At 71.8% G+C, this 57,671-nt stretch carries 45 protein-coding genes and 5 pseudogenes; 29 read left to right on the top strand and 21 right to left on the bottom strand.

Translation table 11 applies throughout. From position 1 onward, the window contains the following. Positions 1 to 332: 332 nt before the first annotated feature. The 3 genes from ACFYWQ_RS00250 (at position 333) to ACFYWQ_RS00240 (ending at position 3,466) form a co-directional block, all read left to right on the top strand. The gene (locus tag ACFYWQ_RS00250; RefSeq protein WP_389511496.1) at positions 333 to 2,288 is read left to right on the top strand and encodes an FUSC family protein; all 1,956 of its coding nucleotides are present in this window, start codon (positions 333 to 335) and stop codon (positions 2,286 to 2,288) included. Between the two features lie 156 nt (positions 2,289 to 2,444). Further along, the gene (locus tag ACFYWQ_RS00245) at positions 2,445 to 3,134 is read left to right on the top strand and encodes a DUF899 domain-containing protein (protein ID WP_389511495.1); all 690 of its coding nucleotides are present in this window, start codon (positions 2,445 to 2,447) and stop codon (positions 3,132 to 3,134) included. Between the two features lie 158 nt (positions 3,135 to 3,292). Then, entirely contained in the window at positions 3,293 to 3,466 is a 174-nt protein-coding gene (locus ACFYWQ_RS00240) for a hypothetical protein (RefSeq protein ID WP_385102414.1), read from the top strand. Positions 3,467 to 3,475: 9 nt separating this feature from the next. Here ACFYWQ_RS00240 and ACFYWQ_RS00235 read toward each other — a convergent pair whose 3' ends face one another. The 3 genes and pseudogenes from ACFYWQ_RS00235 to ACFYWQ_RS00225 form a co-directional block, all read right to left on the bottom strand. After that, positions 3,476 to 5,473 carry an ABC transporter ATP-binding protein gene (locus tag ACFYWQ_RS00235; protein WP_389512832.1) on the bottom strand — a complete coding sequence of 666 codons (1,998 nt, stop codon included), beginning with the start codon at positions 5,471 to 5,473 and terminating at the stop codon, positions 3,476 to 3,478. 296 nt (positions 5,474 to 5,769) lie between these two features. Then, positions 5,770 to 6,213 (bottom strand): hypothetical protein, encoded by a 444-nt coding sequence (locus tag ACFYWQ_RS00230; RefSeq protein WP_389511494.1) that lies wholly within the window; start codon positions 6,211 to 6,213, stop codon positions 5,770 to 5,772. Positions 6,214 to 6,731: 518 nt separating this feature from the next. After that, positions 6,732 to 7,250: pseudogene (locus ACFYWQ_RS00225) on the bottom strand (ATP-binding protein); the annotation flags it as partial. 258 nt (positions 7,251 to 7,508) lie between these two features. On the opposite strand from ACFYWQ_RS00225, the gene ACFYWQ_RS00220 reads away from it, so the two are divergent. The 3 genes from ACFYWQ_RS00220 (at position 7,509) to ACFYWQ_RS00210 (ending at position 9,673) form a co-directional block, all read left to right on the top strand. Beyond that, entirely contained in the window at positions 7,509 to 8,369 is an 861-nt protein-coding gene (locus ACFYWQ_RS00220) for a helix-turn-helix transcriptional regulator (RefSeq protein WP_389511493.1), read from the top strand. Next, positions 8,370 to 8,624: a DUF397 domain-containing protein gene (locus ACFYWQ_RS00215; protein WP_057580268.1), complete on the top strand. Its 255-nt coding sequence runs from the start codon at positions 8,370 to 8,372 to the stop codon at positions 8,622 to 8,624. A 236-nt stretch (positions 8,625 to 8,860) separates the two neighbouring features. After that, on the top strand, positions 8,861 to 9,673 hold the full coding sequence (locus tag ACFYWQ_RS00210; RefSeq protein ID WP_389511492.1) for an SAM-dependent methyltransferase: 813 nt from the start codon (positions 8,861 to 8,863) through the stop codon (positions 9,671 to 9,673). A gap of 230 nt (positions 9,674 to 9,903) precedes the next feature. Here ACFYWQ_RS00210 and ACFYWQ_RS00205 read toward each other — a convergent pair. The 3 genes and pseudogenes from ACFYWQ_RS00205 to ACFYWQ_RS00195 all read right to left on the bottom strand — a co-directional run. Continuing rightward, positions 9,904 to 11,485, bottom strand: a pseudogene (locus ACFYWQ_RS00205) (PLP-dependent aminotransferase family protein); the annotation flags it as partial. 227 nt (positions 11,486 to 11,712) lie between these two features. Then, complete coding sequence (locus ACFYWQ_RS00200; RefSeq protein ID WP_389511491.1) at positions 11,713 to 13,200, bottom strand: glutamate synthase subunit beta; 1,488 nt, start codon at positions 13,198 to 13,200, stop codon at positions 11,713 to 11,715. Positions 13,201 to 13,568: 368 nt separating this feature from the next. Beyond that, positions 13,569 to 14,249: pseudogene (locus ACFYWQ_RS00195) on the bottom strand (DUF2293 domain-containing protein); the annotation flags it as partial. 101 nt (positions 14,250 to 14,350) lie between these two features. On the opposite strand from ACFYWQ_RS00195, the gene ACFYWQ_RS00190 reads away from it, so the two are divergent. Continuing rightward, a complete protein-coding gene (locus ACFYWQ_RS00190; protein WP_389511490.1) occupies positions 14,351 to 14,992 on the top strand; it encodes a uridine kinase in 642 nt (213 codons plus the stop codon). Positions 14,993 to 15,014: 22 nt separating this feature from the next. On the opposite strand, the gene ACFYWQ_RS00185 is transcribed toward ACFYWQ_RS00190, so the two are convergent. Further along, positions 15,015 to 16,142: a magnesium and cobalt transport protein CorA gene (locus ACFYWQ_RS00185; protein ID WP_389511489.1), complete on the bottom strand. Its 1,128-nt coding sequence runs from the start codon at positions 16,140 to 16,142 to the stop codon at positions 15,015 to 15,017. Between the two features lie 290 nt (positions 16,143 to 16,432). Here ACFYWQ_RS00185 and ACFYWQ_RS00180 point away from each other — a divergent pair, with 290 nt between their 5' ends. Further along, positions 16,433 to 17,227 carry a methyltransferase gene (locus ACFYWQ_RS00180; protein ID WP_389511488.1) on the top strand — a complete coding sequence of 265 codons (795 nt, stop codon included), beginning with the start codon at positions 16,433 to 16,435 and terminating at the stop codon, positions 17,225 to 17,227. Positions 17,228 to 17,456: 229 nt separating this feature from the next. Here the strand turns inward: ACFYWQ_RS00180 and ACFYWQ_RS00175 are convergent. Both ACFYWQ_RS00175 and ACFYWQ_RS00170 read right to left on the bottom strand, forming a co-directional pair. Continuing rightward, positions 17,457 to 18,371: pseudogene (locus ACFYWQ_RS00175) on the bottom strand (carbohydrate kinase family protein); the annotation flags it as partial. Positions 18,372 to 18,388: 17 nt separating this feature from the next. Further along, positions 18,389 to 19,297 (bottom strand): pseudouridine-5'-phosphate glycosidase, encoded by a 909-nt coding sequence (locus tag ACFYWQ_RS00170; RefSeq protein ID WP_389511487.1) that lies wholly within the window; start codon positions 19,295 to 19,297, stop codon positions 18,389 to 18,391. A 98-nt stretch (positions 19,298 to 19,395) separates the two neighbouring features. Here ACFYWQ_RS00170 and ACFYWQ_RS00165 point away from each other — a divergent pair, with 98 nt between their 5' ends. Beyond that, positions 19,396 to 19,824 (top strand): VOC family protein, encoded by a 429-nt coding sequence (locus ACFYWQ_RS00165; protein WP_389511486.1) that lies wholly within the window; start codon positions 19,396 to 19,398, stop codon positions 19,822 to 19,824. Positions 19,825 to 20,064: 240 nt separating this feature from the next. Here ACFYWQ_RS00165 and ACFYWQ_RS00160 read toward each other — a convergent pair whose 3' ends face one another. Both ACFYWQ_RS00160 and ACFYWQ_RS00155 read right to left on the bottom strand, forming a co-directional pair. Further along, a complete protein-coding gene (locus ACFYWQ_RS00160; RefSeq protein WP_389511485.1) occupies positions 20,065 to 20,619 on the bottom strand; it encodes a methylated-DNA--[protein]-cysteine S-methyltransferase in 555 nt (184 codons plus the stop codon). 71 nt (positions 20,620 to 20,690) lie between these two features. Then, positions 20,691 to 21,560 (bottom strand): glycerophosphodiester phosphodiesterase, encoded by an 870-nt coding sequence (locus tag ACFYWQ_RS00155; RefSeq protein ID WP_389511484.1) that lies wholly within the window; start codon positions 21,558 to 21,560, stop codon positions 20,691 to 20,693. A 277-nt stretch (positions 21,561 to 21,837) separates the two neighbouring features. On the opposite strand from ACFYWQ_RS00155, the gene ACFYWQ_RS00150 reads away from it, so the two are divergent. From ACFYWQ_RS00150 to ACFYWQ_RS00125, 6 genes are all read left to right on the top strand, one after another. Then, entirely contained in the window at positions 21,838 to 22,710 is an 873-nt protein-coding gene (locus ACFYWQ_RS00150) for an MHYT domain-containing protein (protein WP_389511483.1), read from the top strand. A 40-nt stretch (positions 22,711 to 22,750) separates the two neighbouring features. Then, positions 22,751 to 24,898, top strand: coding sequence for an excinuclease ABC subunit UvrB (uvrB, locus tag ACFYWQ_RS00145; protein WP_389511482.1), 2,148 nt, complete (start codon positions 22,751 to 22,753; stop codon positions 24,896 to 24,898). A 153-nt stretch (positions 24,899 to 25,051) separates the two neighbouring features. Then, a complete protein-coding gene (locus ACFYWQ_RS00140) occupies positions 25,052 to 25,630 on the top strand; it encodes a TerD family protein (RefSeq protein ID WP_389511481.1) in 579 nt (192 codons plus the stop codon). 73 nt (positions 25,631 to 25,703) lie between these two features. Then, positions 25,704 to 27,746, top strand: a complete 2,043-nt coding sequence (locus tag ACFYWQ_RS00135; RefSeq protein ID WP_389511480.1) for a TerD family protein — start codon at positions 25,704 to 25,706, stop codon at positions 27,744 to 27,746. Positions 27,747 to 28,035: 289 nt separating this feature from the next. Beyond that, positions 28,036 to 29,037 carry a TerC family protein gene (locus tag ACFYWQ_RS00130; RefSeq protein WP_389511479.1) on the top strand — a complete coding sequence of 334 codons (1,002 nt, stop codon included), beginning with the start codon at positions 28,036 to 28,038 and terminating at the stop codon, positions 29,035 to 29,037. 186 nt (positions 29,038 to 29,223) lie between these two features. Then, a complete protein-coding gene (locus ACFYWQ_RS00125) occupies positions 29,224 to 30,324 on the top strand; it encodes a calcium:proton antiporter (protein ID WP_389511478.1) in 1,101 nt (366 codons plus the stop codon). A gap of 55 nt (positions 30,325 to 30,379) precedes the next feature. Here ACFYWQ_RS00125 and ACFYWQ_RS00120 read toward each other — a convergent pair whose 3' ends face one another. Both ACFYWQ_RS00120 and ACFYWQ_RS00115 read right to left on the bottom strand, forming a co-directional pair. After that, positions 30,380 to 31,708 (bottom strand): MFS transporter, encoded by a 1,329-nt coding sequence (locus tag ACFYWQ_RS00120; protein ID WP_389511477.1) that lies wholly within the window; start codon positions 31,706 to 31,708, stop codon positions 30,380 to 30,382. A gap of 69 nt (positions 31,709 to 31,777) precedes the next feature. Further along, positions 31,778 to 32,824, bottom strand: a complete 1,047-nt coding sequence (locus ACFYWQ_RS00115) for a S66 peptidase family protein (protein WP_389511476.1) — start codon at positions 32,822 to 32,824, stop codon at positions 31,778 to 31,780. A gap of 104 nt (positions 32,825 to 32,928) precedes the next feature. Between ACFYWQ_RS00115 and aroQ the strand changes: the two genes are divergently transcribed. Further along, on the top strand, positions 32,929 to 33,402 hold the full coding sequence (gene aroQ / locus ACFYWQ_RS00110) for a type II 3-dehydroquinate dehydratase (RefSeq protein WP_389511475.1): 474 nt from the start codon (positions 32,929 to 32,931) through the stop codon (positions 33,400 to 33,402). A gap of 42 nt (positions 33,403 to 33,444) precedes the next feature. On the opposite strand, the gene ACFYWQ_RS00105 is transcribed toward aroQ, so the two are convergent. The 5 genes from ACFYWQ_RS00105 to ACFYWQ_RS00085 form a co-directional block, all read right to left on the bottom strand. Then, positions 33,445 to 34,173, bottom strand: coding sequence for an amino acid ABC transporter ATP-binding protein (locus tag ACFYWQ_RS00105; protein WP_389512829.1), 729 nt, complete (start codon positions 34,171 to 34,173; stop codon positions 33,445 to 33,447). A gap of 62 nt (positions 34,174 to 34,235) precedes the next feature. Beyond that, entirely contained in the window at positions 34,236 to 35,168 is a 933-nt protein-coding gene (locus ACFYWQ_RS00100) for an amino acid ABC transporter permease (protein WP_389511474.1), read from the bottom strand. Beyond that, positions 35,165 to 36,049, bottom strand: a complete 885-nt coding sequence (locus tag ACFYWQ_RS00095) for an ABC transporter substrate-binding protein (protein ID WP_389511473.1) — start codon at positions 36,047 to 36,049, stop codon at positions 35,165 to 35,167. Before ACFYWQ_RS00095 ends, ACFYWQ_RS00100 begins: the two co-directional genes overlap by 4 nt. Positions 36,050 to 36,468: 419 nt before the next feature. Beyond that, a complete protein-coding gene (locus ACFYWQ_RS00090) occupies positions 36,469 to 37,125 on the bottom strand; it encodes an MBL fold metallo-hydrolase (protein ID WP_389511472.1) in 657 nt (218 codons plus the stop codon). A 9-nt stretch (positions 37,126 to 37,134) separates the two neighbouring features. Next, a complete protein-coding gene (locus ACFYWQ_RS00085) occupies positions 37,135 to 37,821 on the bottom strand; it encodes a maleylpyruvate isomerase family mycothiol-dependent enzyme (protein ID WP_389511471.1) in 687 nt (228 codons plus the stop codon). A 223-nt stretch (positions 37,822 to 38,044) separates the two neighbouring features. Between ACFYWQ_RS00085 and uvrA the strand changes: the two genes are divergently transcribed. Continuing rightward, positions 38,045 to 41,077, top strand: coding sequence for an excinuclease ABC subunit UvrA (gene uvrA, locus ACFYWQ_RS00080; RefSeq protein ID WP_389511470.1), 3,033 nt, complete (start codon positions 38,045 to 38,047; stop codon positions 41,075 to 41,077). A 350-nt stretch (positions 41,078 to 41,427) separates the two neighbouring features. On the opposite strand, the gene ACFYWQ_RS00075 is transcribed toward uvrA, so the two are convergent. Next, entirely contained in the window at positions 41,428 to 42,339 is a 912-nt protein-coding gene (locus ACFYWQ_RS00075) for a carbohydrate kinase (protein WP_389511469.1), read from the bottom strand. Next, complete coding sequence (locus ACFYWQ_RS00070; RefSeq protein ID WP_389511468.1) at positions 42,336 to 43,391, bottom strand: LacI family DNA-binding transcriptional regulator; 1,056 nt, start codon at positions 43,389 to 43,391, stop codon at positions 42,336 to 42,338. The genes ACFYWQ_RS00075 and ACFYWQ_RS00070 overlap by 4 nt, the downstream gene beginning before the upstream one ends. Positions 43,392 to 43,674: 283 nt before the next feature. Here ACFYWQ_RS00070 and ACFYWQ_RS00065 point away from each other — a divergent pair, with 283 nt between their 5' ends. Further along, complete coding sequence (locus ACFYWQ_RS00065) at positions 43,675 to 44,136, top strand: Rieske (2Fe-2S) protein (protein WP_389511467.1); 462 nt, start codon at positions 43,675 to 43,677, stop codon at positions 44,134 to 44,136. A gap of 36 nt (positions 44,137 to 44,172) precedes the next feature. Here the strand turns inward: ACFYWQ_RS00065 and ACFYWQ_RS00060 are convergent, their stop codons facing one another. Next, complete coding sequence (locus ACFYWQ_RS00060; RefSeq protein WP_389511466.1) at positions 44,173 to 45,129, bottom strand: hypothetical protein; 957 nt, start codon at positions 45,127 to 45,129, stop codon at positions 44,173 to 44,175. Between the two features lie 617 nt (positions 45,130 to 45,746). Here ACFYWQ_RS00060 and uvrC point away from each other — a divergent pair. The 11 genes and pseudogenes from uvrC to ACFYWQ_RS00005 form a co-directional block, all read left to right on the top strand. Continuing rightward, on the top strand, positions 45,747 to 47,819 hold the full coding sequence (gene uvrC, locus ACFYWQ_RS00055; protein WP_389511465.1) for an excinuclease ABC subunit UvrC: 2,073 nt from the start codon (positions 45,747 to 45,749) through the stop codon (positions 47,817 to 47,819). Next, positions 47,816 to 48,934, top strand: a complete 1,119-nt coding sequence (gene rapZ / locus ACFYWQ_RS00050; RefSeq protein ID WP_389511464.1) for an RNase adapter RapZ — start codon at positions 47,816 to 47,818, stop codon at positions 48,932 to 48,934. Before uvrC ends, rapZ begins: the two co-directional genes overlap by 4 nt. Then, positions 48,931 to 49,998 carry a uridine diphosphate-N-acetylglucosamine-binding protein YvcK gene (gene yvcK, locus ACFYWQ_RS00045; RefSeq protein WP_389511463.1) on the top strand — a complete coding sequence of 356 codons (1,068 nt, stop codon included), beginning with the start codon at positions 48,931 to 48,933 and terminating at the stop codon, positions 49,996 to 49,998. The genes rapZ and yvcK overlap by 4 nt, the downstream gene beginning before the upstream one ends. Continuing rightward, positions 49,989 to 50,978, top strand: a complete 990-nt coding sequence (gene whiA / locus ACFYWQ_RS00040; protein WP_385064485.1) for a DNA-binding protein WhiA — start codon at positions 49,989 to 49,991, stop codon at positions 50,976 to 50,978. Before yvcK ends, whiA begins: the two co-directional genes overlap by 10 nt. A 648-nt stretch (positions 50,979 to 51,626) precedes the next feature. Then, positions 51,627 to 52,634: a type I glyceraldehyde-3-phosphate dehydrogenase gene (gene gap / locus ACFYWQ_RS00035; RefSeq protein ID WP_389511462.1), complete on the top strand. Its 1,008-nt coding sequence runs from the start codon at positions 51,627 to 51,629 to the stop codon at positions 52,632 to 52,634. Positions 52,635 to 52,769: 135 nt separating this feature from the next. After that, on the top strand, positions 52,770 to 53,981 hold the full coding sequence (locus tag ACFYWQ_RS00030; protein ID WP_389511461.1) for a phosphoglycerate kinase: 1,212 nt from the start codon (positions 52,770 to 52,772) through the stop codon (positions 53,979 to 53,981). A 5-nt stretch (positions 53,982 to 53,986) separates the two neighbouring features. Then, complete coding sequence (gene tpiA, locus ACFYWQ_RS00025) at positions 53,987 to 54,763, top strand: triose-phosphate isomerase (protein ID WP_389511460.1); 777 nt, start codon at positions 53,987 to 53,989, stop codon at positions 54,761 to 54,763. Positions 54,764 to 54,870: 107 nt separating this feature from the next. Beyond that, a complete protein-coding gene (secG, locus tag ACFYWQ_RS00020; RefSeq protein WP_389511459.1) occupies positions 54,871 to 55,107 on the top strand; it encodes a preprotein translocase subunit SecG in 237 nt (78 codons plus the stop codon). 210 nt (positions 55,108 to 55,317) lie between these two features. Then, the gene (locus ACFYWQ_RS00015) at positions 55,318 to 55,653 is read left to right on the top strand and encodes an RNA polymerase-binding protein RbpA (RefSeq protein ID WP_003957010.1); all 336 of its coding nucleotides are present in this window, start codon (positions 55,318 to 55,320) and stop codon (positions 55,651 to 55,653) included. A 254-nt stretch (positions 55,654 to 55,907) separates the two neighbouring features. Next, on the top strand, positions 55,908 to 57,164 hold the full coding sequence (locus ACFYWQ_RS00010) for an MFS transporter (protein ID WP_389511458.1): 1,257 nt from the start codon (positions 55,908 to 55,910) through the stop codon (positions 57,162 to 57,164). Between the two features lie 73 nt (positions 57,165 to 57,237). After that, a pseudogene (locus ACFYWQ_RS00005) lies at positions 57,238 to 57,671 on the top strand (glucose-6-phosphate isomerase); the annotation flags it as partial.

The following is a 57,671-nucleotide window of genomic DNA, read 5'->3' as shown; positions in this document are numbered from 1 at the left end:
CGCCGTACGCTGCCGGCTTCGCTGCCGGCCGGGGGATCGGAAGCGTGCCCGAAGCAGAGCTTCCGGCCTCCGGCCTCCGGCCTCCGGCCGTTCGCCGGACGGCTCTGCCGGGCGGGCGCATGCGCAGCGGCTCTCCGGGTACCCCGCGGACGTTGCGTTCACAAAGAGACCGTGATCACGGCGAAGTGTCACCTCCCCGAAACGCGACCGTTTCGCCTCCTCCAAGAGCCGGCCGTACCGTGGAGGCACACCCCGGCACCACAGCACGATCCGCACAGCCCCGGCCACCGTCGCCCGAAGGCACACCCCCGCCCTCGTCCGACAGGAGCTCCGTGTCCTCGCGTTCCGCCGTTGCCGTTCGCATACCCACCGCTCTGCCGCCCTGGCTCGCCCACACCCTGAGGGCACAGCGCGGGCCCGTTCCGTGGAGTGCGGTCGCGCGCGGGGCCCTGGCCGCCGGACCGCTGCTGCTCGTCTCCGTCCTCGTCGACCGTGCCTCCCTGGGCGTCGTCGCCGCGATCGCCGCCATGCTCGCCGGGATCAACGACCGGCCCGGCAGCCGGCGGGCCTCCGTCAGGCGGCTCGGCGCGCCCGCGCTCGCGGGAGCGGTCGGACTGCTGGCCGGCACCTGCGCCGGGGACCACCTGGACGCCGTGGCGCTGACGCTCGCGCTGACCGGGCTCGGGCTCCTCGCCGGCGGCCTGAGCGCCATCGGGCCCGTCGCCTCGGGCTCCGGCACCCAGCTGCTCGTCGCCGCGGCCATCGGCGCAGGCATGCCGCTCCCCGAGAGCGGCTGGGCACGCGCCCTCGCCTTCCTCGCCGGGGCCGGCTGGCTGCTCGCGCTACGGCTGGCCCTCCCCACGCCCGGCGCCCTCACCGGCGACTTCCGCTTCGACGGGGAACGGACCGCCGTCGCCGATGTCTACGAAGCCGTCGCCCGCCTCCTCGACGCCGTCGGCACCGAGCGGGCCACCGCCCGGCGGGCGGCCCTCACCGCCGCACTCGACCACGCCCAGGACGCCCTCGCCGGCCCCCGCCTGCGCCGGTACGCCGGCTCCGCGGCCGAACGCCGGCTGCACGCCCAGTACGCCGCCGCACTGCCCCTCGCCGAGGCCGCGACCGCCCTCGCCTGGGCCGGGAAGCCCCTCTCCGGGCGGGCCTCCGAGGGCCCCCGCCGCCTCGCCGCCGCCGTACGGGAGAGCGCGCCCACCGGGCCGCTGCCGGCGCCCTCGCGGTCGGCGCCCGCGCTGCGTGCCCTCGACGACGCCCTGTTGCACGCCGCCGACGCCTTCGACCACGGCCGCGGGGGTGATCTGCACACCCGGCGGCGGACCGCCGGCGACCTGGTGCGCACGGCCCTCGGGGCCGGCGGACGCGAGTACGGGATGCGGGTGGCCCTCTGCTTCGGGGCGAGCGCGGCCATCGCGCAGACCCTGTACCACTCCCACTGGTACGGGCAGCACACCCACTGGTACTGGCTGCCCGCCACCGCCGTCTTCCTGGTCAAGCCCGACCTCGGGCCGCTGGTGTCACGGGTGCTGTGCCGGGCCGCGGGGACCGTGCTCGGCGCGCTCGTCTTCGCCGGCCTCGCCGCCCTGCTGCCCCGGCCGGAGGGCCTGGTGGTCCTGGTCGCCGTGTGCGGGGCGCTCATCCCCGTCGCCACCCGGCACTTCGCCGCCCAGACCGCCGTCGTCACCGTCCTCGTGCTGGCCCTGGTGATGGTCGGCGGGGAGCCGCAGGCCTCCGTCAGCCGGATCGGGGAGACCCTGCTGGCCTGCGCGATCGTGCTGATCGTCGGGCACCTGCCGATGCCGGGGGAGCGCGGCGGGCGGGTGCGCGCCCGGCTCGCCGCCGCCGCGTCCGCCGCGCACGCCTACCTCGTCCACGTCCTCGACGGATCCCACGACCGCGCCGCCCGCTGGACGCTGCGCCGCGAGGCCTACCGGACCCTCGCCGAGGCCCGCGCCTCGATCACCCTCGCCGCCGCCGAACTGCCCTCCCTCGCCCGGCACACCGAGGGCACGGACGAGGTCGCCGCGCTCCTCGAACGCCTCGTCGACACCACCACCGCCGGTGCCGTCCACCTCGACGACACGGGCCGGCTCGGCCGCCGGCACAGCGAACGCCTCACCGAGCTCCTCGCGGAACTCGCCGCCCACCGGGACCTGGTGGACCTCCCGGCGCGGATCCCCGACCGGCCCGCCGCCGCAGGCGAGGACAGGGCCGTACGGCACACGTCCGGCGCGCACGCCCCGGCCCACGCCGCCGGCCACGGCTCCGTACGGTGAGGTGAGCGGGAGGCCCGGACACGGACACGGCCGGTGCATCCGGCGGGACGGCACCCGAGAAGTATGCGGAGAGAGCGGGAAAGGCCGCGTGACGGCGATGAGTTCCGTGCGCGGCGCCGGTCATCACCGCGAACGGACCGTCGTACTGGAGGGGCCATGTCGCTTCCGGAGATCGTCTCGCGCGCGCGGTGGCGTGCCGCGCGCGCGGAATTACTCGTCAAGGAGGAGGTGGTGACACGCGCGCGGGACGCGCTCAACGCCGAGCGGCGGGCCCTGCCCATGGTCGAGGTCGCCGAGGAGTACGTCTTCGAGGGCGGGGACGGCAAGGCGACCCTCCCGGACCTCTTCGACGGACGCCGTCAACTCGTCGTCCACCACTTCATGTTCGCCCCCGAGTGGGACACGGGCTGCCGCGGCTGCTCCGCGTTCCTCGACCAGGTCGGCCACCTCGCGCACCTCAAGGCGCGCGACACGTCCTTCGCCGTGGTCTCCAGGGCGCCGTTCACCGGCATCCTGCCGTTCAAGGCCCGCATGGGCTGGACGGTCCCCTGGTACTCGTCGTACGGCAACGGCTTCAACCGCGACTTCGAGGCGACCGTGGAGCGGGACGGCGAGCTCGTCGAGCGGCCCGGCGTCAGCTGCTTCCTGTGGGACGGCGACCGTGTCTTCCATACCTACTCGGCGTACGACCGCGGACTGGACGGCCTCGGCTCCACCACCAGCCTGCTGGACCTGACGGCCCTCGGACGGCAGGAGGCGTGGGAGGAACCGGAGGGGCGCGCGTCGACCTTCGGGGCGCCTGTGGGACAGGAGCCCGCCCGTTATCACGATGAGTACGACTTCTGATGCGAAGCGTCGCCGATACTTCCGTCAGGTGACCGGATCCTCACACTCCGCACTGAATCCGTGTCGGCTACGTCTCAGTACCGTCACCGGGCGAGGCGTTCCGGGGCCGGAGAGCGTTAACTCCCTACAGGTACGACGCTTTCTGGAGGTGCGAGATGGTGAGCGGGCGAACGGTGCTCGAACGCTTTCCCGCAGGCGGGCCGCGCGGGTCGTGGCCGGCGGAGGAGTTCGCGCACGCGCGACGCATGGAGGGGCTGGCCGCCGAGGTGGTCATGGACCTCGCGACGGACACCTTCCTGGTGATCGTCCGGGGCGGCGAGGCAGCCGACTGACGGTACGGTTCAGCTCGCCTTCGAGGAGGCGGGGACCTGCTGGGGCGCCTGGGGAGGCGTCTTCGGAGGTGTCTGCTGAGGCGCTTGCTGTGGTGTCTGTTGAGGCGCCTGCTGAGGGGCCTGCTGAGGGGCCTGCTGAGGTGTTTGTTGAGGTGCTTGTCGAGGAGGCTGCGGGGCGAACTGCTCCGCCTGGAGCGCGTACAGCTCCGCGTAGACGCCGCCCCCGGCCAGCAGCTCGTCCGGCGTGCCGGACTCCACCAGCCGCCCCTGGTCCAGCACGTGCACCAGGTCGGCGTGACGGACCGACGCCAGCCGGTGCGTGATCAGTACGACCGTCTGGCCGCCGTCGGCCAGCGCGCGGATCTTCTCGAAGACCTCCAGTTCGGCCCTGGCGTCCAGGGCCGCCGTCGGCTCGTCGACGATGAGGATGCGCCCGCGCCGGTACGCGGCCCGGGCGATGCCCAGCCGCTGCCACTGCCCGCCCGACAGCTCGTGTCCGCCGCTGAAGTGGCGGGCCAGCAGGGTGTCCAGGCCGCGCGGCAGGTCCGCGACCACCTCCCCGGCGCCCGCCTCGCCGATCGCGTCGGCCAGCCGCTCCTCGGTCAGCGGCACGGACGAGCGGCCGACGGCGACGTTGACCTTGGCCGTGAACGGCCACCGTTTGAAGTCCTGTGCCACCATCGCGATCCGCTCGGCCAACTGGCGCCGGTCGGCGTCCGCCGCGTCGACGTCGTCCCACAGGATCCGCCCCCGGTCCGGCCGGTAGAGCCCCGCCAGCAGCTTGACCAGGGTGGTCTTGCCGGAGCCGTTCTCGCCGACGAGCGCGATGATCCGCCCGAGGGGGAGGGTGAGCGAGACGTCGTCGAGGGCGGGCCGGGCGGACTCACCGGGGTAGCCGAAGGTGACGTTCTCGAAGCGGATCTGCCGGGGGTCCGCCGGCAGCGCGTCGCCGCCCTCCGGGATCGCCCGTTCGGCCGCCTCGACGTAGAGGCGTTGCAGGTCGCCCACGAACAGGGCCTCCTCGTGGAGCTGGTTGACCTCCAGGACGAGCGTGTTCAGGCTCGTCGAGCCGCTGCGGATCGCGATCACGGCCGTCCCCGCCACCGCCAGCGCCATCGTCCCGCTGATCAGCAGCCCGCCGAGCGTGGCGTACGTCGCCACCGTCGCCAGCCCCGTCCAGGCCGCCGCGAACAGGCCGGTGCGGGCGGCGAGCCGTGCCAGCCGTGCCTGCTCCGCCTCCGCGGTCTCCGACATCGAACGGAAGTGGCGCAGCAGGAACGGGCCGACACCGTGCACCCGGATCTCCGGTGCCGCCTCCGGTTCGGTCAGCAGGCTCGCGATGAGATGACCCGCGCGCGCGTGCTGCACCCAGGTGTGGAACGACTCGTACCGGCGCCGGGCGTTCGTCAGGGCGCTCCACGCGCTGGGCAGCGTCATCGTCACCAGCAGCGGCAGCAGGAGCGGGTGCAGCACCGTCAGCACGCCGGCCGCCGCGGCCAGCGAGATCACCGCGTTCACCACGCGCGTGCCGTACATGATCATCCGGCGGGCGGACTGGGCGCCGTACTGCGCGGTGTCCAGCAGCTTGTGGAAGGCGTGGTCCTCGATCGCGGCCAGTTCCACCGACGCGGCCCGCTCCAGGTACAGCTCGGTCGCCACCCGCTCCACCTTGGGCTCCAGACGCCCGGTGGCGTACGTGGACGCGGCCCGCAGCACGGCCCCCACGAAGAGGACCACGGCCATGGCGGTCAGCGCGGGCACGGCGCCGCGCAGCCGGTCCTCGATCGGGCCGCTCTGGATCAACCGGGCCAGCACGGTGTTCACGGCGAGCAGGCTCACCGCCTGCGCCGCGCCACGGCCCATCTCGGCGGCCAGCACGATCCGCGCCGCCCGCGGGTCGGCCTGGCGGGCCAGGCGCAGACTGACGGCGAGCAGGGACGGCAGCCGGGTCAGCATGGCGCGGAAGCTCAGTTCCAGGAAGGCGTCCCGGTGCTGGTTCCAGCCCATGTCGTAGCGGAGCGGGCCCCCGAAGAGCAGCCGCTCCGACTCCGACACCTCGCGCTCGTCAGGACGCTGCTGCTTCGGCACCTTCCGCACCGTGAGGACCTCCCCCGATCGCCGACAAGTGGCCACTATCGCGGCAGGCGCCGCGGGAGGGCAGAGCGCAGGACGCAGCAGGGACTACGCGCGGGCGTGCGCCGGGGTGGGGCGAGGGCCGGGAGCGCCGGGCGGATGCCTCGCGGGCGGGCGGAGTCCGTTCAAGCACCCGGCACACGTGTCACCAGCGTTCCGGGACAGCACACCTAGGCGCTGACCGGCCTCGACCACGTCGGCGCCGTGCCCGTGAGGCGGCACAGGGTCAGGTAGAGGGGGAGCGGCGGCGTGTACGGGAGGGTGCCGTCCGGCCGGTGGATGAGGTCGGGGGCGCGCGGGGAGTCCGGGACGAGCGCGCCCGTGGCGTAGTGCGCGGGGGCGGGCCACTCCAGGGCGTAGTCGGAGTCGGACGGAACGAGCCACCACCAGTGCGTCTCGTCGGCGTAGACGCAGCCCACGCGGGGCAGGCGCGGCTGGATCTGGGGGCCGAGGCCGGCCGGGACGGCGACGGCGTCGCAGCCCAGCGGGGCCGTCATGCCGTCGGGCACGGCGAGCCGGCGGGGTGCCGTGGCGGGGCCGGTGCCGGGGCCGCGCCGCAGGCGTACGAGGGTGTCGAGGCCGAGGACCGGAGGCCGGCCGGGTACGGCGCTCACGCGGGGTCCCGGTCCAGGTCCCGTCCTCCGGTTCCCGTTCCCGAGCGGGGGAGCGGGCTCGGGTGCGGGAGAAGGCTCGGGCGCCGCTGGGGGCCTACGCGCCGGAGGGGGCCATCCGCCACGGGGGAGTGGTGCGCGCGCCATGCGGGGGCGGGTGTCCGTTCCTCCGCGCCGGCGTCCCGGTGGTCCTGTCCGGTGCGTTGGGCGTGCTGGGCGTGCTCGGTGCGTTGGGCGTGCTGGGCGTGCTCGGTGTGGTCGGCGGTGTGTTCGGAGTGGTCGTCCTCGTCACCCGTACCGTCGGAGGGCACCGGTTTCGGCCGGGAGCCCCAGCCCAGGTCGTTCCGGGGGGCGGTGAGGCCGCCGCGGGGCGTGGCCCCGGCCGCGTGGCGTACGGATGCGGTCCCGTGCGGCGGGGGTACGAGTCCGGAGGGCTTGGATCCGGCGTCGTGCTGCGGGGGTATGAGCCCGGGAGACGTAGAGGACCCGGCGTTGTGCGGCAAGGGTGCGGCGATGTCGTCGTGGGGTTCGGCTGGCACGGGGGAGACCTCGGCGCCGCGGGCCAGGTCGGCCCAGACCAGCAGCCCGGGGCCGTGCTCCTGGGCGCCCCACGCCTGACACAGCGCGTCGACGAGGAACAGCCCCCGCCCGTGCTCCTCCTCGGGGCGCTGCGGCGAGGGATGCGGTTCGCCCGGTGCGCAGCCCTGGTCCCGCACGGCTATGCGGACGAGGTCACCGGTGTCGTGCAGCTCGCAGACCACGGTGCCGCTCGCGGTGTGCACGATGGCGTTCGTGACCAGCTCGGATATGACCAGATCAGCCGTGTCGCAGGTGTCCTCGCACACCGACCAGCCGGTCAGCCGGGTCCGCGTCAGACGTCTTGCCTGTGCGGGAGAGCCCGGGTGAGCGGCCAGTTCGAATCGGAACCGGCGCTCGGGAACGGCCTGTTCAGGGCCTGCTCCCGCGGCGGCACGGAGACCTGCCGGGCGGCCTGCGGCGGCGTCTGTTCCTAAGGGCGCGGACGGAATCACGCTTGCCACTATCGCCCCGCCGTGGACACTTGGCAAGTGTCACTCTGAAAAATGCAGAGTGCTGTGTGACGCAGTGGAACGCCATGGCACACTGCTCGCAACAGCATGTTGAGCGGCGCCAGTTGGGATCACCGGAGATCCGTACCTAACTCGTACAGATCTTCGATTCGGTCTTCGAATGGCGCCGCAGGGCTGTCAGGATTCTTTTCGTGACCGGCCGGCCGTCCCCGACGGACCGCCCGGCGGGGCTCATCGTGGAGGTGGGGCGTGAGCGAACCGCGGTCCGCGCCGACAGTGGGACAGGTCGTCCTCGGCCGGCGCCTGCTGGACCTGCGGGAACGCGCCGGGCTCAAGCGGGAGGAAGCCGCCCGCATCCTGCGCGTCGCGCCCGCCACGGTCCGCCGTATGGAGATGGCCGAGGTCTCGCTCAAGATCCCGTACCTCCAACTGCTGCTCAAGGCCTACGGGGTGGGCGACGAGGAGGCCGAGGGCTTCGTCCTGCTCGCCGAGGAAGCCAACAGGCCCGGCTGGTGGCAGCGCTTCCACGACGTCCTGCCCGGCTGGTTCTCGATGCACGTCAGCCTCGAGGGCGCGGCCGCCCTGATCCGCCAGTACGAGCCCCACTTCGTCCCCGGACTGCTGCAGACCGAGGACTACGCACGCGGCGTCCTGACGTCCGGCGCCATCGGCCAGACCCGGCCGGAGGACATCGACCGCCTCGTCGACCTGCGCATGCGACGTCAGGAACTGCTCACCCGTCAGGACGCGCCCCGCATCTGGGTCGTGATGGACGAAACGGTGCTGCGCCGCCCGGCCGGCGGCCCGGAGGTGATGCGCGCGCAGATCGACAAACTGCTCGAGGCCACGAAGATGCCCCACGTGACGCTGCAGATCGCCCCCTTCTCCGCGGGGCCGCATCCCGGCACGTACGGGCCCTTCGTGCTGTTCCGATTCGCCATGCCGGAACTCCCGGACATGGTCTACAGCGAGTACCTGACCGGCGCCGTCTACCTCGACGCGCGCACCGAGGTGGCGACCCACCTCGAGGTCATGGACCGCATGGCGGCGCAGGCCGCTACGGCACATCGCACGAAGGAGATCCTGCGGGATCTCCGCAAGGAGCTGTAAATGGACCGCATCAAGCCGCGCAAACGGGTCTACAACGGCATGCCCGCGCGGGACTTGGGCAGCGAGGGCTGGCACAAGCCGTGGAGCGGCGGCAACGGCGGGAACTGCCTGGAGGCGATGAAGCTCGCCGACGGCCGGATCGCCGTCCGCCAGTCCACCGACCCGGACGGCCCGGCGCTGATCTACACCACCGACGAGATGACGGCCTTCATCGAGGGCGCGAAGGCGGGGGAGGCGGACTTCCTGCTGTCCTGACGCGTTGCCGTTCCCTGAGTCGTCCCCTGAGCCGTTCCCTGAGTCATCCCCTCAGCCGTCCCCCGCTCATCCCCCTCAGTCATCCCGGTGCAATCCCCTGACTCGTCTCCGGTGCCGTCCCTGATGTCGATCCGGAACCCGTTCCCGGACGAGAAACACCCTGCACCTGAACTTCCTTGTAGTGGTACTGAATTGACTATCTTCTTGACTACCTCTTGCGCCTTACGGAGTGCCTCATGACCGGGCAGGAACCCGCCACCCCCGTCGAGATCGACACCAGCAAGCCCCATCCCGCCCGCATGTACGACTGGTACCTGGGCGGCAAGGACAACTACCCGGTGGACGAGGCGATGGGACGGCAGATGCTGGCCCTCGACCCCCGCGTCCCGGTCATGGCGAGGGTCAACCGCGCCTTCATGCACCGGGCCACCCGCTGGCTCACCAAGAACGGCATCCGGCAGTTCCTGGACGTCGGAACGGGCATCCCGACCGAGCCCAACCTCCACCAGGTCGCCCAGCAGGCGGCGCCCGACGCCCGCGTGGTCTACTGCGACAACGACCCGATCGTGCTGGCCCACGCGGCCGCCCTGCTGCGCAGCACGCCCGAGGGCGTCACGGAGTACCTGCAGGCGGACGTCCGCGACCCGGCCACCATCATCGAAGGAGCCAGGAAGATCCTGGACTTCGACCAGCCGGTCGCCCTGTCCATGGTCGCCCTCCTGCACTTCATCTCCGACGAGGACGGCGCGCACGAGCTGGTGAACCGGCTGCTCGCCGAACTCCCCTCCGGCAGCTACCTGATGATGACCCACGCCACCGCCGACTTCACCCCGGAGGAGTCGGCGGCGGCCACGGCGAAGCTGAAGGCGGCCGGAGTCACCCTCGCCCTGCGCTCACACGAGGAGTTCAGCCACTTCTTCGACGGCCTCGACCTGGTCGAACCCGGCGTCACGGTCGTCCCCGACTGGCACTCCGAACTGGGCGATCCGGTGCCGGGCCAGGAGGACGGGGTGATCCCGGGGTACGGGGCGGTCGGGCGGAAGGCCTGAGATCCTGCTGATTCTGCTGGTCCTGCTGGTCCTGCTGATCCGCCTGAGCTGGCTGAGCTGGCCGATCCGGCGGGGGCGGGCTGCCCGGCCGGGGCGGCTGATTGGGACGCTCGACGGCGGTCCGGGCGATCGGCAGTGATCCGGGTGATCGGCGGCGGCCCGCGCGCATGGGTGCGTCGGACCGCCGCCGCTGCCGTTGTCGTCGCCGACGAGGAGTGGGCGAAGAGGGTTCACTCGGTGGTTTTTCCGGTGGTGTGGCTGGTGGGGTTGGCGGGGTTGGTGGCGGAGCCGGCGGGATGGGTGGCGGAGCCGACGGGGTCGGCGGCGGTTCCGGTGCCAGGGCTCCGCGGTCCGCCCGGTGCCAGCACCGCGCACAAGGCGTCCAGCGCCGCTGCGTACGCGTGTTCCGACGGCGTCGCGTAGCCGACCACGAGTCCGTCACCGGCCTCCATGGCCGCCCGCGGGTGGCGGAAGGCGGCGAGACCGTCCAGGGCGACGCCCCGCCGGGCGGTCGCCTCGACCGTGGAGCGCTCGGTGCCCGGCGGCAGCCGCAGCACCGCGTGCAACCCGGCCGCCACGCCGGTCACCTCGACATGCGGCGCGTGCCCGGCGAGCGCCTCGACCAGCCGGTCGCGCCGTCGACGGTAGCGCTGCCGCATACGCCGCACATGGCGGTCGTACGCCCCCGAGACGATGAAGTCGGCCAGGCTCAGCTGGTCCAGGACGCTCGCCCAGGCCTCCCGCTCGCCCTTGGCCGCGAGGACGCCGTCGACGTACCGCTCCGGCAGCACCATCCAGCCCAGTCGCAGGGCGGGTGACAGACTCTTGCTGACCGAACCGACATGGATCACCCGCTCGGGGTCGAGGCCCTGGACGGCCGCCGACGGGCTTGCGGTCGTAACGGAACTCACCGTCGTAGTCGTCCTCCACCACGACCGCGCCACGCGCGCGTGCCCAGTCGATCACGGCCGCCCGGCGCGACGCGTGCAACGGACCACCGGTCGGGAACTGGTGCGCCGGAGTGAGCAGCGCGCCCCGCTCGCGCCCCAGCAGATCGACACGCGCCCCCGCCTCGTCCAAGGGGACCGGCACCGTCCGTACGCCCGCCGCCGCCAACAGCTCCCGGTGGAAGCCGAGCCCGTACGCCTCCACGGCGAGCGGACCCCGCAACACCCCGCCACCCCGCGCGCGCCCGCCGTCGTTCTCTCCACGCGCGCCTCCACGCGCGCCTCCACCCGAGCCCGCGCCCGTGCTCCCACCCTGTCCGAACAGCAGGCGCAGCGCGTGCGCGAAACCGGAACAGATCACGATGCGCTCGGGATCGGTGCGCACACCACGCGCGCGGGCGAGGTACTCGGTGAGGGCCTCCCGCAGTTCGCGGCGCCCGGCCGGGGCGCCGGGCCCGAACACCTCGCCGGGCTCCTGCTGGAGCGCCCGCCGGTAGGACGTCAGCCAGGCCGTGCGGGGGAACGACGATACGTCCGGAGTGCCCTGCCGCAGGTCGTGCAGCGGGTCAGGCCCGCCGGGACGCGTCCGGCCGGCCAAGCGCTCGGCCACACCCCCGGCCACGCGCGCGGACCGCCGCAGGGGCTCCGCCCGGTCGGCGACCCGCGTACCGGAACCCTGGCGGGCCGTCAGCCAGCCCTCGGCCACCAACTCCGCGTACGCGTCGGCCACCGGGTTGCGCGTGACCCCCAGGTCGGCGGCGAGCGAACGGTACGGCGGCAGCCGGGTGCCCGGAGCGAGCCGCCCGCCGCGCACGGCCTCCCGCAACGCCCGGATCAGCGCGGCCCGGCGCCCGCCGGATCCGGCCCTGGAACCGGGTGGCCCTGGCGACGGGCAAGGTGGCGGGTACGGACGAGCGCCGCTGAGAAGCGAGCCTCAGCCGTGAGCCGTGAGCCGTGAGCCGTGAGCCGTGAGCCGTGAGCCGTGAGCCGTGAGCCGTGAGCCGTGAGCCGTGAGCCGTGAGCCGTGAGCCCGCGCCCGACCCCCGGACGCAAGCCCTGGAAGCGGTCACCTTCCCCCTCCCGCTGGCGCTCCTACGCCGTCATGGGCCGGTCGTACGGCCCGATCGGCGCCGGCAACCGGGAACTTCCCGTCAGATGGCGGTCGACGGCCTCCGCGACCGCCCGTCCCTCCGCGATCGCCCACACGATCAGCGACTGCCCGCGCGCCGCGTCCCCCGCGGCGAACACGCCGGGCACGTTCGTCGCGAAGTCCATGTCCCGCGCGATCGTGCCGCGCGGCTCCAGCTCCAGCCCCAGCTGCTCGACGAGCCCGTCCTCACGGTCCGGCCCGGAGAAACCGAGGGCGAGCAGCACGAGGTCGGCGGGGAGCGCCCGCCCGGTGCCCTCCACCGGACGCCGCGCGGCGTCCACCTCGACGAGGTGCAGCGAGCGGACGTGCCCGCTCCCGTCGCCCGTGAAACGGAGCGTGGACGCCGCGAACAACCGCGCGTCCGCGTCGGCCGCCGGCGCCGTCTCCAGGTCGCGTGCCTCCTCGTGCGCGGCGGACAGCCGGTAGATCTTCGGGTACGTCGGCCAGGGCTCCGTGTCCTCGTCGCGCTCCGCGCCCGGCTGGGCGTAGATGTCCAGCTGGGTCACGGACGCGGCACCCTCCCGCACGGCCGTCCCCAGACAGTCCGCCCCGGTGTCGCCGCCGCCCACGATTACGACGTGCTTGCCGGACGCGGACATCGGCGACGCCTCCAGATCCCCCTCGCACACCCGATTGGCCAGCGGCAGGTACTCCATCGCCTGATGGATCCCGGTCAACTCCCTACCGGGTACATGCAGTTCCCGCCACGCGGTCGCCCCGGTGGCGATCACCACGGCGTCGTAGCGAGCCCGCAGATCGGCGGCCACGACATCCCGCCCCACCTGCGTCGACGTACGGAACTTCGTCCCCTCGGCACGCATCTGCTCGATACGCCGGTCCAGATGGTGCTTCTCCATCTTGAACTCGGGGATGCCGTACCGCATCAGCCCGCCGATCCGGTCGTCCTTCTCGTACACGGCGACCGTGTGACCGGCCCGGGTCAGCTGCTGCGCCGCCGCCAGACCGGTGGGCCCCGAGCCGATCACCGCGACCGTCCGCCCGGAGAGCCGCTCCGGCGGCCGCGGCGGGCTGAAGCCCTCCTCCCAGGCCCGGTCCGCGATGGCGGCCTCGACGTTCTTGATGGTGACGGCCGGCTGGTTGATGGCGAGCACGCACCCCGCCTCGCAGGGCGCCGGACACAGCCGGCCGGTGAACTCGGGAAAGTTGTTCGTCGCGTGCAGCCGATCACTCGCCGTCCGCCAGTCCTCCCGTGACACCAGGTCGTTCCACTCGGGGATGAGATTGCCGAGCGGACAGGCGTAGTGGCAGAACGGGACGCCGCAGTCCATGCAGCGATCCGCCTGCTTGCTGATGATGGGGAGCAGCGCTCCGGGGACGTACACCTCGTCCCAGTCCCGCACCCGTTCCTCGACCGGCCGCCGAGGCCAGTCCTGGCGAGGCGTCCTCATGAATCCCTTGGGATCGGCCATGGCCGTGTTCCTTGCGTGCGCGAGTGGCGAGCCGTGCGTCATCGGGCGGCACTCTTTCGGCCACGATACGTCCCACCGGCCAGGCACGCAGGGTTCCGGGAGCCCTCTCCCACAGGCTGCGACCGGCCCGACCGCCCGAACGGCGCGACGGACCACCGGCGTCTCGTGATACCGCCGGAAACCGTCCGACAGCGCTCGCTACTGTCTGCCGCAGCTTGTCACCGCCTGTCATCGTACGGCAACGGTGCGTCATGAACGGTCGCGTCGCCGCGGCGTGCGCCGGCGCAGCGCACGTCATGGCTGGGGGGCCGGGGTGTGCACCTCACGCTGGGGAAGGGGGACCCCCTCCCCCCTCCCCCTCCCCCTCCCCCTCCCCACCCCCACCCCCGCAGCACCACCTCCACCCCAGCCGTGATCCGCAGCCGCGCCTCACGCCGTGGCACCCCGCTCATCAGCAGTCGGTCGTACGGCGTGTCCAGGTGCCGTACGGACGCCACGACCGCGGAGACGACCGCGCCCTCGGACAACGCCCGCCCGGCGGCGCTGCGCCCCACCCGGCCGCTGCCCCGCACCGACGCGTGTGCGGCGATCGCCTCGGCCCGGTCCGCGGGGCAGCCGGGAAACAGCCGTCGGATCTCCGCCGCGAACGCGTCCGCGAACCGCGCGTCCTGGGCCGCCCGCCGCCGCGCATCCCGTGCTCGGCGCCGCCGCCTGGCCTCGGCGTCGGCCAGGCACCGTGCCTCGGCCCGGGCCAGGCCCGCCTCTTCGACGAGGACCCCCTGCCGCTCGTAGCGCCCCTGGCGCCGGTTGAACCGGACCACGACGGCCGACAGTGTGCTCTCCTCACGTGATCGTCGGGTCAGCGCCGTGTTGCCGCGCGGGAGGAACACCAGGTGCCCGAGATCGGCACAGCCGAGGCAGCGTGGCGTGCCGTCCTCCAGGACGAGCATCGGAAGCGGCCCGCGGTGGCATCCGGCGCAGTGCCTGCGCCGCAGCGGCTGGACGACGAGAAGTCCGGGACGAGGCAGGGGAGTTGCGAGGGCCGGCATGGAGATGTGATTCCCCCTGCTGGGCTCCGCGCCACGTGGGTGTCCGTGTGCGGCCTGCGGCACCCCGGGCGCGACGCGACCTGGCCGGTGTCTGGCGCATCATGGGCCGTGTGCGATTCGAAGCGATCTCCTGGGAACGGCTCGGCGACATCCTTGCCGACCGGCTGCGTGACCTGACCCCGGCCGACGGCGGTCCCTGGCCGCGGGTCGCCTTCGACGGCGCCCCGGCAGCCCGCCCCGGTGACCTGGCCGAACGTGTCGCCGAGGCGCTGCGCGTACGTGGCCGCCCCTCCCGTGTCGTCGACACCCACGGCTTCCTGCGTCCCGCCTCCCTCCGTCTGGAGCACGGACGCCACGACGTGGAGGCCTACTACGACGGCTGGTTCGACACCGGTGCCCTGTGGCGTGAGGTGTTCGGCCCTCTCGATCCGGGAGGCGACGGCCGGATCCTGCCCGACCTCCGTGATCCCGTCACCGATCGCGCCACCCGCAGTTCCTACATCCAACTCCCTCCCGGTGGCGTCATGTTGCTGCACGGCCCCCTCCTGCTGCGTCACTGGTTCCCGTTCGACCTGACCGTCCATGTCCTCCTCTCCCCGGCCGCCCTGCGCCGCCGCACCCCGGAGGGCGACCACTGGACGCTCCCCGCTTTCGAGCGCTACGCCCAGGAGGCCGACCCCGCGGCCACGGCCGATGTCCTCGTCCGCGCCGACGATCCCCGGCATCCGGCGTGGAGCGGTTGAGCGGAGGAGACGTGCGGGGGCTTCAGAGCCAGCCGTTGCGCCGGAAGCCCCGGTACAGGACCAGGCAGGCGAGGGATATCACGGCGATGACCATGCCGTAGCCGTAGCGCCAGTGGAGCTCCGGCATGTGGTCGAAGTTCATGCCGTACACCCCGCAGACCATCGTCGGCACGGCGACGATCGCCGCCCATGCGGTGATCTTCCGCATGTCCTCGTTCTGGGCGACCGTGACCTGAGCGAGGTGTGCCTGGAGGATCGAGTTGAGGAGTTCGTCGAACGCGGCGATCTGCTCCGTGGCGCGCATCAGGTGGTCGGAGACGTCCCGGAAGTAGGCCTGTATCTCCGGGTCGACCACTCGTACCGGCCGGTCGGCGAGGTCCAGCAGCGGCCGGCCGAGCGGCACCACCGCCCGTTTCAGCTCCAGGAGCTCGCGCTTGAGCTGGTAGATGCGCCCCGGGTCGACCCGCGCGCCGTGCTGGGCGAAGACATCCATCTCCACCTGGTCGATGTCCTCCTGCACGGCGTCGATGACGCTGAGGTAGTCGTCGACGACATGGTCGGCGATCGCGTGCAGCACCGAGGAAGGCCCCTTGGCGAGCTGGGCGGGGTCTGCCTCCAGCTCCTCGCGCAGCGGTCCGAGCGAGCCGTGTCGTCCGTGCCGCACCGAGATGACGAAGTCCCGGCCGACGAACACCATGATCTCGCCGGTGTCGACCACCTCGCTGGTCGCCGTGAGCTGCTCGTGATCGACGTAGCAGACCGTCTTGAACACCGCGAACAGCGTCTCGCCGTAGCGCTCCACCTTCGGGCGCTGGTGGGCCTCGACGGCGTCCTCGGCCGCGAGCGGATGGAGGTCGAACAGGTCGGCGATGCCCGCGAACTCCTCGTTCGTCGGCTCGTGTAGACCGAGCCAGACGAAACCGTGGCCGCTCTTGCGGACGCGCTCCACGGTGTCGACGAGGTCGCCGCCGACCGGGGCCCGGGCCCCGTCCTGGTACGACACGCAGTTCACCACCGAAGAACCCAGCGGGGAGCGGGCGGGATGGCTCAGGTCGACCTTCGTGCGCCGCCGGGCCAGCCGTGCCATCTTCCGCAGGCCACCAACCGTGCCCAGGCCGGTCACCTTCCGAAGATTTCCCGCCATGGTCATCTGGATCTCCTCGCGTACGTCTCCCCGTGGCGCGTTTCTGCGCCCTGGCGCGCCAGTCTGCCAGGCCTGCGCAGACCGCGGGAAAGCCTGTGGGAAGGGGGCGTTCCGCTTTGTTCCCGCCTGTGGACAACCAGACATGGGTCTGCCCGCGACGGGGGTTTCCATCCCCGCCCCGCCCCTTTTCCGCGCCCTCCGCCCACCCTTCGCGCCTTCGGCCGACGGTTCCCGGCCAGGGCGTACCGGCCGCGTCACCCGCCTCGGACAACCCGGGCAACTGGGATGATCGACGTATGACGCGAACCGACGGGTACCTCCTCGACAACCGGCGGACCGAGGCGGGCGAACGCTTCGACGCCTTCGCCGACCTCTTCGACCCCACGACGTTCCGCCATCTCGAAGGACTTGGCGTCGGGCCCGGCTGGCACTGCTGGGAGGTCGGCGCGGGCGGCACCTCCGTGGTGTCCTGGCTGGCGAAGAAGGTCGGACCGACCGGCAGGATCGTCGCGACCGACATCGACATCTCGCGGCTGGCCCCGGCCGCCCGCCAGCCGGTGCAGGTTCGCGTCCACGACGTGGGCGTCGACGAGCCGCCGGGGGAGGGCTTCGACCTGGTGCACGCCCGGCTCGTGCTGGTTCACGTGCCGGACCGGGACCGGGCCCTGCAGTCGATGGTCAGGGCCCTGCGCCCCGGCGGACGGCTCCTGGTCGAGGACGCGGATCCCGCCCTGCAGCCCCTGCTCTGCCCCGACGAACACGGTCCCGAACAGCAACTGGCGAACCGGCTGCGGCACGGCTTCCGCAAGCTTCTCGCCGACCGGGGCGCCGACCTCTCCTACGGCCGCAGGCTCCCGCGTCTGCTGCGTGAGGCCGGACTGCGCCGGGTCGAGGCCGATGCCTGCTTCCCGGTCACCTCACCCGCCTGCGCCGCCCTGGAATCCGCGACGGTCCGTCAGGTCCGCGCGGACCTCGTCGCCGCCGGCCTCGCGACCGACGAGGAGATCGACCGCCACCTGGCCAACGTCGCCGCCGGGAACATGGATCTGGCGACTGCGCCGATGATCTCGGCATGGGGGAGGAAGGGGTAGGCGGCCGGCATCGCCACGGGCCTCACCGTTGACGCCCTCAGCCGGCGGGACTGGTTTCCGCCCGCGCTCCCGCGTCATCGATCATGCCATCACCCGTGGCCCCCTGTGTCGTCGTCGCGCCGCCCGCCTTGTGCGGTGGGGAAAGCCCTGTCGGAAGCCCTGCCGGGAGATTTGTCGGAGGGACTGTCGGAAGCCCTGCCGGAGGGCTTGTGGCCGAGCCCGGTTCGCCGCCGCGCGCCGGCGGTCTGCCGCCCACCCGCTCCACCGCACGCGCGCCCGCCCGGCATCCCTCGGCCGCCGCGTCGCCGGGCTCGGCGCCCATAAGCAGGGCGGCGAGAAACGCGCCGGTGAAGGCATCACCGGCTCCCGTGGTGTCCCGGGCTGTCGCGGGGACGGCGGGGACGCGGGCGGTGACGGCGCCGTCGCGGGCGACCAGTGCGCCGTCAGCCCCTTGCTTGGCCACCACCAGCGGCACGTGACGGCTCAGTTCGGCCGCGGCGTCCGCCCCGTCGGGCCACCCCGTGAGCAGACACGCCTCGTCACGGCTGGGCAGCAGCACGTCCACCCCTCGGACGAGCCCGAGGAAGCGTTCCGCACCCAGCTCCGTCAGGAACCCCGCCGACGCCGGGTCGAGGCTCACCGGCACCCCACGCGCGCGTGCCGAGGCCGTCGCCGTCCGCACCAGCGCGCGCCCGGACGCGGAGAACAGCAGGTAACCCGACAGATGCAGTCGGTCCACCCCGTCGAGCAGGGAGTCCGACCAGTCGTCGGGGCCGAGCCGGAGGGCCGCGCCGCTGTCGGTGAGGAACGTCCGCTCGGCCGCGGCTCCCGTGTCGACCAGGCAGATCACCGTGCCGGTCGACGCCTCGGGGTCGACGACGAGCCGGGGGCGCACTCCGCAGCCGACCAGCTCCCGTTCGTGCCAGTCCACCGAGTCGGCACCCACCCGCCCGAGCAGTCGTACGTCCGCGCATCCCCAATGCGCGGCCCAGCAGGCCACATTGGCCCCCGCCCCGCCCGGCAGCCTCCGGATCATCGCTGCCGTGTCCGTCCCCGACGCCAGCGGCCCCCGGTGCCGCGCCACGACGTCCGTCACGACGTCCCCGACGACCAGCAACGCCCCTCTCCGCACCCCCGGGCCCACCGTGCGGGCAGCGTCGGTCACGCCCCGGCCCACGCGGTGGCGATCCGCCCCGCCAGACGTACGTTGCCGCGTACCGCTGCCAGATTGGCGCTCAGGGACGCGCCGTCGGTGTGCCGGACCAGGTAGTCGAGCAGGAACGGTGTCACCGCCTGACCGGTCACGCCCTCCTCCTCGCACGCCTGCAGCGCGGCGGCGAGCACACGCGCGTGCAGCTCGGGATCCAACTGCTCCTCCTGCGCGACCGGGTTGGCGACGATCAGCGCCGAATCGGGTCCTGCCAGCACATCCTGAGCGCGCATCACCTGTGCCACCTGCCGCGGGCTGTGCAGTGTCCAGTCCACGGGATGGCCCGAGTCGCGGAGGTAGAATCCGGGGAAGCGGTCCGTGCCGTACCCGGCGACGGCGACGCCCAGCGTCTCCAGCCGCTGCAAGGTCGCCGGAACGTCGAGGATCGACTTCACGCCGGCACACACCACGGTGATCCGCGTGCGCGCCAGCAACCCCAGGTCGGCCGACTCGTCCTGGGTCGTCGTCCACTCCCGGTGCACCCCGCCGAGCCCGCCCGTGGCGAACACCCGTACACCCGCCGACGCCGCCAGCAGCGCGGTAGCCGACACCGTGGTCGCTCCGCTCGCCCCCAAGGCGACCGCGAGCGGCAGATCGCGGTGGCCCAGCTTGCGGATCCCGTCCTCGTTGGCGACCCGTTCCAGCTGCTCCTTGTCCAGGCCGACATGGGGCCGCCCGTCCAGTACGGCGATCGTCGCCGGTACGGCGCCCTCCGCGCGTACGACCGCCTCCAGCTCCAGCGCCACCTGCAGATTGCGCGGACGGGGCAGCCCATGGGCGATGATCGTGGACTCCAGGGCCACCACGGGTCGACGCGCGTCGACCGCCTCCCGCACCTCTTCCGACACCACCAGCACCACGTGCCCGCCTCCTGTCCGTCGGTCTTCCCTCATTCCTGGCGGGCGGCGCACCCGGTCAAACCCTTGCACTCGGTGGGGGACGACACGAGCCTGAAGGCATGACGGAGAACACGACACGCCTCGACCACGTTGTCCTGTGGGTGCGCGACCCGCTCGCGTCAGCCGACTTCTACGACAGGACCGTCGGCCTGGAACCCGTGCGCGTCGCCGAGTTCTCGAAGGGCGAGGTGCCGTTCCCGTCCGTCCGCGTCAACGACGAGGCGCTCCTCGATCTCATGCCCCTGACGTCGGCGGAACGCATGACCATGCTCCCGGGTTCCGCGGACAGCGCCGGACACCCCGTGAACCACATCTGCCTCGCCCTGCCCCGAGCGGCCTTCGACGCGCTCGGTACCCGCCTGGCCGACCACGCCGTGCCGGTGTCCAAGGTCTCGTACGGCTCCTTCGGCGCCCGGGGCGACGCCACCCGCAGCTTCTACTTCCGCGATCCGGACGGCAACGTCATCGAGGCGCGGCACTACGACTGACACACCCGGTGCCCCGCCTCGCCACCTGCCCCGCCTCGCCACCTGCCCCGCCTCGCCACCTGCCCCGCCTCGCCACCTGCACTGCCTTACGACCGGTCTGCCGGGCGCACCACGTCGGCTCCCCGCACGACCGGGCCGTCCGCCGGAGAGCGAGCGGACCGTCGGAGACCGGGCCGACCGCCGGACCGCCGCCCGGCCGTCAGGAGCCGCCGGCTCGCCGGACCGCCGGCTCCGCCCGGATCAGAAGAGGGGCTCCGGCAGTACGCCTTCCAGGGCGAGCAGCTTCCGCTTCGCCTCCAGACCGCCTCCGAAGCCCCCGATCCCGCCGTCGCTCTCCACGACCCGGTGGCAGGGCACGACCACCGGCAGGGGGTTGGCGCCCATCGCCGTCCCCACCGCCTGCGCGGCCTTCGGCTGGCCCACCCGCTTCGCCAGCTCGCCGTAGCCGACGACCGCCCCGTACGGGACGCCGGAGGCGAGCTCGTGCAGGACCTGCCGGTTGAAGCCGGAGATCAGCGACCAGTCCAGGGGCAGCTGGAAGGCGCGCCGGGAACCCGCGAAGTAGTCCTCGACCTGACGTATCGCCTCGGCCAGCAAGGGGGAGCCGGGCGCCTCGGCCGGCTCGGTGCCCAGCCGGGCCGCGAGGCGGCCGAGTGCCTTGTCGCGCACCGCCTCGGTGGCGTGGAACACGACGTTGACGAGGCCTTCGCGGGTCGCGGCCAGCAGCAGCGGACCGATGTCGGTACCGACGACGGCCCACACGACCTGCGGCTCGTACTGCCCATGGCTGTCCATGCCCCCACCGTACGACCCGCCACTGACAACGCCCCCGGCGGCCGCACCGGACCGGAGGACGGCAGGGGACGTCAGGGGTGCGGCAGTGCCTGCCGCACCACGTCGGGCCGGTTGGTGATGATGCCGTCGACGCCGTACCCGGCCACGACCCGGGCGGCGGAGGCGTCGTCGACGGTCCATACGAAGACCCGCAGCGGCTTGCCGTGCGGACCCGTGACCGCGTGCACGGCGGACACGTAGTCCTGGGAGAGGGACGTGTACGAGGGGTTGATCAGGTCGGCGAACCGCGCGTGGTCGGGCAGGTCCGCCACCGGCGGGCGGCCCAGCAGCGCGGTGGTGACCGCCGGCTTCAGCTCATGGAGGGTCTGCAGGCTCCCGGTGCTGAAGCTCTGCACGACCAGCCGGCCGTCCAGGTGCCGCGGGTCGAGCCACCCCTCGTTGCCCAGCACCTTGAGGGTGTCCCGCTCGATCCCCGGATACAGCTGGGGATTCTTGATCTCCAGAAGCAGGCTCTGACGGTGATGCTCGACACGGCGGACGAACTCCCTCAGTGTCGGCACGCGCGCGCCCGCGTACGCGGAACCGAACCAGCTGCCCGCGTCGAGCCGCGCGATCTCGGCCGCGGTGAAATCCTTCACCTGCCAGGGAGCGCGCTCCGGGAAGACCTCCTCGACATCGGTCGTCCTGCGGAGGCTGTCGTCGTGGACCACCACGAGTTCGCCGTCCTTCGTACGCTGGACGTCGTTCTCCACCCAGCGGACGCCCAGGCCGGCCGCCGCGTCGACGGCGGCCAGGGTGTTCTCGGGAGCCGCGGCGGACGCCCCCCGGTGGGCGATCACCTCCGGCCGGCCGCCGGTTCCCCGCGCGTCGTGGACGGACAGCAGCAGGACGACGACGCCCACCAACGCGGTCGTGGTGGTGGCAACTACGCGCGCGTACATGCGCACTCCTCGCGTTCGGGCGATCACGTACAGCTCCACTCTCGCAGCAGACGCTTCACGGCGGAGCGGCGCACGACGGCCACGCGAACGACAGGAGAAGTCCGGGCCCCTCACTTCTGCCGCACATGTGGGGCAGGGGCGTGTTTCTTTGCCGGAAAATCGTTCGACCATTCCGGTGGCAGTCATACTCTCTGCGTCACCTCTGGCCACTCGCGCCGTCCGGGGAGGGGTGCGCGTCACAGGGACATCCAGCAACAGGGCGGAAGGGCAACCGCGCATGTACGGCACGGTCGACGGATTCAGCTACGGAATCGTCACACCGCTGGTGGCCTACGTCATGGCCTGCCTCGGTGGCGCACTCGGCCTGCGGTGCACCACCAGAGCCCTGCTCGTCGCCGACTCCTGGCGCCCGGGATGGCTCGCCCTGGCCTCCGCGGCGATCGGCTCCGGCATCTGGACCATGCACTTCATCGCGATGATGGGCTTCACGGTCGCGGACGCACCGATCCACTACGACAAGCCGATCACCTACGCCAGCCTGGCCGTGGCCATCGTCATGGTCGGAGTCGGGATCTTCATCGTCGGCTACCGGGGAGCCACCGGGACCGCCCTGTTCACCGGGGGCACGATCACCGGTCTGGGCATCGCCTCGATGCACTACCTGGGCATGGCCGGCCTTCAGCTCGACGGCAACCTGGAGTACGACACACTCACCGTCGCCGCCTCCGTCGCCATAGCCATGGCCGCCGCCACCGCCGCCCTGTGGGCCGCGGGCCAGGTCAGGGGCCTCCTGTGGAGCGTGGGTGCCGGCCTCGTCATGGGGCTGGCCGTCTCCGGCATGCACTACACGGGCATGGCCGCCGTCAGCGTCCATCTGCACACCACCGGTGCGCCGACCCAGGGCGACGCACCCGCCGGCCTGCTCGCACCGATGCTGATCGGCCCCCTCTCCTTCCTCTGCCTCGCGGGCGCCGTCGTCCTGTTCGACCCGCTGATGGTCATGGGCAAGCCCGACTGGACCCCCGTCGAGCACAAGCCCGGCGTCCCCGCCCACGGCCAGATCCCCCAACCCGCCCGCGCCCGCCGGACCCCGCTGCGCACCCGCCGCAAGGTGTCCTCGCACGAGTCCCGGACCCCGCAGAACCGCTGACCGGGCCCCGTTGTCAGTGGGGGGTCGTACGGTGGATGGCATGCGGCCCGTTTCCCAGATCGAACGCACGGTGGCGCCCTTCGAGGTCGTCAGCCCCTACCAGCCCAGCGGCGACCAGCCGGCGGCCATCGCCGAGCTGGCCAAGCGCGTGGAGGCCGGCGAGAAGGATGTCGTCCTCCTGGGCGCGACCGGCACCGGCAAGTCCGCCACCACCGCGTGGATGATCGAGAAGCTCCAGCGCCCCACGCTCGTGATGGCGCCGAACAAGACGCTGGCCGCCCAGCTGGCGAACGAGTTCCGCGAGCTGCTCCCGAACAACGCCGTCGAATACTTCGTCTCGTACTACGACTACTACCAGCCCGAGGCGTACGTCCCGCAGTCGGACACCTACATCGAGAAGGACTCCTCGATCAACGAGGAGGTCGAGCGACTGCGCCACTCCGCGACCAACTCGCTGCTCACCCGGCGGGACGTCATCGTGGTCGCCTCGGTCTCCTGCATCTACGGTCTCGGTACGCCACAGGAGTACGTGGACCGCATGGTCCCCCTCAAGGTCGGCGAGGAGATCGACCGGGACGAGCTGCTGCGCCGCTTCGTGGACATCCAGTACACACGCAACGACATGGCCTTCACCCGCGGCACCTTCCGGGTGCGCGGCGACACCATCGAGATCTTCCCGGTCTACGAGGAGCTCGCCGTCCGCATCGAGATGTTCGGCGACGAGATCGAGGCCCTGTCCACGCTCCACCCGGTCACCGGCGAGATCATCAGCGACGACGAGCAGCTCTACGTCTTCCCGGCCTCCCACTACGTCGCCGGGCCCGAGCGCCTGGAGCGGGCCGTCAACGACATCGAGAAGGAGCTGGGCGAGCGCCTGGCGGAGCTGGAGAAGCAGGGCAAGCTCCTGGAGGCCCAGCGGCTGCGCATGCGCACCACCTACGACATCGAGATGCTCCGCCAGATCGGCTCCTGCTCTGGCGTGGAGAACTACTCGATGCACTTCGACGGCCGCTCGCCCGGCTCCCCGCCGAACACCCTGCTCGACTACTTCCCGGACGACTTCCTGCTCGTCATCGACGAGTCCCACGTCACCGTCCCGCAGATCGGCGCCATGTACGAAGGCGACGCCTCCCGCAAGCGCACCCTCGTCGACCACGGTTTCCGCCTGCCCTCCGCCCTCGACAACCGACCCCTGAAGTGGGAGGAGTTCCAGGAGCGCATCGGACAGACCGTCTACCTGTCGGCGACGCCCGGAAAGTACGAGCTGTCGCGCGGTGACGGCGTCGTCGAGCAGATCATCCGCCCCACCGGCCTCGTCGACCCCGAGGTCGTCGTCAAGCCCACCGAGGGGCAGATCGACGACCTGGTGCACGAGATCCGGACACGTGTCGACAAGGACGAGCGCGTCCTGGTCACCACCCTCACCAAGAAGATGGCCGAGGACCTCACGGACTACTTCCTGGAACTCGGCATCCAGGTGCGCTACCTCCACAGCGATGTCGACACGCTGCGCCGCATCGAGCTGCTGCGCGAGCTGCGCGCCGGTGAGTTCGACGTCCTGGTCGGCATCAACCTCCTGCGGGAGGGTCTCGACCTCCCCGAGGTGTCCCTGGTGGCGATCCTCGACGCCGACAAGGAGGGCTTCCTGCGGTCCGGTACCTCGCTGATCCAGACGATCGGCCGCGCGGCGCGCAACGTCTCCGGCCAGGTCCACATGTACGCCGACAAGATCACCCCCGGCATGGAGCGGGCGATCGAGGAGACCAACCGCCGCCGGGAGAAGCAGATCGCCTACAACAAGGCGAACGGCATCGACCCGCAGCCCCTCCGCAAGAAGATCAACGACATCGTGGCCCAGATCGCCCGCGAGGAGGTCGACACCGAGCAGCTGCTCGGCTCGGGCTACCGGGCGCAGAAGGACGGTCGCGGTGCCAAGGCGCCCGTGCCCGCCCTGGGCGACAAGGCGGCCAAGGGAGCGAAGTCCGCCAAGGCTGCCAAGGGTTCGGCCGCGCGGAGCGTCCCGACCGACCGCCCCGCGGCCGAGCTCGCCGAGCAGATCGAGCAGATGACGGAGCGCATGCGGGCTGCCGCGGCCGACCTCCAGTTCGAGGTCGCAGCCCGGCTTCGTGACGAGGTCTCCGAGATGAAGAAGGAACTGCGCCAGATGAAGGAGGCCGGCCTGGCCTGACGGACCAGGCACGCTCGGGCGCCGTACGCACTGTGTTGCAAGAACGACACAAAGTGCGGTCTCGGGTACGGCGCTGTCAGTGCCCTTGCGTAGGGTTTTCGTCAACCGCGGGGTCCGCGGCAACAGGGGACAGTTCGAGAGGGGAATCAGCGCGTGACCGTCAACATGACCAAGGGTCAGGCCATCAGTCTGCAGAAGAACGACGGGGGCAGCCTGACCGCGGTGCGCATGGGTCTCGGCTGGCAGGCGGCCCCCCGGCGTGGCCTGTTCGGCTCCCGCACCCGGGAGATCGACCTCGACGCCTCCGCCGTCCTGTTCGCGGACAAGCAGCCGGTCGACGTCGTCTTCTTCCGCCACCTGGTGAGCGACGACGGCTCCGTCCGCCACACCGGTGACAACCTCGTCGGCGGTGTCGGCCAGGGCGGCGACGACGAGGCGATCCTCGTCGACCTGGCCCGCGTCCCGGTCCACATCGACCAGATCGTCTTCACCGTCAACTCCTTCACGGGCCAGACGTTCCAGGAGGTGCAGAACGCGTTCTGCCGTCTGGTCGACGAGACCAACGGCCAGGAGCTCGCCCGCTACACGCTCGCAGGTGGCGGCGCGTACACGGCCCAGGTCATGGCCAAGGTGCACCGCGTCGGCAGCGGCTGGAGCATGACCGCTCTCGGCACCCCGGCCAACGGCCGCACCTTCCAGGACCTGCTGCCCGCCATCCTGCCCGTCCTGTAAGACCCGGCTGAGACCTGGCCAGGACGAGCGGGACACCACGACACCACACGCGACACAGGGGGGACGACAGGCGATGACGGCCGAGCTGGTGCGGGGGCAGAACCACCCGCTCTCCCAGGTCCGCCTCGAGGTCAGGATCTCGGCCGGAACGCCGATCGTCGCAGGTGCCACCCTCGGCGACGACAGCGGCAGGATCCACGGCGTGGAGCGGGTGGCCCACCCGGGCGCGCCCGACCTGCCCGGCATCGAGGTGTCCCGGCAGGCGGCCGCCGACCACCGCCTCGCGGTGGACCTGGACGCCGTCGCCGCGGACGTGCACCGCGTCAGCATCCTGCTCGCCCTGCCCTCGGGCACCGGCGGACCGATCGGTTTCGGCTCCGTCGCGGCCCCCTTCGTCGCGGTCACCGGCCTCGACGGCGCAGAGGTCGCCAGCTACACCATCACCGGCCTGGACGCCGAGTCGGCCGTTGTCGCCCTGGAGCTGTACCGGCGCCAGGGCGCCTGGAAAGTGCGCGCGGTCGGCCAGGGCTACGCCGGCGGCCTCACCGAGCTCCTCACCGACCAGGGCCTGCCGCAGGCACACGAGCTCGCGGCCGGGATCCAGGAGGCCGTGGCGCTGGGCGTGGCCCGTTCGGTGCCCGCTCCACCGCCGCGTACGACGGACGTCGACCGCTCCCGGCAGGCGGCCGCGTCCGCCCTCGGCCAGGACCAGAGCGGCTCTCCGTACGGCGCACAGGCCACCCAGGGCGCCACCGGCCCTTATGAGGGAACCCCCGGTCAGGCCCCCGGCACGCCCGGCTCCTCCGACCCCGGGTCGGGCTACTCGACGGACTCCGTGCCGGCCGACCCGTCGGCCGGCACCGAGCCGTCAGCATCGTCGGCGCCCCCCACGGGGGGCCCGATCGACTACCGCCACCCGCGTCGGCGCAGCACCGCCCCACCGCCCCCGCCCACCGCGGCTCCGGCCCAGCCCGGGCAGCCCACGCAGCCCGTCGCCGGGGACGCTACCGGCTGGTCCATGGAGGAGCGGCTCTACAACCAGGTCTGGGGCATGTTCGAGGACCTGGCGCGCACCACGGCCGCCTACCGCAGTGCGGTCGACTTCGCCGACACCCGCCGGGAGAACGAGCTCGACCAGATCCTGTCCGATCCGCGCAGCCGCATCGGAGGCCAGGCGGACGCCGCCCGCGAGGCGGCCCGCGCCAAGTACGCGCAACTCGTCGAGCAGGCCCAGCAGGCCCTTGACCGGGATCTGGCCCAGCTCACCGCCGAGGCCGACGTCGTGGAGCCGGCGCTGCCGCCCGCGTACGCGCGCTGGGACAACCCGGTCTGGCAGGCCTACCGCGTGCCCATGGAGATGCCCATGGCCCTGCGCCTGGGCGACCTCCACCTGCCCGAGAGTGAGCGGCTGCGCATCCCCATGCTGATGAGGCTGCCGCTGGAGCGCGGGCTGTGGATCGACAGCGGCAGGACGGGATCGTCCGACGGCTCCTTCGCCGACTCCCACGAGCTGAGGCGCCTCGCCATGGAGTCGGCCGTGGCGCACACGGCCCGCCTGCTGGCGGTCCATCCCGCAGGCGAGTTCACCGTCCACGTCGTCGACCCGGCCGGCTCGGGCGCGCAGGCCCTCGCTCCCCTGGTGCGGGCCGGTGTGCTCGCGGGTCCGCCCGCCGTCGGCGCGGCCGGTGTGGCGGACGCCCTGGGCCGGCTCACCCAGCGCGTGGACCTGGTGCAGATGGCCGTCCGCGGAGGCGCGGCCGACTCGCTCCCTCCCGGCTTCGACGCGTCCCAGCAGCTCCTGGTCGTCAACGACTTCCCGCACGGCTTCGACGACCGTGCGGTCAACCAGCTCCGCTACCTCGCGGACGAGGGCCCCGCCGTCGGTGTCCATCTGATGATGGTCGCCGACCGGGAGGACGCCGGCGGTTACGGTCCGTTGCTGGATCCGCTGTGGCGCGGGCTGATGCGTCTGACGCCGGTCCCCGACGACCACCTCGCCGACCCCTGGGTCGGGCATGCCTGGACCTACGAACCCGCGCTCGTGCCGGCGGGCAGCCAGGTCCTCGAACACGTCCTCACCCAGGTCGCCACGGCTCGCCGGACCTGGTTGCGGTAACGGCTCCCACAGCTTCCCCAAGTACCCGTAAAGGCGCCATGAGCAGCGACTTTTGATTTTCCTTTACCAAGCACTTTACCAATCCTTGGTGATTCGGGTACTGTTTTCCGTACGGAGGGGAGTACTCCCTACCTGCTGCGGCGTACCCGTCAATACGGATCGAGCCAGATCCCGGGGCGTCGGCCCGTGCGGTCCCACGCGTGTGCTGTGAACCGGGACCCGGGGTGGAAGAGACCTCCGGCAGCGCGACGACGCTGACTACCTGCCGTTACGTACTGCCGGAGGCGCAGTGGATGTTTCCGTGACCCTGTGGGTCCTGACCATCGTGGGCCTGGCCGCCCTCATCGCGGTCGACTTCTTCATCGGCCGCAAACCGCACGACGTGTCGATCAAGGAAGCCGGCATCTGGACCGGCGTCTGGATCGCCCTCGCCGGACTCTTCGGGCTCGGCCTGCTGTTCTTCGGCGGCGGCCAGCCCGCCGGAGAGTTCTTCGCGGGCTTCATCACCGAGAAGTCCCTCAGCGTCGACAACCTCTTCGTCTTCGTCCTGATCATGGCGAAGTTCGCGGTCCCGTCGCAGTACCAGCAGCGGGTCCTGCTCGTCGGCGTCCTCATAGCCCTGATTCTGCGGGCCGTCTTCATCGCCGCGGGCGCCGCGATCCTCGCCAGCTTCGCGTGGGTGTTCTACCTCTTCGGCGCCTTCCTGATCTGGACCGCCTGGAAGCTCATCCAGGAGGCCCGGGCCGACGAGGCGGACGAGGAGTACGAGGAGAACAAGCTGCTCAAGGCCGTTGAGCGCAAGTTCGGTGTAGCCGACCGCTACCACGGCACCAAGCTGTGGATCGAGCAGAACGGCAAGCGGGTCATGACCCCGATGCTCGTGGTCATGCTCGCGATCGGCACCACCGACGTGCTCTTCGCGCTCGACTCGATCCCCGCGATCTTCGGTCTCACGCAGGACCCGTACATCGTCTTCACGGCGAACGCGTTCGCCCTCATGGGCCTGCGGCAGCTGTACTTCCTCATCGGCGGCCTGCTGAAGAAGCTGGTGCACCTGAGCTACGGCCTGTCCGTCATCCTCGGCTTCATCGGCGTGAAGCTGGTGCTTCACGCGCTGCACGAGTCCGGGGTCCACGTCCCGGAGATCAGCATCCCCGTCTCGCTCGGCGTCATCTGCTCCGTGCTGATCGTCACGACGATCACCAGCCTGCGGGCCTCCCGGAAGCAGACGACGGCCGAGAAGGCGCAGAACGAGAGCGAAGGCGCTCCGAAGGACAGCCTCGACGTCTGACCTCGGACGACAAGGCGGCGACGGGAGCGGTGACCGGCGCACTGCCGGCCATCGCTCCCGGCCGTTCGCCGCCGGCCTCGTCGCCCGACGACCGAACCAGCGCGACCAGGGAGAGGCCGCATGAGCCAAGAACCAGACGCACGGGCCGGACATGCGAAGCCCGTCCCGCTCTGCGACGATCGCAGCATGATCGGTTGGCTCAGGCCGCTCACGAACCGGTGGACGACCCTCGTGCCCGTACTCGCGGTCGTCCTGCTGGCCTTGACCTGGGGGCGCGGCCTGCCCGGCCCGGTCGTCGCCCTGGTGACCGTGGTCCTCGCCGGAGCCGTCCTGGCCGCCGTCCATCATGCGGAGGTCGTCGCCCACCGGGTCGGCGAACCGTTCGGGTCCCTGGTGCTCGCGGTGGCCGTGACGATCATCGAGGTCGCCTTGATCGTGACCCTGATGGTGGACGGCGGCGACAAGAGCGCGACGCTCGCCAGGGACACGGTCTTCGCCGCCGTGATGATCACCTGCAACGGCGTCGTCGGGCTGTGTCTGCTCGTCGGTTCGCTGCGCCACGGCACGGCCATCTTCAATCCCGAAGGCACCGGAGCCGCCCTCGCGACCGTCGCGACCCTGGCCACGCTCAGCCTGGTCCTGCCGACCTTCACCACCAGCAAGCCGGGACCGGAGTTCTCCGCCGTCCAGCTCACCTTCGCCGCGCTCTCCTCGCTGATCCTCTACGGCCTGTTCGTGGCGACCCAGACCGTGCGGCACCGCGACTACTTCCTGCCGATCGCCCGGCAGGGCGGCGTCATCACCGCGGACGACCACGCCGACGCCCCGTCCTCCCGGACCGCCCTGATCAGCCTCGGACTCCTCGGCCTGGCACTGATCGGCGTGGTCGGGCTCGCCAAGGGCGTTTCCCCCACCATCGAGTCCGGCGTGGAGGCGGCCGGCCTGCACCACGCGGTGGTCGGTGTGATCATCGCGCTGCTCGTGCTGCTTCCGGAGACCATCGCCGCGCTGCGCTCCGCCCGGCGCGACCGGGTGCAGACCAGCCTCAACCTCGCGCTCGGCTCCGCGATGGCCAGCATCGGCCTGACCATCCCTGCCGTCGCCCTCGCGTCCATATGGCTCTCCGGCCCGCTCGTCCTCGGCCTCAGCGCCACCCACATGGTGCTGCTCGCCCTGACGGTCGTGGTGGCCTCCCTGACGGTGGTGCCGGGGAGGGCCACGCCGCTCCAGGGCGGTGTGCATCTGGTCATCTTCGCCGCCTATCTGGAACTCGCGATCAATCCGTGAGGCCGGTCGGCACACCCGGACGCGCCCACGGGTGACGGACGCCGGCCGCCCCGCCTCACCCCGTGGCCGCCTCCGGCTCCGTCTTCGAAGCGGCACCCGTCGCCGCCACCGGTGTCGGCAGGGTCTCCGGCAGCAGGGCGAAACAGCCCAGACTGAGCAGTGCGACGCCCGTCAGATAGGTGCCCACACCCCACGGCACCCGCCCCGCCTGCTCCGCGAGGGCCGTGGCCATGAGGGGCGTGAGCGCGCCGCCGAGCACGCCACCGAGGTTGTAGCCGACGGCCGCGCCCGTGCAGCGCACACGCGGCTCGTACAACTCCGGCAGATACGCGGCGATCACGGCGAACATCGTGATGAACGCGATCAGCGCCCCCAGGAGGCCCACGAACATCGGCAGGGGCCGGCCGGTCGACAGAAGCGCGACCATCGGGAACATCCACACGGCGGCCGCCACGCACCCGGTGAGGCACAGCGGCCGTCGGCCCAGGCGGTCACCGGCCAGGGCTGCCAGGGGCGTCAGCGCGCCCTGGACCACCACCGCGGCCAGGATGCAGGCCAGCATGACGTTGCGGTTCACCCCGAGCCGCTCCGTGGCGTAGGCGAGCGACCACGTCGTCACGGCGTAGAAGATCGCGTACCCGACAGCCATGCCTCCCGCGGTCAGCAGGACGAGCCGCCAGTGGGAGCGCACGACCTCGACGAGCGGCACGCGCGCGTGATCGTCGATCTCCAGGAACAGCGGGCTCTCGGGAAGCGACGACCTGAGCCACAGCCCGAGCACCGCCAGCACCCCGGCCGCCCAGAAGGGCACCCGCCAGCCCCACTGAGCGAACTGCGCCTCGGTGAGTGTCGCCGACAGGGCCAGCACCACCCCGTTGGCCAGCACGAAACCCACCGCGGGCCCCACCTGCGGGAAGCTCGACCACAGTCCACGCCGCTCGGCGGGCGCGTGCTCCGTGGTCAGGAGAACCGCGCCGCCCCACTCGCCGCCCAGCCCGAGCCCCTGCAGGAACCGCAGCAGGAGCAGCAGCAGGGGAGCGGTCGCCCCGATCGAGCCGTACGTCGGCAGGCACCCGACGGCGACCGTCGAGGCGCCGGTCAGCAGGAGGGAGACGACGAGCACCGGCCGCCGTCCGCGCCGGTCCCCGAGGTGCCCGAAGAGCACCGACCCCAGCGGCCGTGCCACGAAGCCCACGCCGAACGTCCCGAAGGCGGCCAGCGTCCCGGCGAGCGGCGAGAACGTCGGGAAGAACAGCGGACCCAGGATCAGCGCGGCCGCCGTTCCGTAGACGAAGAAGTCGTAGAACTCGATGGCCGTTCCCGCGAGCGAGGCGGACGCGAGCCGGGTCATGGAGGGCGCGGTCACAGTGCGTGCTTCGTGCATGCCGCGTCAACTACCCGCCGTCACGAGGGGTTACGGGGGCGCGCGGCAGCGCGCGCCGGGGCGGTCGGCTCAGTAGGTGACGGTGATGCGCTGTGCGGGCCCGTCGACGCGGACCGTCCCGCCGTAGGGGATGACGAGCTGCGGGTCGGTGTGGCCGAAGTCCACGTCGAAGACGGCCAGCGTGTCAGGGGCGTACGCCCGCAGCGCACGCAGCACCGCTTCGCGCTGCTCTGCGGCGTACCGCGCGCCCTCCTCCGTGCTGTTGGGACGCTCGAACGACCACGTCTTCGCGCGCCCCATCAGCAGCGCCGGAAAGCGCCGCAGCAGGCCGCGCTCGCCCATGTTGCGGAGGATCCGGAAGACCTCCGTGGCGCTGGGCAGCTCCTCCGAGGTCTCCAGGAACAGCACGCCACCGTCGTACACGGACAGGTCGTGCGCGATCTCCCGGTCGGCCATCAGCAGCCAGGAGACGATCTCCACGGAGCCGCCCCAGCTGCGGCCCTCCACCACGCGGTCGGCGTTGTGCCAGGTCCATCCGGTGCCGGGCCGGGTCTCCGGCTCCGTCTCGAACGTCGCGGGGTCGGCCCAGTCGCGGTTGACGTCCGTCCAGCGTTCGGCGGGCCGCAGGTCGTACGCGCCGGAGGTGAACAGCGCCGCCCGCAGGGAGTCCGCGGTCAGCTTGTCCATGGCCACGGGCCGGCCGAGCTGCACCATCACGCTCGCGCCGTGATAGCCGACGATGCCTGTGTTGTACAGGTAGGCGAGCAGGTTCGTGTTGTCGCTCGTCCCGAAGAACGGCTTCGGGTTCGCGCGGAGGAGCTCACGGTCCAGCAGCGGCAGGACGGTGAGCTGGTCGTCGCCGCCGATCGACGCCATGACCGCCTTCACCTCGGGGTCGGCGAACGCCGCGTGGATGTCGTCGGCCCGCTGCTGCGCGGTCGCACCCATCGTCCGGGTCGTCGGGAACTCGACCGGCTCGAGGCCGAACTCCTCGCGCAGCCGCCGCAGGCCCAGTTCGTGGGGGCGCGGGAAGAGCCCGGGCAGGCCCGCGGACGGCGAGAGGACGGCTATGCGGTCGCCGGGCGAGGGCTTGGGCGGGTACGAAGGGGGCGTCATGCAGGGGAGGGTACGGCCTGCTGCCCCGCGGTCTCACCGTGATAAACCGGGTTCGAGCAGCGGTCCCCGACGGACCGCCCCACGCCGAACGGACCGGAGGAACCGTGCCCCGCACCCTGGCAGACGCCCCGATCATGATTCTCAACGGCCCCAACCTGAACCTCCTGGGGCAGCGCCAGCCCGAGATCTACGGTGCCGACACCCTCGCCGACGTCGAGGAGCTGTGCTTCAAGGCGGCGGCCGCGCACGGGGGCACGGTGGACTTCCGGCAGTCCAACCACGAGGGCCAGCTGATCGACTGGATCCACGAGGCGCGTGCGAACCACTGCGGCATCGTGATCAACCCGGGCGCCTACTCGCACACCTCGGTCGCGATCCTGGACGCGCTCAACACCTGCGACGGTCTGCCCGTGCTGGAGGTGCACATCTCCAACATCCACCGGCGCGAGTCGTTCCGGCACCACTCGTACGTCTCCCTGCGCGCCGACGGCGTCATCGCGGGCTGCGGCGTGCAGGGGTACGTGTTCGGCGTGGAGCGGGTCGCCGCGCTGGCGGGACCGGCGCAGGCGGACGCGTGACCCGCCTGCCGGTGTAAGCCGCACCCTCCAGGTGCCCGGTCCTTACAGGTGGCCCGCCTCCACGATCCGCCGCAGGAAGCGCCGGGTGCGTTCCCGCTGGGGATCGCCGAAGACCTGGGCGGCTGTGCCGTGTTCCAGCACCACACCCGCGTCCAGGAAACACACCTGGTCGGCGACCTCCCGGGCGAAGCCCATCTCGTGCGTGGCCAGCACCATGGTCATGCCGTCGTCCTTGAGGTCGCGGACGACGTTCAGGACCTCGCCCACCAGCTCCGGATCGAGAGCCGCGGTGATCTCGTCGAGCAGCAGCAGCCGGGGGCGTACGGCGAGGGCGCGCACGATGGCGACACGCTGCTGCTGACCGCCGCTGAGCCGGTCGGGGTACTCGCCCGCCCTGCCGCCGAGACCGAGCCGCTCCAGGAGTTCCCGCGCGCGTTCCTCGGCCTCGGCGCGGTCGACGCCGTGCACGCGGCGCGGGGCGAGCGTGATGTTCTCCAGCACGGTCATGTGCGGGAAGAGGTTGTACGCCTGGAAGACCACGCCGATACGGCGCCGTACCGCGTCCTGGTCGGCGCGCGGGTCGGTGATCTCCTCACCGTCCAGCCAGATCGCCCCGTCGTCGATGCCCTCCAGCAGGTTGGCACAGCGCAGCAGGGTGGACTTGCCGGAGCCGGAGGCACCGATCAGCACGGTCACCGTGTGCGGGGCGACCTCCAGATCGACGTCCCGAAGGACGACGGAACCGCCGAAGGTCTTGCGGACGGACTCCATCCGCAGCACGGGTGAGCCGTCGGGGGAAGCGGGCCGACCGCCGGGCGGTGCGGACGTGTCGCTCATGTCGTTCCTCCCTGGGCCCGCCGACGGTCCATCCGGGCCGTCACCCAGTCCGTGAAACGCGTCATCGGAATGGTCAGCGCCACGAACACCAGACCCGCGACGATGTACGGCGTGTAGTTGAGGCTGCGCCCCACGATGATGTCCGCGGCGCGCACGGCGTCGATGGCGCCGCCGATCGACACGAGACCGGTGTCCTTCTGCAGGGACACCAGGTCGTTCAGCAGCGGGGGCACCTGACGGCGCACGGCCTGGGGGAGCACCACGTACCGCAGGGCCTGCCGGTTGGTGAGGCCCAGCGAGCGGGCCGCCGCGCGCTGCGAGGGGTGGACGGACTCGATGCCGGCGCGGAACACCTCCGCCACGTACGCCGAGTACGTCAGGGTCAGTGCCGTGCCGCCGAGCAGAACCGGGTCGACGGTGACCCCCTGCAGACGCAGTGCCGGGACACCCAGCACCACGATCATCAGGTTGATGATCAGCGGCAGTCCACGGAAGAAGTCGGTGTACGCCGCCGCCAGCACGCGCAGGGGGAAGAAGAGAGGGCCGCGCAGGGTCCGGGCCACGGCGATGAGCATGCCGAGGACCAGCACGGCGGCGCCGCAGGCGAACAGCAGGCGGACGTTCAGCCAGAGCCCTTCCAGGACCTTCGGGAAGGCCTCGCGCGCGTACCGCCCGTCGAAGAACGTCTCCTTGGTGCGGGGCCAGCCGGGTGCGCTGACGACGATCAGATAGAGCGCGACGGCGGTGACCAGGGTCGAGAGCGCGGCGATCGCCGTGGCGCGGCGTGCGCGCGTGCGCCGATAGCGCTCGCGCTCCAGCCGCCGCCGCGAGGGGACGTACCCGTGGCCGGGCCCCTCCTTGCCGCTCTCGGGCACGTTCCGGCTGTCGTCCGCGCCCTCCGCGCCGGACTCCTCCTCGGTGACCGTCACTTGAGCACCGGGGCGTCGACGGCGTCGGAGAGCCACTGCTGCTCGATCTTCGCCAGGGTGCCGTTCTGACGGAGGGCGTCGACGGCGGCCGTCACGCACGAGGTGAGCGCGCTGCCCTTGTCGAGCACCAGTCCGAACTGCTCCGGCGTACCGCCCTGGTTCTCGAACTGGCCGACGATGGTGCCGTCGGTCACCTCGGCGGCGGTGATGTAGAAGGCGGTCGGCAGGTCGGTGACGATGGCGTCGACCTGGCCGTTCTTCAGCGCGGACTTGGCCTGGTCGTTCTTGGCGTAGACGGCGGCGGCCCGCGTCGGCCGCACGACGTCGTCGACGTAGTCCAGGCTGGTGGTGCCGACCTGGACGCCCAGCTTGAGGCCCTTGAGGTCCGCGACGCTCGTCGCGCTCGCGGCCTTCGTGCCCTTCAGCGCGATGACGGCCTGGCGCACGTCGTAGTAGCCGGACGAGAAGTCCACGGCCTTCTTGCGCTCGTCGCTGATGGACACCTGGTTGATGTCGAAGTCGAAGGTCTTCTCACCCGGTGCGAAGGCCTTGTTGAACGGCACGCTCTGCCACACCACGGCGTTCTCGTCGTAGCCGAGCTGCTTCGCCACGGCGTAGGCCACCGCCGATTCGAAGCCCTGGCCGTTGGCGGGTTTGTCGTCCTTGAACCACGGTTCGTACGCGGGTGAGTCGGTGGCGATCGTCAGCTTGCCGGAGGTCTTGGTGGCCAGCGTGCTCTTGGCGCAGGTGCTCCCGGCCGAACCGGACGGCGCAGCGGCCGCCTTGTCCTCCGGCTGCGGTGCGCAGCCGACTGCGGCGGCGAGGAGGACCGAGGTGACGCCGACGGCGGCGCGGCGTAGGACACGAGGGTCAGAAGGCATGGCGGGAGAGTGGCAGTGAATGCCGTGTCTGTCGAGATCACGTCAGCGACTGTCCACCCTGTGGGAACGGGTGTTGCAGCCGTGTGAAAGGGGCGTTCGGGAGCGCCTGGGCCGCCGGCCGAGGGGCGGGAAGAGACCGGCGGCCCAGGCCGTGCGGGGCCGCCGTCCCGCGCGGGGCTGCCACCGGTCGACCGTGCGGGCAGGTGCGGGGGGAACGTGCGCGGGGCAGCCCCGCGTGCACGTCGTTCACGCGGGGCGCGCATGAGACGGCGCACGCCCCTTGGGTGCGCGCACTGCGTAGGTGCACAGGGGGCGTGCGCCGTCGTGGGAGCGCGGGCATGCGCCACGCCGTGGGTGTGCAGGCGTGCGCGACACGCGGGTGTGCAGGTGTGCACGACACCGCGGGCGTACGGGGTGGCTCACCAGCCGCGCGCGTGCCACTCCGGCAGGTGCGGGCGCTCGGCGCCCAGGGTGGTGTCGTTGCCGTGTCCCGGATAGACCCAGGTCTCGTCCGGGAGCGCATCGAAGAGCTTCGTCTCGACGTCGTGGATCAGGCTGGCGAACGCCCGGGGGTCCTTGCGGGTGTTGCCCACGCCCCCCGGGAAGAGGCAGTCGCCCGTGAAGACGTGCGGGTGGCCGTGCGGGTCGTCGTAGACGAGGGCGATCGAGCCCGGGGTGTGTCCGACCAGGTGGCGGGCGGTGAGCTCCACGTTCCCCACCCGCACGACGTCGCCGTCGTCGACGGGGACGTCGGTCGGCACGGGGATGCCCTCGACGTCGTCCCGGCCGGCGTACGTACGCGCGCGCGTGGCCGCCACGACGTCGGCGAGCGCCTGCCAGTGGTCACCGTGACGGTGGGTGGTGACGACGGAGGCGATGCCGTCGTCACCGATCATGCCGAGGAGCGTGTGCGCGTCGTTGGCCGCGTCGATCAGCAGCTGCTCGTCCGTGGCCCGGCAGCGCAGCAGATAGGCGTTGTTGTCCATCGGACCGACCGCGATCTTGGTGATCATCAGGTCCTTGAGTTCGTGCACGTCGGCCGGGCCGCCGACCCTCACCTCTCCGCTGTACGTCATGACGGCAGCCTATAGCGGCGGGAGGGCCGGGAGGGGGCCTCCGTCGACGTCCAGGGCCGAGCCGTCGCGGCGCCCGGCGAGCCAGCCCAGGAGGTCCGCGCGGGACCCTGCGACGGTCACCTCGGGATCGCCGGTCTCCCGGCCGGTGTGCCACGCGCGCGTGCCGTCCGTCAGCCGGGTCGGCGGCACGTCGGGATGTCCGGCGAACCGCTGGACCAGGAAGCCGATCTCCCGCTCGGTGAACTCCGCCGACAGGTCCTCCAGCTCGTGACCGATCCCGAGGTCCACATGGTGCAGCTCGACCTCGGCCCACCGCCGGAACGGCACCCGGGCCGCCGAGTCGGTGACCCCACCGCGCAGCTCGACCGTGCGTGACCAGTCGGCGGGCGCGGCGGCCGCCTCCAGGAAGCGGGCCGTGCTGTCCCGGACGTCCGCCAGCTGGACATCGAGCGCGCGGGGGGCGTCCCGCTCGATGTCGGTCTCCCGGGTCTCGCTCGATGCGTACATGGGCCGGCCCTGAAGGACGTTGACCAAAGCGTCGGCGTTGCGTGCCAGGTGGGCGAGGACGTGTCCCCGGCTCCAGCCCGGCAGACGTGACGACTCGGTCACTGCCGCGTTGTCCAGCTCGGCGACCGCAGCGAGCAGCCGCTCGGTCGCTTCACGTACACACCCCAGGTCATGAGCGTGATCAGTCATGGCGCCGACCCTAGTCCTGCCACTCCTTCGGGTGAAGGTGACGGACCGCGGCCATAAATCGAATGCACGTGCTATATGGTCGGTGGCGGCATCGGGCATGCTGGAAGGCCGGGGATTGTTGTCATCCGGTGAATCCCGACCGGCGCTGTCAGTGGCTCCCCCTAGTCTGAGGAAGACGGGGGCCCCGCCCCTGTCACTTCTCTCAAGAAAGGTGCGGACCGGCGTGGCCGACCGTCTCATCGTCCGTGGCGCGCGCGAGCACAACCTCAAGAATGTCTCGCTCGACCTGCCGCGCGACTCGCTCATCGTCTTCACGGGCCTGTCGGGGTCGGGCAAGTCCTCGCTCGCCTTCGACACGATCTTCGCCGAGGGCCAGCGGCGCTACGTGGAGTCGCTCTCCTCGTACGCCCGCCAGTTCCTCGGCCAGATGGACAAGCCGGACGTCGACTTCATCGAAGGCCTCTCCCCGGCCGTCTCCATCGACCAGAAGTCGACCTCGCGCAATCCGCGCTCCACGGTCGGCACCATCACCGAGGTCTACGACTACCTGCGTCTGCTCTTCGCGCGCATCGGCAAGCCGCACTGCCCCGAGTGCGGCCGCCCGATCTCGCGCCAGTCGCCGCAGGCCATCGTCGACAGGGTCCTGGAACTGCCGGAGGGCAGCCGCTTCCAGGTGCTGTCGCCGCTCGTGCGCGAGCGCAAGGGCGAGTTCGTGGACCTGTTCGCCGATCTGCAGACCAAGGGCTACTCCCGCGCGCGTGTGGACGGCGAGACGGTCCAGCTCTCGCACCCGCCGACGCTGAAGAAGCAGGAGAAGCACACCATCGAGGTGGTCGTCGACCGCCTCACGGTGAAGGAGTCCGCCAAGCGCCGGCTCACCGACTCCGTGGAGACCGCCCTCGGGCTGTCCGGCGGCATGGTCGTGCTCGACTTCGTCGACCTCCCCGAGGACGACCCCGAGCGCGAGCGCATGTACTCGGAACACCTCTACTGCCCGTACGACGACCTGTCCTTCGAAGAACTGGAGCCCCGCTCCTTCTCCTTCAACTCGCCCTTCGGCGCCTGCCCGGAGTGCACCGGCATCGGGACGCGCATGGAGGTCGACCCCGAGCTGATCGTCCCCGACGAGGACAAGTCCCTGGACGAGGGGGCCATCCACCCCTGGTCGCACGGCCACACCAAGGACTACTTCGGCCGCCTCATCGGCGCCCTCGCGGACGCGCTGGGCTTCCGGACGGACATCCCCTTCGCGGGCCTGCCGCAGCGCGCCAGGAAGGCGCTCCTGTACGGACACAAGACCCAGATCGAGGTCCGCTACCGCAACCGGTACGGCCGCGAGCGCGTGTACACGACGCCCTTCGAGGGCGCCGTCCCCTTCGTCAAGCGCCGGCACAGCGAGGCCGAGAGCGACGCCAGCCGTGAGCGCTTCGAGGGCTACATGCGCGAGGTGCCCTGCCCCACCTGTGAGGGCACCCGCCTGAAGCCGATCGTCCTCGCGGTCACGATCATGGAGAAGTCCATCGCCGAGGTCTCCGCCATGTCCATCAGCGACTGCGCCGAGTTCCTGGGCGAGCTGAAGCTCAACGCCCGCGACAAGAAGATCGCCGAGCGCGTGCTCAAGGAGGTCAACGAGCGGCTGCGGTTCCTGGTCGACGTCGGCCTCGACTACCTCTCGCTCAACCGCGCGGCCGGCACGCTCTCCGGCGGCGAGGCCCAGCGCATCCGCCTGGCCACGCAGATCGGCTCCGGCCTCGTCGGCGTCCTGTACGTCCTCGACGAGCCGTCCATCGGCCTGCACCAGCGCGACAACCACCGGCTGATCGAGACCCTCGTGCGGCTGCGCGACATGGGCAACACGCTCATCGTCGTCGAACACGACGAGGACACCATCAAGATCGCCGACTGGGTCGTCGACATCGGCCCCGGTGCCGGCGAGCACGGCGGCAAGGTCGTCCACAGCGGCTCCTTCAAGGAACTCCTCGCGAACGCCGAGTCGCAGACCGGTCAGTACCTGTCCGGCAAGAAGGCCATCCCGGTGCCCGACGTACGGCGCCCGCGCGACCCGTCCCGGCAGCTCACGGTCCACGGCGCCCGCGAGAACAACCTCCAGGACATCGACGTCTCCTTCCCCCTGGGCGTGTTCACCGCGGTCACCGGTGTGTCCGGCTCCGGCAAGTCGACGCTGGTCAACGACATCCTGTACACCCACCTGGCCCGCGAACTGAACGGCGCGAGGAACGTGCCGGGACGGCACACGCGCGTGGACGGCGACGACCTCGTCGACAAGGTCGTCCACGTCGACCAGTCGCCCATCGGCCGCACCCCCCGGTCGAACCCCGCCACGTACACCGGCGTCTTCGACCACATCCGCAAGCTGTTCGCCGAGACGACCGAGGCGAAGGTCCGCGGCTACCTGCCCGGCCGCTTCTCCTTCAACGTCAAGGGCGGCCGCTGCGAGAACTGCTCGGGCGACGGCACGATCAAGATCGAGATGAACTTCCTCCCGGACGTCTACGTCCCGTGCGAGGTCTGCCACGGCGCCCGCTACAACCGGGAGACCCTGGAGGTCCACTACAAGGGCAAGTCCATCGCCGACGTGCTCAACATGCCGATCGAGGAGGCCACGGAGTTCTTCGAGGCCGTTCCCGCGATCGCCCGGCACCTCAACACCCTCAAGGACGTCGGCCTCGGCTACGTCCGGCTCGGTCAGTCCGCGACCACGCTGTCCGGCGGTGAGGCGCAGCGTGTGAAGCTCGCCAGCGAGCTCCAGCGGCGTTCCACCGGCCGTACGGTCTACGTCCTGGACGAGCCGACCACGGGTCTGCACTTCGAGGACATCAGCAAGCTCCTCAAGGTCCTCGCCGGCCTGGTCGACAAGGGCAACACGGTCATCGTCATCGAGCACAACCTCGACGTGATCAAGACCGCCGACTGGGTCGTGGACATGGGCCCCGAGGGCGGCGCCGGTGGTGGCCTGGTCGTCGCCGAGGGCACCCCGGAGGAGGTCGCCGGGGTCCCGGCCAGTCACACCGGCAAGTTCCTGCGGGAGATCCTCGGAGCCGACCGCATCAGCGACGCGGCACCGGTGAAGCCGGCGCGCGGGACCGCGGCCAAGAAGACGGTCGCGGCGAGGTCGACGGCGCGGAAGACGGCATCCGCCACGACGTCCGTCAACAACGCGGCGACGAAGAAGGCGGCCTCCACCACCAAGAAGGCGACGCCGGCGAAGAAGACGGCGCGGGCCCGCAAGGCCTGAGCCGAGCCGAGCCGAGCCGAGCTGTGCCCGGCCTCCGGCCGAGCACAAGCAGCCGACCGTAGCCGACAGAACATGACTACTTCCGAACAGTCCTGAAAACAAAGGACGTTCCGGAAAAGCACGGCGCCCCGCGGGAACTCCCCGCGGGGCGCCGTCCGTTCCACCAGCAGCCACCCTGGCCCTGCATCCGACGACAGGCGGGGCCGGTCGCACCTTGACAACACCATCGAGAGAAGCAGAACCAGAAGTCCGGTCAGGGGCGCTCGCGCCCAGGGAGCGGCTGATGCACACCGGCCGTCCCGGGACCCCGGCCGGTGGATGCAGGCCGCTCCACCACCCGTTGCGACCCGCTACGGCGCGCCGACTTCGGCGGCGTACGGCGGCTCGGCGCCCGCCCGTGAGCAGGTGACCGCCGCGGCGCGGGCCGCGAACCGCAGCAGCCGCTCCCAGCCCTCGCGGCCCAGACTCGCGACCGCCGCCGGAGACAGCGCGTCGCGCGCCGACAGACCGTGCAGCAGAGCCGCGTTCACGGTGTCGCCGGCGCCGATGGTGTCCACCACCTCGACCTCCTCGCCCGGCACCGGGTACACCGCGCCGTCCTGGGTGAAGGCGGTCAGTCCGTCGCCGCCGTGAGTGATCACGACGGCCGCCGGGCCGGCGGACAGCCACTCGCGCGGGGTGCCGCCCAGCCATCGGGCGTCCTCCTCCGAGAGCTTCAGCAGGGACACCGACGGAAGCCAGCTCTTGAAACGTGCCCGGTAGGCGTCGGCGTCCGGGATCAGCCCGGGCCGGATGTTCGGGTCGAGCGCGGTGAACAGGCCCCGCGCCGCGGCGGTCCGCATCAGCTCCTCGTAGGCGCTCGCACCCGGCTCCAGGACGAGCGAGCAGGTGCCGAAGGACACCGCCCGCGTCCCGGCAGGCAGCGCGTCCGGGGCGGTGAACAGCCGGTCGGCGGTGCCCTCGACGTAGAAGGAGTAGGCGGCAGAGCCGCTCCCGTCGATCGTGGCGACGGCGAGGGTGGTCGGTTCCGGACCGCGCGTCACCGCCGACACGTCCACGCCCGCCTCCCGGAGTCCGGCCAGCAGCGCCTCGCCGAAGGCGTCGGAGGAGGCACGGGAGCAGAAGGCCGTGGGAGAACCGAGCCGGCCGAGGGCCACGGCCGTGTTGTAGGGACCGCCGCCGAGGGCGGGCCGCAGCGGGGCGAGGGCGCCCGTTTCCTGCGGTACCAGGTCGATCAGGGCCTCACCTGCGACGACGATCACGGGGCGGTTCCTTTCTCGGACGGCGCGGACGGCCGGTCCGGGTCACAGCCGCACGACGTGCGGTGCACGAAGGTGCAGGGGAGCCGCACGGTCCGGGCGGGCCCGTGGGGTGCGGCGATACGTTCGAGGAGGACGCGGACGGCCTGGACGCCCATGTCCTTGCTGGGCTGGGCGATCGTGGTCAGCCGGGGCGAGAACAGGTCCGCCCAGGCGAAGTCGTCGAAGCAGCACAGTGCGAGGTCGTCGGGCACGGTCAGACCCCGGGCGCGCAGTTCGCGCAGGACGCCGAGTGTCATCGCGTCGTTGCCGGTGACCAGGGCGGTCGGCGGGGTGTCCAGGGACAGCAGGGCGGCGGTGGCCCGTTCGGCACCGGCCGACGCGGAGTCACCGTGCACCAGAAGGCGCTCGTCGCAGGGCAGGCCGGCGGCCGCCAGACCGCGCCGGTAGCCGGCGATTCGTTCGGCGGTGGTGCTGAGGCCGGGCAGGCCGGCGACGAACGCGACGCGCCGGTGGCCGAGTGCCGCCAGATGGGTGACCAGCCGGGCCGTGGGCTCGGTGTTCTCGGCACAGACCTGGTCGAAGCGGGGTACGCCGTCGGCCGGTGTGCCGGCGGTCCGGTCGAGGAGGACCGTGGGCACCCTGTGGCGGGTGAGGTAGGCCAGGAGACCGTCCGGTTCCGCCGACGGTGCGACGATCACGCCGTCCACCCGCCGCTCGTGCAGGAGCTGGACGACCTTCCGCTCGTGCACCGGGTCGTCGTGCGGATCGGCGATCAGCAGGCTGTATCCCTGCTCCAGGGCTGCGGCCTCGACCCCCTGGAGGAGCTCGGTGAAGTAGGGGTTGCTGATCGCCGACACGGCGAGCCCGATGGAGCGGGTGCGGGAGGTCACCAGGGAACGGGCGAGGGAGTTGGGCGTGTAGCCGAGCTCCTCCACGGCGTCGAGGACCGCCTGACGGGTGTGGGGGAGGACCGGGCGGGTTTCGTTCAGCACATGGGAGACGGTCGCCACGGAGACCCCCGCTTGCCGTGCCACGTCGGCCATGGTGGCCAAGGAGTCCCCCTCTGTCGCCTGCGGCGGTGCCGTTCCTGGCGGGAAGCTATCCCATCCGGAGATGCGCGTAAACGCTTACGCAAGCGTTTGCGCCCTACGCAACCCCTTACAAGTCCACGCAACCCGCCGTCCGCACACACCACCCCCGGCGGTATCGTGCGCGCGTTCCAGGGCGCACACGCTCCCGCGCCCGGCCTCCGTGTGTGCCACGTCCGGGCCGGGATCGGAGGCGCTGCCGCACGGAGCCCGCCGTCCTGCCACCCGCCGACCAGTGGAGCCCCCCATGCCCGGCCGACCCTCCGCGCGCCGCCGTACCGTCCGGCGAGGAGCGGCTCTCGCGCCCGCCGCCAGGCTTACTGCCGCATCGGCTCTCGCGCCCGCCGCGGGACTCGGTCTGGCCGGCTGCGCGCCGACCGGCGAAGCCGCGGCACCGCCCACGCCCACCGCTCCGGTGGAGCTCGGCGCGGACAGCGAGGTGGCGCCGGGGACCGCGAAGCTCTACCGCGACCACAACGTGGTGGTCAGCCGGTCCGAGAACGGAGAGCTGAAGGCGTACAGCTCGGTCTGCACACACGCGGGGTGCCCCATCAACAGGCTCGACGGGACGACCCTGATCTGCCCCTGTCACGGCAGCGAGTTCGACGCGACGACCGGCGAGGTGCTGCGGGAACCGGCGACCGTGCCGCTGAACGCGCTGCCCGTCACGGCCGAGAACGGCAGGATCCTCGCCGGGCCGGGCGCCTGATGCCCACGGGCGCCCCCTCCCGGGCGGCGCGCCCGTTCACTCCCAGTCCCACCCGATGCCGATCACGCCCGACCGCACACGAGGCTCGACGAGGTGCACGGAGCGGTGCCGTCGGCTGAGCGCCAGTTCCTGACGGCCGCCGCGCGGTGCCGCCGCCGAAGGGCGGGTGAGGCGGTGGCAGCGCGCGGGCAGCGCGTTCTCGTCGAACCGGATCTGCAGCGCGTACTGGCCGCCCGGCGTGCCGAAGCAGCGGACGTACTCCCGGGAGGCGCCGGCGGTGCCGTCCTCGACGCCGTAGCGGAAGAGGAAGGTGTCGCCGGCCCGCAGGCGGGTGTCGAAGAGGAGCTCGGCGACGAGGATGCCGGTGTCGAGGTGCCGCCGGACCCGGCCGGGGCGGCAGTTCTCCAGGGCGTGCAGCGTCATGCGCTCCGGGTCGCACCCGGGGTCGCCGTGGTGGACGGCCACGAAGCGGTCGACGCCGTCGCGGTGGGCGCGGACGATGTGCTGGGACTCCCGTTCCCGCAGTTCCCGGCGCGCGCCGATGCGGACGCGCTCGTGGTGGCCAAGGGTGACGAGCCCGCCGTCCGGAGGGCACTCCAGTTCGACGAGCAGTTCCGTGAGGGTGTCCGAGGCCTCCGGAGGCGAACGGTACGAGCGATCCGACGGCTGCCCGGCGGCCGCGTCCCCGTGGGCCTCCGCGAGCAGCCGGATCAAGGACTCCCGAGGCAGACGCAGGATCTCCTCCAGGGCCCGGACCGCCCTCATCGACTCGGGACGCTGCGGACGCCGGGCGCCCTGCTGCCAATAACTCAGACTGGTGATCCCGACTCTCACGCCGTGCCGTGACAGGTGGTGCTGGACGCGCTGCAGGGGAAGCCCCCGAGCGGCGATCGCGGCGCGCAGGGCGACGTGGAAGGGGCCGTCGCGCAGCGCCGCGTCCAGGTCCGCGGCGGCGTCGGTGCCGGAGTCCGCGTGGTGTGGGGCGTACGGCATGCACAGGCCTCTCTGTGAATGCTCATGACGGCTGGACGGACCGTTCGTGTCGGTGGCCGGGCCCCCACGACACGGGGGCGCCTTCACATCCGTAGGGCGCCGTTCACCGCCCCGAGTTCCCCCGCATTGAAGCGTGTTGCCCAGGCCCCGACAACACCTGACGCCCGAACGCGGTCCGCCGGTGGCCGAGTCGGTGCCCCTTGCCCACGCCCCGGATACCGCCGGGCCGCCACCGGAGCAGCGGGCCGGCGTGCGCATTCCTTCGCCGTGGGGGAGTTCCGGGGCTCCGACACCGGTTGGGGACCGTGACGGCCGGTGGCGGATGTCACGGTCCCCCGGTGTCGCCCCCCGCACCGCTCGATCTCGCCCAGCCCCGCCTTCCGCGACAGCCCCCGCCGTGCCGTCACCAGCGTGGTCCGTGGCCGCCGGCCGCCCTTCCCGGCCACTCCCGCTCCCGTGCTCCCGCACCCACCACCCGTGCTCCCGCTCCCGCGCCGGCATCGTCACGCCCCTGGACCGTCCACGGCTCCGCCAACCGAGCGCACCCCCGCCCCGGACGCTCCACGGTTGTCCACAGCCCCGCCGGGCTGTCACTCCGCGCCAGTAGGGTGTGAGACATGGCCGACCCCTCCAGCTACCGCCCCAAGCCGGGACAGATCCCGGACTCTCCCGGGGTCTACAGGTTCCGCGACGAGCACCGCCGGGTGATCTACGTCGGGAAGGCGAAGAGCCTGCGCCAGCGCCTGGCGAACTACTTCCAGGACCTGGCGGGCCTCCACCCGCGCACCCGCACGATGGTCACCACGGCCGCGTCCGTGGAGTGGACCGTGGTGTCCACGGAGGTCGAGGCGCTCCAGCTGGAGTACTCCTGGATCAAGGAGTACGACCCCCGGTTCAACGTCAAGTACCGCGACGACAAGAGCTACCCGTACCTCGCGGTGACGATGAACGAGGAGTTCCCCCGCGTGCAGGTGATGCGCGGCCACAAGAAGAAGGGCGTCAGGTACTTCGGGCCGTACGCGCACGCGTGGGCGATCCGTGACACCGTCGACCTCCTCCTGCGGGTCTTCCCGGTGCGCACCTGCTCCGCCGGTGTCTTCAAGAACGCGGCCCGCACCGGCCGCCCCTGTCTGCTCGGCTACATCGGCAAGTGCTCCGCGCCCTGCGTCGGCCGGATTCCCGCGGAGGAGCACCGCGATCTCGCCGAGGACTTCTGCGACTTCATGACCGGCCGCACCGGCACCTACCTCCGCCGTCTGGAGAGGCAGATGATGGAAGCGGCCGAGGAGATGGAGTACGAGCGGGCCGCCCGCCTGCGCGACGACATCGAGGCCCTGAAGAAGGCCATGGAGAAGAACGCGGTGGTGCTCGCCGACGCCACCGACGCCGACCTCGTCGCGGTCGCCGAGGACGAGCTGGAGGCCGCCGTCCAGATCTTCCACGTCCGCGGCGGACGCGTGCGCGGCCAGCGCGGCTGGGTGACCGACAAGGTCGAGGAGATCACCACCGGCGCCCTCGTCGAACACGCCCTCCAGCAGCTCTACGGCGAGGAGACCGGCGACGCCGTCCCCAAGGAGGTGCTGGTCCCCGCCCTGCCCGAGCCCGTGGGGCCCGTCCAGGAATGGCTCACCGCGCGCCGCGGCTCCAACGTCTCCCTGCGCATCCCGCAGCGCGGCGACAAGCGGGCCCTCATGGAGACCGTCGAGCGCAACGCCCAGCAGGCGCTCGTCCTGCACAAGACCAAGCGCGCCTCCGACCTGACCACGCGCTCGCGCGCCCTGGAGGAGATCGCCGACGCCCTCGACCTCGACAGCGCCCCCCTGCGCATCGAGTGCTACGACGTCTCGCACCTCCAGGGTGACGACGTGGTGGCGTCCATGGTGGTCTTCGAGGACGGTCTGGCCCGCAAGGGCGAGTACCGCCGCTTCCAGATCAGGGGCTTCGAGGGGCAGGACGACGTCCGTTCCCTCCACGAGGTGATCACCCGCCGCTTCCGGCGCTACCTTGTGGAGAAGGAGAGGACGGGGGAGTGGACCGACGGCGAGCCCGGCGCCGACGGAGCCCTGCCCGACGCCCCCGTCCACACCCTCACCGAGGACGACGGCCGGCCCAAGCGCTTCGCCTACCCCCCGCAGCTCGTCGTCGTCGACGGTGGCCGCCCACAGGTCGCGGCGGCCCGGCGGGCCCTGGACGACCTCGGGATCGACGACATCGCCGTCTGCGGCCTCGCCAAGCGGCTGGAGGAGGTCTGGCTGCCGGACGACGACAACCCTGTCGTGCTGCCCCGCACCAGCGAGGGCCTCTACCTCCTCCAGCGCGTCCGCGACGAGGCCCACCGCTTCGCGATCACCTACCAGCGCACCAAGCGCGCCAAGCGGTTCCGCTCCGGCCCCCTGGACGACGTCCCGGGGCTCGGCGAGACCCGCAAACAGGCATTGATCAAACACTTCGGCTCGGTGAAGAAACTGCGTTCCGCGACGCTCGACCAGATCTGCGAGGTACCGGGCATAGGTCGCAGGACGGCCGAGACGATCGTCGCGGCCCTCACCCGCGCGGTTCCGGCCGCACCCGCCGTGAACACGGCGACCGGAGAAATCATGGACGAGGAGGAGCCCGACACGACGGCGGGCTCCCCCGGGGAACCCGCCACCACGGGCGCCCCGCACGAACGACGGGGGCAGGAGACATGAGCGAGCACGACGCGCAGCACACAGCCGACCCAGGTCGCACGCCCGAGGTGAACCAGGACCGGCCGCCCGCGGCGAACCAAGATCAGAAGCTCACAGCGTCCTCCCAGTCGCCGCCCAGGCGGACAGGCGAGGATGCCACCCGGCACGACGCCGCCGCGCCCGACACGGGCCACGGCAGCGCCGAGCACACCGCAGGCCACGAAGACGGAGCGCAGGTGAGTACGGACGTGACACCACCCGGTATCCCGGAGGCGGCCATCCCCGAGCTGGTGATCATCTCCGGTATGTCCGGGGCGGGCCGCTCGACGGCCGCCAAGTGTCTGGAGGACCTCGGCTGGTTCGTCGTCGACAACCTCCCGCCCGCGCTGATCCCCACCATGGTGGAGCTCGGCGCCCGCTCCCAGGGCAACGTGGCGCGCATCGCGGTCGTCGTCGACGTCCGCGGCCGGCGCTTCTTCGACAACCTCCGTGAGTCCCTCGCCGACCTGGAGGCGCGGAACGTCACCCGGCGGATCGTCTTCCTGGAGTCCTCCGACGAAGCCCTGGTCCGCCGCTTCGAGTCCGTGCGCCGTCCGCACCCCCTCCAGGGCGACGGCCGCATCGTCGACGGCATCGTCGCCGAGCGCGAGCTGCTGCGCGAACTGCGCGGCGACGCCGACCTGGTGATCGACACCTCCAGCCTCAACGTGCACGAACTGCGCGCCAAGATGGACGCCCAGTTCGCCGGCGAGGAGGAGCCCGAGCTGCGGGCCACGGTCATGTCCTTCGGCTTCAAGTACGGCCTCCCCGTCGACGCCGACCTCGTCGTGGACATGCGGTTCCTGCCCAACCCGCACTGGGTCCCGGAGCTGCGCCCCTACACCGGCCTGAACGAGGAGGTGGCGACCTACGTCCTCAACCAGCCCGGCGCCAAGGAGTTCCTCGACCGGTACGCGGAGCTCCTCCAGCTGATCGCCGCGGGCTACCGCCGGGAGGGCAAGCGGTACGTGACCATCGCGGTCGGCTGTACGGGCGGCAAGCACCGCTCGGTCGCGATGTCGGAGAAGCTCGCCGCGCGGCTCGCGGCCGAGGGCGTGGAGACGGTGGTCGTACACCGGGACATGGGACGGGAATGACAGGACGTACACCGCGGCTGGGCCGGCTGCGCAGGGCGATGCCCGAAGGGCGCGTGAGCCGGCCGGTCGTGGCCCGGGGCGGCAAACCGCGCCGCCGCGGCACCCAGCCGAAGGTCGTCGCCCTCGGGGGCGGCATGGGCCTGTCGGCCTCGCTCGCCGCACTGCGCCGGATCACCGGTGACCTCACCGGCGTCGTCACGGTCGCCGACGACGGCGGCTCCAGCGGGCGTCTGCGCGACGAGCTGGGCGTGCTGCCGCCCGGTGACCTGCGCAAGGCACTGGCCGCACTGTGCGGCGACGACGACTGGGGCCAGACCTGGGCCCGGGTCATCCAGCACCGCTTCCAGTCGCAGGGCGAGATCAACGGCCACGCGGTCGGCAACCTACTGATCGTCGCCCTGTGGGAGCAGCTCGGCGACCATGTCCAGGCCCTGGACCTGGTCGGCAAGCTGCTCGGCGCGCAGGGGCGCGTGCTGCCCATGTCCGCCGTACCGCTGGAGTTGCAGGCCCTGGTCAAGGGGCACGATCCCGCGCGTCCCGAGGACATCGACACCGTGCGGGGACAGGCGACCGTCGCGCTGACGACCGGCGAGGTGCAGTCGGTGCACCTCGTGCCGTCCGATCCGCCGGCCGTCCCGGAGGCGGTGGCGGCCGTCCTGGACGCGGACTGGGTGGTCCTGGGGCCCGGCTCGTGGTTCTCCTCGGTGATGCCGCACCTGCTGGTGCCCGAACTGCTGGACGCCCTCACGGAGACGAAGGCACGCCGGGTACTCTCCCTGAATCTGGCGCCGCAGCCCGGAGAAACCGAGGGCTTCTCCCCGCAGCGTCATTTGGAGGTTTTGGGACGACACGCCCCTAAACTCGCCCTGGACGTGGTGCTGGCCGACGAGGCCGCCGTGCCCGACCGCGACTCCCTGACCGATGCCGCCAAGCGGTTCGGGGCCGCGGTCGAGCTGGCGCCGGTGGCCCGGCCCGACGGGACTCCGCGGCATGATCCGGAGCTGCTGGCCGCCGCGTACGACCGTATTTTTCGGATGCATGGAAGGATCGGCCCATGGCGATGACGGCAGCGGTGAAGGACGAGATCTCCCGGCTCCCCGTCACCCGGACCTGCTGCAGAAAGGCGGAGGTCTCCGCCGTCCTGCGGTTCGCCGGCGGCCTTCACCTGGTGAGCGGGCGCATCGTGATCGAGGCGGAGCTGGACACCGCGATGGCGGCCCGCCGGCTCAAGCGGGACATCCTGGAGATCTTCGGGCACAGCTCCGAGCTGATCGTGATGGCGCCCGGCGGGCTGCGCCGCGGCTCCCGCTACGTCGTGCGCGTGGTCGCGGGCGGTGACCAACTGGCCCGCCAGACCGGTCTGGTGGACGGCAGGGGCCGGCCGATCCGGGGTCTGCCCCCGCAGGTGGTCTCGGGCGCGACCTGTGACGCGGAGGCCGCCTGGCGCGGCGCCTTCCTGGCCCACGGCTCGCTCACCGAGCCGGGCCGTTCCTCCTCCCTGGAGGTGACCTGCCCCGGCCCGGAGGCGGCGCTGGCCCTCGTGGGCGCCGCCCGCCGGCTGTCCATCGCCGCGAAGGCCCGTGAGGTGCGCGGCGTCGACCGGGTCGTGGTCCGCGACGGCGACGCCATCGGCGCCCTGCTCACCCGCCTGGGCGCGCACGAGTCGGTGCTGGCCTGGGAGGAACGCCGGATGCGCCGCGAGGTGCGCGCCACGGCGAACCGTCTCGCCAACTTCGACGACGCCAACCTGCGCCGCTCCGCCCGGGCCGCCGTCGCCGCCGGGGCCCGTGTGCAGCGGGCCCTGGAGATCCTCGGGGACGAGGTGCCCGAGCACCTCGCGGCGGCCGGCCGGCTGCGCATGGAGCACAAGCAGGCCTCCCTGGAGGAACTGGGCGCGCTCGCCGACCCCCCGCTGACCAAGGACGCGGTCGCCGGCCGGATCCGCCGGCTGCTCGCGATGGCCGACAAGCGGGCCTCCGACCTCGGTATCCCGGGCACCGAGGCCAACCTCAGCGAGGAGCTCGCCGACAACCTGGTGGGCTGAGCGGGCGGAACCGGCGCCCCGCCCGCCTCGGCCGCCGGACCTCCCGGGCACGGCACGCCACCGGGCCGACCGCACGCCGCTCCGGGACACCGCCTCCCGGCTCACCGGCCGGGTCGGCCACCATCTGCCCCAGCCGTCGACACGCCGGTACCGAAGCCCGTCGAGGCCATCGGCGCCGGCGTCCTTCCGTGGACCCGGATCCGCCGCGCCGGGACGTTCCCGCGCCACCTCGAGGTGACGTTCCCTCTGTCACCGGCCGCGCTCCGGCGGCCACGGAGCCCCCTGCCCGGCCACGCCTCGCTCGTCCCGGACGACGCCGTCCCCCCGGCTTCGGCCCGGAGCGCACAGCCGAAGCCTCCGCGCGCACGGCGCTCATAAGAAAGGCACTCGCCTCAGGCGAGGAGACGACACGCTGAGGTCAACACCGCCCGACCCATCGTGACCGAAATGAGCGACAAACGAGCGGGTGTGGGCTCAGACTCGGGCGGTCCGTACCTCTACTGGTGGGTACGGGCCGTCCTGCCGTGTATGGGACAAGTCGATGTCACCCCGGAGGCCGTGGAGAGGTAGGGTCGGGGGTGGTCGGGGACATCCCAAATACAGCTCGCCGGCACCGCATGGCCGGCGTACCAACGAGGAGATCGGTTCGTGACGATCCGCGTAGGCATCAACGGCTTTGGCCGCATCGGTCGTAACTACTTCCGCGCGCTGCTGGAGCAGGGTGCTGACATCGAGATCGTGGCTGTCAACGACCTGGGTGACACCGCGACCACCGCTCACCTGCTCAAGTACGACACCATCCTGGGCCGCCTCAAGGCCGAGGTGTCGCACACCGCCGACACGATCACCGTCGACGGCCACACCATCAAGGTGCTCTCCGAGCGCAACCCCGCCGACATCCCGTGGGGTGAGCTGGGCGTCGACATCGTCATCGAGTCGACCGGCATCTTCACGAAGAAGGCCGACGCCGAGAAGCACCTCGCCGGCGGCGCCAAGAAGGTCCTCATCTCGGCTCCGGCCAAGGACGAGGACATCACCATCGTGATGGGCGTCAACGAGAACAAGTACGACGCGGCCAACCACCACGTCATCTCGAACGCCTCCTGCACCACCAACTGTGTGGCGCCGATGGCCAAGGTCCTCGACGAGAACTTCGGCATCGTCAAGGGCCTGATGACCACGGTCCACGCGTACACGAACGACCAGCGCATCCTGGACTTCCCGCACTCGGACCTGCGTCGCGCCCGCGCCGCCGCGGAGAACATCATCCCGACCACGACGGGTGCCGCCAAGGCCACCGCGCTGGTCCTGCCGCAGCTCAAGGGCAAGCTCGACGGCATCGCGATGCGCGTCCCGGTCCCCACCGGTTCGGCCACCGACCTGGTGGTGGAGCTGGAGCGCGAGGTCACCAAGGACGAGGTCAACGCCGCGTTCAAGAAGGCCTCCGAGGGCGAGCTGCAGGGCTACCTGTCCTACACGGAGGACCCGATCGTCTCCTCCGACATCGTCAGCGACCCGGCCTCCTGCACCTTCGACTCCTCCCTGACCATGGTCCAGGAGGGCAAGTCGGTGAAGATCCTCGGCTGGTACGACAACGAGTGGGGCTACTCCAACCGCCTCGTCGACCTCACGGTCTTCGTCGGCGGCCAGCTCTGACCCTCGGAGCAGGCACCTCCAGGTGATGGCAGGGCTCGGGCGGCGCACGGACGCGCCGCCCGGGCCCTGACGCACGTACGGAAGAGCCCTCTCTACGATCACGGAGTACCACCAGCCCTCCCGGGAGCAGCTTTCATGAAGACGATCGACGAACTCCTCTCCGAAGGTGTGGCCGGCCGGCGGGTCTTCGTCCGCGCCGACCTGAACGTGCCGCTCGACGGCACCACCATCACCGACGACGGCCGCATCCGCGCCGTACTGCCGACCGTCAAGGCCCTCGCGGACGCGGGCGCCAAGGTGGTCGTCGCCTCACACCTGGGCCGCCCCAAGGGCGCCCCGGACCCGGCCTTCTCCCTCGCCCCCGCGGCCACCCGCCTCGGTGAACTCCTCGGCTCCGCCGTGGCGTTCGCGACCGACACGGTCGGCGAGTCCGCCCGTTCCACCGTCGCGGACCTCGCCGACGGCCAGGTCGCCGTCATCGAGAACCTGCGCTTCAACGCGGGCGAGACGGCCAAGGACGACGCCGAGCGCGGCGCGTTCGCCGACCAGCTCGCCGCACTCGCCGACGTCTACGTCGGTGACGGCTTCGGCGCGGTGCACCGCAAGCACGCCTCGGTCTACGACCTGCCCGCCCGCCTGCCGCACGCCGCCGGCTTCCTCATCGCCACCGAGGTCGGCGTGCTGAAGAAGCTCACCGCGGACGTGCAGCGCCCCTACGTCGTCGCCCTGGGCGGCGCCAAGGTCTCCGACAAGCTCGCCGTCATCGACCAGCTGCTCGGCAAGGCCGACCGGATCCTCATCGGCGGCGGCATGGCCTACACCTTCCTCAAGGCCAAGGGCCACGAGGTCGGCATCTCCCTCCTCCAGGAGGACCAGGTCCCGGTCGTCACCGAGTACATCGAGCGCGCGGAGAAGACCGGCGTCGAGCTGGTCCTGCCCGTGGACGTCCTGGTCGCCACGGAGTTCCCGGACCTGAAGACGAAGGCCCCGGCCAACCCCACCGCCGTCGCCGCGGACGCGATCCCCGCCGACCAGGAGGGCCTGGACATCGGCCCCGAGACCCGCAAGCTGTACGCCTCGAAGCTCGCCGACGCGGCCACCGTGTTCTGGAACGGTCCGATGGGCGTCTTCGAGCACCCCGACTACGCCGAGGGCACCAAGGCGGTCGCCCAGGCCCTCATCGACTCCCCGGCCTTCACGGTCGTCGGCGGCGGCGACTCCGCCGCGGCCGTCCGCCTCCTGGGCTTCGACGAGACCGCATTCGGCCACATCTCGACCGGCGGCGGCGCCTCCCTCGAATACCTCGAGGGCAAGACGCTCCCCGGCCTCGCCGCACTGGAGGACTGACCCAGATGAGCACGCGCACGCCGCTGATGGCGGGCAACTGGAAGATGAACCTCAACCACCTGGAGGCCATCGCCCACACCCAGAAGCTCGCCTTCGCCCTCGCCGACAAGGACTACGAGGCCGTCGAGGTCGCCGTCCTGCCGCCCTTCACCGATCTGCGCTCCGTGCAGACCCTGGTCGACGGCGACAAGCTGAAGATCAAGTACGGCGCCCAGGACATCTCCGCGCACGACTCCGGTGCCTACACCGGAGAGGTGTCCGGCTCGATGCTGGCCAAGCTGAAGTGCACGTACGTGGCGATCGGCCACTCCGAGCGCCGCCAGTACCACGCCGAGACCGACGAACTGGTCAACGCCAAGGTCAAGGCCGCCTACAAGCACGAGCTCACCCCGATCCTGTGCGTCGGCGAGGAGCTGGACGTCCGCGAGGCGGGCAACCACGTCTCCCACACCCTCGCCCAGGTCGAGGGCGGTCTGAAGGACATCCCGGCCGAGCAGGCCGAGACGATCGTGGTCGCCTACGAGCCCGTGTGGGCCATCGGCACCGGCAAGGTCTGCGGCGCCCAGGACGCCCAGGAGGTCTGCGCCGCCATCCGCGGCAAGATCGCCGAGCTGTACTCCCAGGACGTGGCCGACAAGGTCCGCATCCAGTACGGCGGCTCAGTGAAGGCTGGCAACGTCGCCGAGATCATGGCCCAGGCCGACATCGACGGCGCCCTGGTCGGAGGTGCCTCGCTGGACGCCGACGAGTTCGTCAAGATCGTGCGCTTCCGCGACCAGTGATACCGGCTGTGAGTATGCGGTAGACCCGATCCGTCGTACCCTTGCGGGGGCGCGGTGCCGTCGCTGCGCCCCCGTCGTCATCCGAATCCGAGGAAGTTGGTCCAGCCGTGGTTTTGGGGTTCTCGATCGCCCTGATCGTCTTCAGCCTGATGCTGATGCTGCTGGTGCTGATGCACAAGGGGAAGGGCGGCGGCCTCTCCGACATGTTCGGTGGCGGCATGCAGTCCTCCGTCGGCGGCTCCTCGGTCGCCGAGCGCAACCTCGACCGCATCACTCTGGTGATCGGTCTGCTCTGGTTCGCGTGCATCGTCGTCCTCGGCATCCTGATGAAGACGAACAGCTGATCGACGAAGCGTACAGACGCACATTCCGTACGTAACGCCCCATGTTCGGTACGCGCAGCTGAGCGCGGCCTATCATGGGGCTTGCGTCTGTGTGTGGGGGCTGTAACTCCAATCACTGGACGCGCGTTGGGCCTTACGTAGACTGAGGCGCTCGCGGCGAAGCGAAACGCCGACTCGCTTCGCGGCACCATCACGCAGGGAGTTACGACCGTGGCAAGTGGCAACGCGATCCGAGGAAGCCGGGTCGGGGCGGGGCCGATGGGCGAGGCCGAGCGCGGCGAGTCCGCGCCGCGTCTGCGCATCTCCTTCTGGTGCTCCAACGGGCACGAGACGCAGCCCAGCTTCGCCAGCGACGCGCAGGTGCCCGATACCTGGGACTGCCCGCGCTGTGGCTTCCCGGCCGGCCAGGACCGGGACAACCCGCCGGACCCGCCGCGCACCGAGCCCTACAAGACGCACCTCGCCTATGTGCGGGAGCGGCGCAGCGACGCGGACGGCGAGGCGATCCTCGCCGAGGCGCTCGCCAAACTGCGGGGCGAAATCTAGGAGTTGACGATCGGCCAGGTGCCCACGGGGGCGCCTGGCCGCAGTCGTGTCACCGCCGTCACCCCCGACGGCCCGTCATGGCCCGTCATGGCCTGCCATGCCCGGCCGTCGCCCGCCACGGCGGCCTGCCACGGCCGCCATGCCCGGCCGTCGCCGCCGCTGTCGCCGCCACCCCCCGTTGTCAGTGGTCTCCTCTACGGTTTTCGTGTGGGTTCCCGCAGCCGCGGTGAACCGGCGTACCGGGAGGGGGAGACGTGGCGGGGGAGGTGCGTGCGCCCGCGTGGCGCGGGGGGTTCGGGCGGTTGTGGAGCGCCTCCGTGCTGTCCGGCTTCGGCGATGCCCTGCGCGCGGCGGCCCTGCCCCTGCTGGCCGTCTCACTGACCGACGATCCGCTGCTCATCGCCTCGGTCACCGCCTGCGGTCAGCTGCCGTGGCTCCTTTTCGGGCTGATCGGCGGAGCCGTCGCCGACCGGGTGGACCAGCGGCGCGCGATGGGGGCGGTGGACGCGGTACGGGGACTCCTGGTCGCGGGCTTCGCCATGGCCGTCGCCCTCGGCCACGCCTCGATCGCCCTGCTGATCACGCTGGCCTTCGCCCTGACCACGCTCCAGACACTGTTCGACAACGCCTCCACGGCCCTGCTGCCCGCCCTGGTCGACCGCGAGGCGCTGGGCGTGGCGAACGCCCGTCTGATGACCGGTCAGCGGATCGCCGGAGGCCTGGTCGGCGCACCGGTCGTGCCACTGCTGCTCGCCGCCGGGGCGGCCGTCCCGTTCGCGGTCGACGCGGCGACCTTCCTGGTGGCGGCCGCGCTGGTCACCTCGCTGCGGACGGCCCCGCCCGCGCGGGAGCCGAGGGCGGCGGGCAGCACGCTGCGCCGCGAGATCACGGACGGCCTGCGTCACCTGGGGCGGGACGGCCCGTTGCGCGGACTGTGCGTCGCCACCGCCCTGTGCAACATAGGTATGGGCGCCCAGCTCGCCACGCTCGTCGTCCTGGTCACCGGCCGGCTGGACGCGGGTCCCGCGGGCTACGCGGCGGCGGGCCTCGCGGTCACCCTCGGCAGCCTCGCCGGGGGACTGGTGAACGGCCGGCTCGTGCGTCGTGTCGGCCCCCTCCGCGCCGTGTTCCTGGCCGGCGCCGTGCAGAGCGGAGCCCTCGTCGTCATGGGGACGGTGCGCAGCCTGGCCGTGCTGGTCGCCGCGCTCGCCGTCTTCGGGCTCATGGGCATGGTGTGGAACGTCAACACGACGACCCTCATGCAGCAGCGCAGCCCCGCCCACCTGCTCGGCCGGGTGAGTTCGGCCTTCCGGACCCTGGCCTGTGCCGGGGTGCCCCTGGGGGCCCTGCTGGGTGGTGCCGTCGCCGGTGCCTGGGGGCCCGGCGCTCCGTCACTGCTCACGGCGGCCTTCTTCGTCCTGGCCGTCGCCGCGCTGATACCCGCGCGCCGCCCGGACGTACCTGTTGTTGCACCGCAGGACGACACCGCAACAGGTCACCCAGTGCGCTGATCAACTAGGTTGGGACCGGCAGCGGGGCAGGTACGCAGCAGGACAGGTGTAGGAAAGAAGGCTGAAGTCCGACATGAACGCAGACGTCCGTTCCAGGCTCCACCAGACGCCCGAGTGGACCGCACTGGCCGAGCACCGCGACGCACTCGGCGAGGTGCGGCTGCGCGAGCTGTTCGCCGCCGACCCCGGGCGCGGCAGCGGGTACACCTTGCAGGTCGGTGACCTGTACATCGACTACTCCAAGCACCTCGTCACCGACGAGACGCTGCGGCTGCTGCGCGAGCTGGCCGCGGCGACCGGTGTGTTCGGCCTGCGGGACGCCATGTTCCGCGGGGAGCGGATCAACACCACCGAGGGGCGGGCGGTGCTGCACACCGCGCTGCGGGCCCCGCGGGACGCGGTGGTCGAGGTGGACGGGGAGAACGTGGTCCCCGCGGTGCACGCGGTGCTGGACAAGATGGCGGACTTCGCCGGCCGGGTCCGCTCGGGTGCCTGGACCGGGCACAC

This window comes from Streptomyces sp. NPDC003247 (assembly GCF_042888135.1).
Lineage (GTDB): Bacteria > Actinomycetota > Actinomycetes > Streptomycetales > Streptomycetaceae > Streptomyces.
Note: the sequence above shows the minus strand (reverse complement) of the source record. Positions and strands in the feature narration are given on the sequence as shown.

Coding starts and splice junctions, on each gene's coding strand:
- ACFYWQ_RS00245 (WP_389511495.1), top strand. CDS start 2,445: ATGTCGCTTCCGGAGATCGTCTCGCGCGCGCGGTGGCGTGCCGCGCGC.
- ACFYWQ_RS00235 (WP_389512832.1), bottom strand. CDS start 5,473: ATGGGCTGGAACCAGCACCGGGACGCCTTCCTGGAACTGAGCTTCCGC.
- ACFYWQ_RS00215 (WP_057580268.1), top strand. CDS start 8,370: ATGGACCGCATCAAGCCGCGCAAACGGGTCTACAACGGCATGCCCGCG.
- ACFYWQ_RS00210 (WP_389511492.1), top strand. CDS start 8,861: ATGACCGGGCAGGAACCCGCCACCCCCGTCGAGATCGACACCAGCAAG.
- ACFYWQ_RS00200 (WP_389511491.1), bottom strand. CDS start 13,200: ATGGCCGATCCCAAGGGATTCATGAGGACGCCTCGCCAGGACTGGCCT.
- ACFYWQ_RS00190 (WP_389511490.1), top strand. CDS start 14,351: ATGGGCCGTGTGCGATTCGAAGCGATCTCCTGGGAACGGCTCGGCGAC.
- ACFYWQ_RS00185 (WP_389511489.1), bottom strand. CDS start 16,142: ATGACCATGGCGGGAAATCTTCGGAAGGTGACCGGCCTGGGCACGGTT.
- ACFYWQ_RS00180 (WP_389511488.1), top strand. CDS start 16,433: ATGACGCGAACCGACGGGTACCTCCTCGACAACCGGCGGACCGAGGCG.
- ACFYWQ_RS00165 (WP_389511486.1), top strand. CDS start 19,396: ATGACGGAGAACACGACACGCCTCGACCACGTTGTCCTGTGGGTGCGC.
- ACFYWQ_RS00160 (WP_389511485.1), bottom strand. CDS start 20,619: ATGGACAGCCATGGGCAGTACGAGCCGCAGGTCGTGTGGGCCGTCGTC.
- ACFYWQ_RS00155 (WP_389511484.1), bottom strand. CDS start 21,560: ATGTACGCGCGCGTAGTTGCCACCACCACGACCGCGTTGGTGGGCGTC.
- ACFYWQ_RS00150 (WP_389511483.1), top strand. CDS start 21,838: ATGTACGGCACGGTCGACGGATTCAGCTACGGAATCGTCACACCGCTG.
- uvrB (WP_389511482.1), top strand. CDS start 22,751: ATGCGGCCCGTTTCCCAGATCGAACGCACGGTGGCGCCCTTCGAGGTC.
- ACFYWQ_RS00135 (WP_389511480.1), top strand. CDS start 25,704: ATGACGGCCGAGCTGGTGCGGGGGCAGAACCACCCGCTCTCCCAGGTC.
- ACFYWQ_RS00125 (WP_389511478.1), top strand. CDS start 29,224: ATGATCGGTTGGCTCAGGCCGCTCACGAACCGGTGGACGACCCTCGTG.
- ACFYWQ_RS00120 (WP_389511477.1), bottom strand. CDS start 31,708: ATGCACGAAGCACGCACTGTGACCGCGCCCTCCATGACCCGGCTCGCG.
- ACFYWQ_RS00115 (WP_389511476.1), bottom strand. CDS start 32,824: ATGACGCCCCCTTCGTACCCGCCCAAGCCCTCGCCCGGCGACCGCATA.
- ACFYWQ_RS00105 (WP_389512829.1), bottom strand. CDS start 34,173: ATGGAGTCCGTCCGCAAGACCTTCGGCGGTTCCGTCGTCCTTCGGGAC.
- ACFYWQ_RS00095 (WP_389511473.1), bottom strand. CDS start 36,049: ATGCCTTCTGACCCTCGTGTCCTACGCCGCGCCGCCGTCGGCGTCACC.
- ACFYWQ_RS00090 (WP_389511472.1), bottom strand. CDS start 37,125: ATGACGTACAGCGGAGAGGTGAGGGTCGGCGGCCCGGCCGACGTGCAC.
- ACFYWQ_RS00085 (WP_389511471.1), bottom strand. CDS start 37,821: ATGACTGATCACGCTCATGACCTGGGGTGTGTACGTGAAGCGACCGAG.
- ACFYWQ_RS00065 (WP_389511467.1), top strand. CDS start 43,675: ATGCCCGGCCGACCCTCCGCGCGCCGCCGTACCGTCCGGCGAGGAGCG.
- ACFYWQ_RS00060 (WP_389511466.1), bottom strand. CDS start 45,129: ATGCCGTACGCCCCACACCACGCGGACTCCGGCACCGACGCCGCCGCG.
- uvrC (WP_389511465.1), top strand. CDS start 45,747: ATGGCCGACCCCTCCAGCTACCGCCCCAAGCCGGGACAGATCCCGGAC.
- rapZ (WP_389511464.1), top strand. CDS start 47,816: ATGAGCGAGCACGACGCGCAGCACACAGCCGACCCAGGTCGCACGCCC.
- yvcK (WP_389511463.1), top strand. CDS start 48,931: ATGACAGGACGTACACCGCGGCTGGGCCGGCTGCGCAGGGCGATGCCC.
- whiA (WP_385064485.1), top strand. CDS start 49,989: ATGGCGATGACGGCAGCGGTGAAGGACGAGATCTCCCGGCTCCCCGTC.
- ACFYWQ_RS00030 (WP_389511461.1), top strand. CDS start 52,770: ATGAAGACGATCGACGAACTCCTCTCCGAAGGTGTGGCCGGCCGGCGG.
- tpiA (WP_389511460.1), top strand. CDS start 53,987: ATGAGCACGCGCACGCCGCTGATGGCGGGCAACTGGAAGATGAACCTC.